The following is a 57,671-nucleotide window of genomic DNA, read 5'->3' on the forward strand; positions in this document are numbered from 1 at the left end:
AAACCTCAGCCGGTGTTTATCTCCTGCAGCAAAGGAAGTGGTCTCAGGGTAATATCTGAATGGGATATCCGGGAACATGTCCGGCATATGCTTGTAATTCCAGTAATAGTGCTTCATCCCGGGATCGCTGTTGGGGTCCATGGAGGACAGACGGAAAGTCACATGCTCCTTTTCTTCGTCAAACACGAAGTATTTGCCGTCTCCGTCGGAGAGCTGTGTATCGTCATATATCAAAAGTCCGACCTTGCCGGCAGCCGAGCCGAAAAAGGTCCATATCAGAGGATACCCCCGGTTGACCAACACGGGATCGGATGAAGGCGCGAGAGCGTTGATGTAGTGGATGTGAGCATCGGGAGAGCCGCTCCCCGGCATGGAGCTCCAGACGGCACGGGGGCAGGAAGCAGCCTCTCTGTCTCTGTCAAAGGCATAGCCCAGCTCCCAATTAAGCATATCCAGCGGCTGGCTCTTGTCATAATAGCACCGGCCTTCATAATCTATACGAGCTCCCCGCGAGTCGCATTGTCCGGAAAACCTTATGCCTGTGATGCTGCCCTGACGAAACGGCTCTGCCCGGGTAACATATAAAGGCTCTCCGTCCAGCATCAGCAGGGCGCCTTTGTCCGGAGCCACACAGGGGGCTCCGTCCAGCTCCATGGGTCCGACCTTATATACGCCATCCTGCCTTGTAAAAGAGATGGATGAATGTCCGCTGCCGATACGCAGCGAGTCCGAAGCAGCAAGGCACAGAGGCAGCATCAGCAACAGAAGAGCAGCGAAAGCCCTCATCTTCCTTCTTCTTTTATCTTCAGAACGGACCGGTCTGTGACGAAGCTGCGTTTGGCCGCCGCGGCGTCTCTGAAGCTGTCGTCAGGCTGTCGGACGTCCCGGGTCCTGGCAGCCCTGTTTTCGGGGGTGTTCATGCTCTCGGCGAGCTTTTTTACAAACAGCTTCATTTCCCGGCGCTGGGTCTCAAATACAATGCCGTCGCATTCGAAGTCCTCCCAGGTTGCTCCGGGAACACCGCCGGCTTCATACAGGGCCTTCCACCAGGGAAATACCGCCGTGAGACAGTGCATCATCACTCCCTTTGCCGGCTCCGGCAGATTGTAGGTCACGTCATAATCATATCCGTATCTGTCATTGACGGCTATGTCCCTCATGTGGTCAAACTGAGGCAGCTGTATGGGTATGATACCCTGACTGACTCCGAGGGTGGTCAGATAGGTGATCTCATCCGGCGTATACGGCATAGTCACGTAGTCGGAGTGAAACTTCACCGTGTCCGACTGCTGCAACGCCTCGGCAATGACGGCAGCCCTGCGCTGACTGTAATACACGTGTCTGATATGAGGATTCGGACTCTCGGGGTCCAGACCGCTGACCAGATAATTGCCGCCCTCTGTGCGGATGCATATGGCTGCGCCGGGTATCTGCTTTCGCACCTCCCGGAGCGTATCGCTGTAGTTCTGCACTCTCACCAGGGATCTGAACAGGTCAAAGTCCTCCATGGCAGGCGTCCAGTCATGAAAGATACGGGACCTGTCATAGTATTCGTATTGGTGTCCGAACCTGTTGGGCGTGGCGTCCTTTTCGGGGTCTATGTCATCAAAGGAGGCGTAGGCGGAGCCCCAGGCGTCGTTCAGCCGGCTGATGGAGACGTATTTGCTTCTGAGCCAGTTCCTGAAGGCTGTAAGCGTGGCAGCGCCGATAGGATATCTGATGTTGATATCCATACGCATCCAGCCTCTGGTGTCCTCCACGTCAAAGGGTACTGCGCCGTCCTCGGTCTGAAAATAGAGATCTCCCCACCTTTTGAACTGATACATCCACAGAGCGCTGTTGGCAGCAGGCAGCAAGGGCTCGTCGTAGGATATCTCCATAAAGCTGGACCTCTCCAGAGTGGCGTGGGAGCCTGTGAGCCAGTTGTACACCTCCTCCACGGAAAAACGGTTGAAGGGATATTGACCCCAGCCGTTGACCATAAAGCCTTCTTCCCTTGCGATATCCAGAAAATACTTCATGGCGTCTCCGTTCTGATTGCATTCTTCGGTAGGCTGGCTGTATATATACGGCCCCTTGATAAAGTCATAGAGCCAGGGCATGGCCGTCAGTCCCAGCACGTTGACGCCGCACTCCTTCATGACCCTCATGTTTTGCCATATGTGTTTTTCGGGATACGGAGTATGGTGGACGTGATTGCGCATGTCAGCCATGTTCTGGGTGTATATCACCGGATATCTGACCTCGTCTTTCACCAGCTGGTATTTGTGGTCGGGCAGGTAGTTCACCGAAAGAGAGGAGTCTGACACCGAGACAGGTATCTGGACGCCGGCTGTCTTCATGGCTTCGTCGGTGAGCTTCACGGTGATATATTTGGCCCAGGGCGCCATCTGCAGATATATAGTGCCCTTTATATTGCCGCGGGCGTCTCTTTCGCAGCGCTCCGTGTCTCCGAATATCACCATGCTGCTCATGAACTCTTCGAAATAATGGAGCCACCGCGGGATCTTGTTGAAGGCTGCCGGGTCTTTGGCCGATTCGTCCCGGTCCGAATAGAGTGTGACGATATCCTTTACGGGAGTGATGACCCGCTCCTCTGACACGGTAAAGGGCTGCTCAAAATATGCCATGCCTTTTCCGGACCATTGGTTCAGCAGAGGCTCGTCTATATCCCTGTACCATCGATAGATAAAGTTCAGCCTGACCTTGTATTCTCCTGGATACAGACCCAGATTCTGAGGCGTCTTTCCGTCCGCCTCTCCCCGGCAGCTGTTGAAGGAAAACCACACGTCCTGGGATTCGCCGGGATACAGATATTTGTCTATCCTGCCGTATTTGTTGTACAGGTCCCCCACCGGCTCCCACTTACCCTCATTTGTCAGTCGGTACAGCTCGGCCATATAACACCAGCCGCCCCACCCTTCCGGGTCCAGTATGGTGTCTCCGTTGTTGGTAAAGGAGTATCTGAACCACACTATATCTCCGGCCTCTATGGTGCCTGACCGCAAAAAGGGCCTGCGTTTGAAATTGGGATATTTGCCGGGGTCGTCGGAGAGGTCCGGCATCATGATGTTGCGGACGCCGGGCAGGAGATCTGCGGTCATAGTACCGAGAAACCGGGGCCTGACGCTCAGCTTGCCGGGAATATTCAGGTCAAAGAAGGTGCCCGGGTGCTTTTTCTCGAAGCAGTTGACAGACAATGCGGTCCTGCCCCTGAGACCTATGGGACTGATGGAATAATCGATGGGGACCACAGAGTAAGCCCGGCATTTTTTCGGCGCGGATATATTGACAGATGCGCCTCCAAAGGAAAAGGATGTATGAGTCACAGGCCCGTCCACCGACAGAGTACCGGCGCGCTTGGCATATCTGGAGAGCGGATCGTATATGAGACCGCCGTAGTCGTGAATGGGATATTTGTCCACGGGAGCGGGCCCGGCAGCCCGGACGCCCGCCCCCAGTATGAGTAAGATCGCTGCGAATAAAAGATACTTCATAGTATATGTGAGTGTCTGCTAATAGTGAAATTGTCTGTCGGCTCCTGCGCCGATACGCTTCATGTATATCATGCGGCTGTCGGTATTAATGGTGACTACGTCGAATACCACTTCGTTTATAGTCCCTCTGGGACGAAGGGGCTGTCTGGGGTCCCAATAGGAAGCCTGCCCCTCGCCTGCGTCGCATGTGGTGGCGATCACAGGATAACCGACCTCGCTGTATATATTGAAATCGGTGTGGTTGTGTCCGCAGAACACGCCTATAAAGTCGGCCCTGGTCTTGCCATAGAGGCTGTCCAGCACTGCTTTTACCCTTTTGCCGTCTTCATGCATTCCCGGAGGCCTGATGCCCTTGGAGGCTTCGCCGCCTCTCAGGAATATATGCTCCACCAACACCACGTGCCAGCCTGCAGGCGCAGATTTGATCTGCTTTTTGAGGTAGTCCAGCTGATCCTTTTCCACGAAGATAGAGTATTCGTCGCCGGTATCCAGGAATATATGTCTGATCTTCGACTTTTTGTTGTCCCAGACAAAATACATGTGGTCGCCGTTGGTAAAGCTCTTCCCGGAATACTTTCTTACCAGGGATATAAAATCGATATCGGGTATCTTTTCATGTCCCTGATAATTGGTGTCGTGATTGCCTCTCAGTATGATGGGATCGGTGAAAGGAAACAGAGACACGTATTTTTCCATGACCTCCAGACCGGAGGCGGCAGTTCCGTGGGCGGTCATGTAGTCGCCGTCCATGATCACCTGATCGATGCCGGTCTGCGCCATGACTTCACGGATGACGAGGGGGGACATAAATGAGTTGTTGGGCACGTGCAGGTCGGTGATAAAAATAAAGGTCTCGCCGTGCCCCGCAGCCTTTTTCATATCTGCCTTTATATCCGCTATCTTCCCGGGAAGATAGTTCTTCCAGTATTCGGGCAATTCCTGGGCAAACGAACAGGCCGAGATCATCACCGAGATGAGCATGGACCACAAAAGGATCTTCATCATATACTTTAGCTCCTTGTTATCTGTCCGGCGGAGCGGACTCTCCTGCCGGACGACATAGTTTTTAACAATTCAATTATAGCACTTTTTTCGGGATAATGGTCAATAGCGGAACTGTCTGTCGACTCCGGCTCCTATCCTCTTCATATATATCATCCGGCTGTCGGTATCTATGGTGACCACGTCAAAGGCCGACTCGTGAATGGTGCCCCGGGGCCTCAGAGGCTGCCGGGGGTCCCAATAGGAGGCCTGTATCTCCCCCGAGTCACAGGTGGTGGCTATGATGGGATAGCCCGCCTCGCTGTACATATGAAAATCCGTGTGGTTGTGTCCGCAGAACACCCCTATGATATCGGCCCGGGTCTTGCCGTACAGGCGGTCAAGCACCGCCTTTACCCTCCTGCCATCTTCATACAGACCGGGCGCGACAATCCCCTTTGCAGCTTCCTGTCCCCTGAGAAATATATGCAGGAATACTGCCGCGTGCCAGCCCTTGGGAGCCGACTTTATCTGCTGCTCCAGATAGCGGAGCTGATCCTCTTCCACGAACTTGTTGTTGTCGTCTCCCGTGTCCAGAAATATATGCCTGATCCGGGAGCGTTTGTCGTCCAGAGCAAAATACATCCTGTCGCCGTTGGTGTAGCTCCGGCGGGAATACTTTCTGACCAGAGACAAAAACTGCTCGTCCGTGACAGCCTGATAGCCCACGTAATTGGTGTCGTGATTGCCTCTCAGGACCACAGGATCGGTAAAAGAAAAGAGTGACAGATATTTTTCCATGGTCTCAAGGCCTGTTTTTGCAGTGGCGTGAGCATTCATATAATCCCCTGCCATTATCACCCAGTCAATGCCTGTCCGGTCCATGACTTCTCTGATGAGAGACGGAGACATCATGGAGTTGTGAGGAACGTGTATATCGGTAATGAATACAAAGGTCTCGCCGTGTCCCGCAGCTTTTTTCATATCGGCTCTGATCTCGGCGACTCTGCCGGGCAGATAGTCCGCCCAATAGCCTGGCAGCTCTGCGGCGGCCGAGAGATATGAGAGGAGTGTGAGGACAGCGGCTGCAGCAATGGATCTGGTGATCATAGTGTTCTCCCTGGATCTTTGTCAGATTTATTATAATGCCCGCGCAGACGAAAAGTCAAACCGGGACGGGGCTCCGCCGTTGACAAATCCCCTTATTAATAATATAATTATAGTGACAAGCTTTATAGTGAGGTGGCATGATGATAAAATATATACCCGATTCCAATGGTCTGGAGCCCTCTTGCGCCGAGAGCAAGACCACAGACCTGGCAGTGTCCGCCCATCAGGACGACATTGAGATCATGGCGGCAAAGGGAGTCATAGACTGCTTTGGAAAGGACGACCGGTATTTCGGAGCCGTGATAGTCACTGACGGAGCCGGCAGCCCCAGAGACGATCTGTATGCTGACTACACCGATGACGATATGAAGACCATCAGGGTCAAGGAGCAGAAAAAAGCCGCCTACGTAGGTGAATATTCCTTCTGCGCCTTCTTGGGCTATACCAGCGCCCAGGTCAAGGACCGGTCCCAAAAGGCCGCCACAGAGGAGCTCAGCCGCCTCATAGCCCAGGCGTCTCCCGAGTGCGTATATACCCACAATATATTTGACAAACATCCCACTCACGTAGCGGTATCTCTGAGAGTCATCGAGGCCATCAACATGCTGCCTGTCTCCGCAAGGCCCAAAAAGCTGCTGGGCTGCGAGGTGTGGAGAAGTCTGGACTGGATATCCGACGACAAAAAGATCATCCTGGACGTTTCCTCTCACGAAAACATATCCAATGCCATACTGGGCGTCTTTGATTCGCAGATATGCGGAGGCAAGCGCTACGATCTGGCCACCTCGGGAAGACGCAGAGCCAACGCCACCTATCTGGCGTCTCACGGCACGGACACGGTCTCGCTGGCAAATATCGGTGTGGATATGACTGAGCTCATATCCGAGAGCCCGGTGACTCCGGAGGAATTTGCTGAGAAATATCTGGACATGTTCCGCCGGGAGCTGCTCTCCAACATACATGGATGACGGCTATATAAGCATCACTGACCGGGTGGCGGAAAAGCTGTCCATGCTGCCGGACCAGCCCGGCTGTTATCTCATGAAGGACGATGACGGCCGCATCCTCTACGTGGGCAAGGCCAAGTCTCTGAAAAACAGAGTCACCTCCTATTTTCACAGATCCACAGCCCTGACCCGACGCAAAAGAAGGATGGTCTTCGAGATCAGGGACCTGGACTTTGTGGTGGTGGACACCGAAAGGGAAGCCTTCATACTGGAAAACAACCTCATCAAAAAGCACATGCCTCCCTACAACGTGCTTTTAAAGGATGACAAGAGCTATCCCTATATCGCAGTTACTCTGTCCGACACTTATCCCCGGGTACTGGTAAGGCACAAGCTGCGCCGCAGCAAAAACGACCGGGACAGGTATTTCGGTCCCTACACCGACGGAGCGGCTGTCAAGGAAACGGTCAGTCTTATACGCCGTATATTCCGCGTCCCCTGCGGCTACAGGGAGCCGGACAAGGCCAAAAAGGGCTGTATGTACTGGCACATAGGACAGTGCGTGGGAGTGTGCGCCGGCAAGGCCACTCACGCCGATTATATGGAGGCCGTGAGTGACGTCATCGCTTTTCTCGAAGGCAAAAGGACCGAGCTCATAAAGGAGCTCAGGGCAAGGATGCTCTCTGCCAGCGACAATATGGATTTTGAGCAGGCAGCCAGATTGAGGGATCAGATCAGATCCATAGAGCGTATCTCGGGCAATCAGAACATCATATCCGGAGATCTGGCCGACAGGGACGTACTGGCCCTGGACATGTCCGGCGGCTTTGCCTGCGTGTACGTCATACAGATGCGCAAGGGCTGCGTCATAGGCCAGAATTCCTTTGAGCTGACCAACGCCGATGAAGAAGCGCCGGAGGCCGCCCTTTCGGGATTTGTGTCCTCGTATTACGGCGAGCAGAACATCCCGCCGTCAGAGATATTGGTGAGCTGCGCCGCCGAGGAAGGACTGGCAGACACCCTCTCCGCCCTCAGGGGCTCCCGGGTCTCTGTCATCATGCCCCGGAAGGGCAGGAAAAAGGAGCTGCTTTTGCTGGCAGTCAACAATGCTGCCAAGCAGCTGGATATGATCAAGAAAAGGTTTACAGCCGCAGACAGCTTCAACACCGAAAGCCTTGCCGAGCTGGCTGAAGCCGCCGGGATGGACCATCTGCCTCTCAGGATGGAATGCTATGACATCAGCCACATACAGGGCGACTGCACCGTGGCTTCGCTGGTCACCTTTATCAACGGTGTCCCCGACAAGGATCTGTACCGCCATTTCAAATTAAGGTCCACCGAGGGCAAGCCCGATGATTTTATGTCCATGAAGGAAGCGCTCACCAGAAGGCTGACAGGGTCTCTGAGAAAGACTCCCGCCTTTGAAGCTCTGCCGGATCTGTTTGTGATAGACGGCGGCAAGGGTCAGCTTTCCTCAGTACTGGAGATCCTGAGGGAAAACGGGGCGGAAGACGCCAGAGTCATCAGTCTGGCAAAGCGGGACGAGATCATCTTCCTGGAGGACATGTCCCCTGTAGTATTGCCCAAAAGGTCCAGAGGTCTCATGCTGCTGCAGCGCATCAGAGACGAAGCCCACAGGTTCGCCATCACTCATCACAGGACCCTGAGATCAAAGACTGTCCGACAGTCCCGGCTCCAGAAGATCGAGGGCATAGGCCCTGCCAGAGGCAAGGCCCTGATAAAAGCCTTCGGCAGTCTGGACAAGCTCAAGTCGGCAGACGTGGAGGAGCTCATGTCGGTACCCGGCATCAGCCGCATCTATGCACAGCGGATATACGACCATTTTCATGCCGCGGAAGAAGGTCGGAAGGATATATGAAAACCAAGAGAATAGTCATCATCACCGGTGTATCCGGTTCGGGAAAATCACTGGCGCTCAACAGCCTGGAGGAAATGGGCTACTACGTGTGCGACAATCTGGCCCCGCAGCTGCTGCCGTCTCTGGTGGACCTGCTCTCGCCCAACGAAGCCATACCGGGTCTTGCCGTGGTCATAGACAAGCGCTCGGGAGAGCTGTTTGACGAAGCCCTGACCTGCGTCAAGGAGCTGAAGTCCCGTCCCACCGCAGGCTTTGTGTCGCCCGTGGTACTGTATCTGGACTGCGCGGAAGAAGAGCTCATCAGAAGGTTCAGAGAGACCAGGAGAAAGCATCCCCTCTCCTCCCCCGACATCAGTATTCTGGACGCCATCAGGAACGAACGGGCCGTATTGCAGGACATGCGCGGCGCAGCCGACAGGATCATAGACACCTCCAAAAGCTCGGCAGATATGCTGCGCAAGAGCCTGAAGCAGCTCTTTGACTCCGACTCCGTCAAGGAAGATCTGAATATCACCATCATGTCCTTCGGATACAAATACGGAGCTCCTCTCGAAGCGGATCTCATGTTTGACGTCCGTTTTCTCAAAAACCCCTACTGGGTCAGCGGTCTCAGAGAGCTCACCGGGCTGGATAAAGCCGTGAAGGAATACGTGCTGTCGGACTCCAAGACCAAGAACTACCTGAAAAAGCTCTACGGTCTCATCGATTTTACCATTCCCGAATATACCCGGGAAGGCAAAGCCTATCTCACCATAGCCATAGGCTGCACCGGAGGCAGGCACAGATCCATCACCATAGCCGACGAGCTGGGAAAATATCTCATATCCAAGAACTATCCCGTGAGGATAGATCACAGAGAAGCATTCAGATTTGGGCGGTAAAAGATGAAAAACAGATTTGTATCCGACCTGAAGCTCCTGTATCCCGGCCTCGGGATCAAGCGCTGGTTCCTGCTGCTGGGAGCAGGCGTTGCTCTCATTGCCTTTGGCCTCATGCTCACTCTGGGGACCGATATACTGAAGATCGAGAGGTATTTTGCTATCCGTCTTTTCAGCTCCACAGGCCTTATGCTGACAGACGGGACCACCAACACAGTCATTTGCTTCCTGTTCCTGCTGGTCGGCATCATCTGCATATTGCTGGCCGTGAGACAGATAGTCATCAATGTGTTCCGTACAGTCCACCCCCATGCGGACTCCCGTATCGCGGACATGGTCTTTGAAAAGCATCTCCTGTCGGAGGGACTGAAGATCACGGTCATAGGAGGCGGCACCGGTCTTTCCACTCTCCTGAGAGGACTGAAGGAGTATTCGGCCAATATCACTGCCATAGTGTCCGTGACGGACAACGGCGGCAGCACGGGCAGACTGAGGGAAGAGCAGGATATTCCGGCTCCCGGAGATATCCGCAACTGTATCATCGCTCTGGCAGACAAGGGAGAAGATATGGAGAAGCTGTTCCAGTACAGATTCAACACTCTGGTACCGGAGTTGGAAAAACACTCCTTCGGCAACCTGTTTATAGCCACTCTCACTCAGCTCACAGGTTCCTTTGAGACCGCTGTGGAACGGTTTGCGGACATCCTCGCTATCAGAGGCAAGGTGTATCCCTGTTCAGGGGACTCCATAGACCTGATCGCCACCTTTGAGGACGGTACCGAAGTCAGGGGCGAGACCGATATCGTGGATTACAACAAGCCCATCAAGAGCATCCGTCTCTCGGACCGCAATGCCAAAGCGCCCAAGGGAGCCGTGGACGCCATCATGAATGCGGACATCGTCATTCTCGGCCCCGGTTCGCTCTATACCAGCATAGTACCCAACCTGCTGGTAAAGGAAATAAGGGCGGCCCTTATCAAGACTCACGCCCCCAAAATACTGGTGTGCAACGTCATGACTCAGAAGGGCGAATCCGACGGGCTGTCTGCCTCAGGGCACTGCAGCGCCATACAGAACGTCATAGGCAGAAAGAAGATACTGGACTACGTGCTGGTCAACACCTATCAGCCCATGAACAGCCAGGCAGAAAAATACATGAAGGCCGGCCAATTCTACGTGAAGGCCGATCTGGACAATATAAACAAGATGGGGATCAAGGCCATCAGCGGGAACTTCATCAATACCAGCAGTACCGTGAAGCATGATCCCGCAAAGGTAGCCGAGGCTATTATAAAGGTATTCTGACATGAACATCAAACGCTTACCCAAAAAGACCGTCGTGATCGCAGCCATAGCCTGCGGCGTCTTCCTGCTGTGGATGGTGTCCTACCTCTGCATCAAAGCCGGCATAGAAAAAAAGCTCTCCGGCGAGATAGAAAACAAGACCCACAGCCCTGCCCGAGTGCGCATATATTCGGATATGTTTTCCATCTTCGGCGGCCGCATCAGAAAGGCAAACGTGGACATAACTACGGACAACAACACGGGCTACGTAAAGCTGACCCTATCCGGTATACGCATCAACGCCCGTGATCCTCAGCAAAGCAATATCGGAAAGATGGTTTTTGACATCAAGGTGTCCGAGAACACCTTGCTCGGCATCATAAAAAGCGGCGCGCAGAATCTGAACATACAGATGTCCGGCGGTTACGTGACTGTCAGCACCAACCAATACAACGCCGTGGGCGTGCTGCAGGCCTCGGGACCTTCCGTATATCTGCGCATCGTCAGGGCCTCTGCCGGGGGATACGCTGTGGATCCGTCCTCTGTAGACAAGCAGATCAATCCTATCATTAGCAAAGACAACCTGAACTTCAAAAGGTTTGAATATCTGGCCGGCGGCAGCAATGCGGGCTTTTATGTGATGACGGGCGAAGTCACCCGTCTTGACGGCCTGCGCGGCTTTTGACGACAACGAGGAGGCAGCAATTGTTCAACAAAAAAACCCGGGCAGCGCTGATGCTGTTCATATTTCTGGTCGGTCTCCTTATGGGCTGCTCCCTGGTGAACAAACAGATACGCAAGGCCAGCGATCCTCTGGATCACCTGAGCGCATCCACCGATGGAGCCCTGAGCACCCTCTTCAATCCCACCAGTACCTTTTATGCAGTCATGCGGGCCATGAATACGGAATACGTGGAAAAGATCACCCCCGAGTTCGAGACCCGGATGTCCGTCAATCTCGTCAAGGGCATGCTGCGTGAAATGGGTGATCAGAATACCAGATACGTGGAGCCCGAGGAGGCCGCTCTGCTGATCAATGCGGAAAAAGGCGATTTTGAAGGCATAGGCATCCGGTCCCGCATAATACCCACCGAGATAGACGGCATCCGGGAAGAACAGCTGCACGTAGGCTCTGTGATCCCGGGCTCCAATGCATACAAAGCAGGTCTCAAGGACGGAGATATCATCCTGTCCGTGAACGGCAAGGACGTATTGCCCTACAATCCTCTGGCCAGAGCCGAAAAGGCCCTCAACGAATACAGGATGAAGCCGGACATCACCAAGCAAAAACAGCTGCAGAAATATCTGGATGACGAAAATGCCCGAGTAGATAAGGGCGTCATGATACTTGAAGCGGAAAAACAGCTGGAAAGAGGCTCCGAGGGCCATTTTGTTCTCGCTGTAAAACGGGGCTCCGAACAAAAGACTGTCGAAGTCGATGCAGGCAAATATCATCTGGATATCATTGAGACCAAAGACATAGCCGGATACAAATATATTAGGATCAACTATATATCCGGGGATCTGAAAAAGGCTCTCTCAGGTGAGACGTCTGATGCCGGCAAGGGGCTGATACTTGACCTCAGAGACGTTTTCGGGGGCAGCAGCGAAGGGACCTCCGACGCGTTGTCGCTGTTCCTGCCTTCCAGGACACTCTATCGGGTATCCGCTCAAAAGAGCAGACTGCTGAGGACTCCCGCCTGTTCCGAGCCCTGCCGAGCCCCTGTGATGGTGTTGGTGAACAGCGGTACCAGCAGAATGAGCGAGATCATGGCTGCTTCTCTCAAAGCCTTTTATCCCGACACAGTCATCTGCGGCGAAGCCACCGAAGGCGACTTTACCGAGCTCACCTATTTCGGGCTGGACAACGGAGGCGGCTATACCATGACTTCGGGAAAATACATGACACTCGCCAACAAGGAACCCGAGCCCGTCAGCCCGGACGTGGCTTTTTCCGGCGACACCGGCGTTTTGCCCGACTCAGCCTTTATCGCCAAGGCCTTCGGGAGGTAAAATATGAAGAGTATCATCAAATATATCATCTGCTGCATCATCGTCTTTATGCTCGGCGTGGCTACCCCCATATTGGTGTTTGCTCACGTCACCTCCGGCCGCACGGTGATAGACAGCGGCAGGCAAATGATGGCAGCTCTGAGGAACTTTCCTCAAAAGGGTCAGGTCGCGGGAGTCATCAGGAAACCCGACCTGAAGGCTACCGACACCTACACGGCAGTGATGAGGGATCTGGAAAACACCTATTACAAAAAGATAGATCCCGTAAAGGTCACCTATTCCGGTATCAGCGGGATGCTCACCACCTGCGAAGACCCCTTTACCTATTTCATCGAGCCCGAAGCCTACAAGTCCATGCGCGAGGAGACCGAAGGCAATTTTTCGGGCATAGGCGCAGTGCTCAAGAAAAACGAGCTGGGGGAGACCAAGATCCATGAGATCATTGAAGGCGCTCCTGCCGAGGGCGCCGGTCTGCTGGCCGGTGATATCATACTGAAGGTAGATGATTTTGACTGCCATGACAAGGATCTGGACACCATAGTCAAGCGCATCCGCGGCGAGATAGGGACACAGGTGACTCTGACTATTTCCCGCAAGGGAGAAAAAACTCCCCGGACCATCACCGTCACCCGGGCAGTCATACAGGAAACCACGGTGACAAGCCGTATGCTCACCGAAGCGGACGGCTTCAGAAAGGCCGACGGCATCGGCTACATCAGACTGCATCAATTCAATCAGAAGGCAGACGCGGAGGTGGACAAGGCCTGGACCAAGCTGGAATCGGAAGGGATGAAGGCCCTGATCTTCGACCTCAGGGGCAATCCCGGCGGTCTTTTGACCATGGCTATCAGCGTAGGCAGCCGCTTTATAGACAAGGGTGACGTAGTGATCATCCGTGAAAAGGGCGGCAAGAGGATAGACGTTCCCATCGAACGCGCGGCGCAGGACCATCCGTTTCTTCCCGTAGCCGTGCTGGTCAACGGCATGTCTGCCAGCGCCTCGGAGATCGTCTCCGGCGCCATCAAGGACAATCACGCAGGCACTATCATCGGCACAGTCACCTTTGGCAAGGGGCTGGTACAGTCCATAGTGCCCATTATGACCGACGGAAGCGCCTGCAGCATCACCACCGCAAAGTATTATACTCCCGCTGATATAGATATCAACAAAAAGGGTATCGAGCCGGACATCATGATCGAAGAAAGCGAGAATTACGATCCCGACAATATCAGGACGGACAACCAGCTGAGCTGCGCCGTCAACGTGCTGCGGGTCAAGCTGGGCTTGAGGGACGAACGCACCCTGCAGAGCTATTACACTCAGTCGGAAAAGCTCCTCAGGGAGTACAGAAGCAAAAAAGCAAAGGAACGAAAGGAGTAAACATGGATACCTTGTGGGCCGGTTGGCGCTCTAAATACGTGGGGTCTTCCCAAAAAAGCAGCGGCTGTATATTCTGTGATTTTGCCCGGACCGATGAGCTCGAGGCCAATCACATCCTCTATCGCGGGGAGCTGTCCTATATAGTCATGAACAAGTTCCCCTACTCCAACGGACACCTGATGGTGATACCCAAAAGGCATCTGTCGGACTTTACCTTGCTTACCGCCGAAGAATCCGCCGAGGTGATGCATCTGGCCAGATATGCCGTAGCGGCTCTCAGGGACACCTATTCCCCCCACGGCTTCAATATTGGCTGGAATATAGGCTCCGCGGGAGGCGCCGGCATAGCCGCCCATATGCACATGCACATAGTGCCCAGATGGGAGGGCGACACCAATTTCATGCCCGTTATCGGCGAGACCAAGGTGATACCGGAGGATCTGGACGTGTCCTTTGCCAGGATCAAATCCAGCCTTGACAGGATACTTGCGGCGGCCGGTCATGAATAAGGCAGATATGCTGGCCAGGCTCAGGGAAGAGACCCTCGCCTGCCATAAATGCAGGCTCTCATCCACCAGGACCAAGGTGGTGTTCGGCGAAGGCGATCCCGAGTCGCCTCTCGTTATCGTGGGAGAGGGCCCCGGAGCCACAGAGGACGAGACCGGCATTCCCTTTGTGGGCAAGGCCGGCCGGCTCCTTACGGAATGTCTGATGGAATGCGGTATAGAGCGCAAGCGCGTATTTATCTGCAACGTGGTAAAATGCCGGGCCTGTATCGTGGGCGAAAAAACCATAAAAAACAGGCCTCCCGAGCCCGACGAGATCGACAGCTGCAAGGACTGGCTCCTGGGGCAGCTGGCCATATTGCAGCCCATGGTCATTCTGGCTCTTGGCGCACCGGCTACCAGATTTCTTCTGGGAAGACAAAACGTGGCCATGACCAAAGAGAGAGGCGTCTTTTATGAAAGTGCTTTCGGGATACCGGTCATTCCTTCATTGCATCCGTCCTATATACTGCGCAATCAGTACAAGGACGGTGACGGAGGCAAGAGTCTGCTGGTGGCAGATATAGAAGCTGCCAGAAAAAAGGTGATAGAGCTCAAGCGCGCCAAAAAGCGCAGCGAGGAGACCGGCGACAAGGCGCCCAAAGTTCCTGCGGAAAGGCCCGCAGAACAGGATGCCGCCCCGGAAAGCGCGGAGCCTTTTGACAAGTATTCCTTCAGGGAAAAGGAGCTGGGGATATGAGATATTGTTTGATTATTATGCTGCTGTTTCTGTATGCGCCCCTGCTTGCCTCTCAGGTCACCCTGCGTGGCACTGTGGGTGATCAGGACCTTGCCTACACGGGCGAAGAGATCGATGGTGAAAAGGCTTTCTCAGTGAAAAGCAACAGCATCTACGTGATGATCACCGAGCTCTATCCCTATTCTCCCACAAAGGACTGCCCTGCATACTCTTATACAGTGGACATCACCGGAGAAGCGCCCTTTGTCCGGCATTTCACGGGACCAGGCTTTGGTCCTGTGTCTTATTTTATCAGGCTGTCCTCGACGGCCAAAAACAAAAAAGTGACAATCAGGGCCTCGGGAGAAGTCAAGCCGGTGATATCTCAGGTCAAAGGCGTATCTGCCGACGACCTGGCCCGGGAGAAAAAGCGCGATTCCTTCATCATCTCGGGCCTCATCCCGCCGGTGTCTCCCAACCTGGAGGGCCTGGAGCCTCCCGTCAGAGAGCTGGCCGAATCTCTTCCGGACCTGCCGGAGGAATATCACATTTCAAAGGGAGTGAGCACCGAGATCAGGTATGCCAACACTCCCGACAACGTGCTCAGGGATATAGCCGACGCTTTTTATTTGCTCCACGACAAATACTCCCTGAAGATCATCATAGGAATGGTATCCTGGTGGAGCGGCACTCCCCGTTTTGTTAACGACCCGGAGGGGCTGCCCTTCGGAGACGAAAAGTATCAGCAGATATGCTACAGCCCGGACCTGAAATTCCCTTTCAGCCAAAAGCTCAGTGATCTGCTGGGACCGAGATACAACACCCATTATACGTCCACCCAGCCCAACCAATGGGCAAATACGCCCTGGCTCACCATGAATTCCGACGCCCTGTTTGAATTCAGGCGCGACACTCTCCGCAAGGCCTTTGAGATACTGGGAGGAGCAGCGGATACCACCGACTGGATCGACAACGTATATATGGAAAATGAGCCCAAATATTTTGACATGGTCCTGGACAGGGACGGCGCCTACGGAGAGCGGCTGTGGGCCGACTTCAACCCTTTTGCTGTGGCAGCGGCCAAGAAAGACGGCGTGGAGCTGGACCCCGGGGACGGTCTTTCCGAAGAAGAGCTGCTGTGGCTCCACAGGAACGTGTCGGAATACAATACCCGCAGCGCCGGGATGTACAGGGAGATCATGCAGGAGCTTGGCTTTGGTCAGGATATCTACACCCATTCCCTGTATCAGGGAAGGGACGTGTTTCCCTGCAATATGCTGAAGGGCAAGCCAGCGTCCGAGTGGGCAGTGTCGGCCAAGGCATTTACCGGTCTGGAAAGCTGCACCATCCCCATGCTGCCCTCGGACATATACAGAGTGAGGGAACACGGGCGCTGGACCAATCTCAATCGCGAAGAAAACGACGGCATGCCTCTGACGCTGCACCTCTATGACCTGAGGCTGGCGTATATGATGGGCGCGGACTACTACAATTCATACAACTGGCACTCCATAGGTCAGGGCGCCTATGCCGGCTATGCCTCTGACTTTGCAAAGGGCTTCCCCTGCCCCGCGGAAAAGCCTCAGGACGTCAAAAAGCAGGCAGCCGACGTTCTCGGCATCTGTCTGCCTTACGGACTCCTCAGCTTCACGGAGCTCACAGTCAGGACTCGACCTCTGGAGAGGGAGCTGACGACCACTGCTGCCCTCAGTGATCCCGACGGCAACCTGATAGCGCAGGTGCCCATAAAAGCAGAGGCAAACACGGATACCATCAGGATAGTGTTCCCCTCCATGCTGGAGTGTCCCATGAACAAGGATCTGTCCCTTGTCATACCCGGATGCGATCTGCTGACAGAAGGCGTCACCGTGGGTATAGATCTCCACGAGCAGCGTATGCTGTCCCGCTTGATAATAAACAACAAGGTGAAATGATATGCAACTGAATCTCAAGGACAACGCAGCCTTTGACATGGTGGCTCTGGGTGAAATAATGCTCAGGCTCGACCCGGGAGAAGGCAGGATCAAAACTGCCAGACGCTTCAACGTCTGGGAAGGCGGCGGCGAATACAACGTCGCGAGAGGTCTCAGGCGATGCTTTGGTCTGAAGACTGCCGTCATCACCGCTTTTGCCGACAATGAGGTGGGCCGTCTGGTGGAAGACTTTATCCTTCAGGGCGGAGTGGACACATCCCTTATCAAATGGGTGCCTTACGACGGCATAGGCAGGACAGTCCGCAACGGACTGAACTTCACCGAGAGAGGCTTTGGAGCCCGCGGCGCTCTGGGTGTGTCGGACAGGGGCAATACTGCCATATCCCAGATGAAGCCCGAAGACTTTGACTTTGACTATATATTCGGAGAGCTGTGCTGCAAATGGCTCCATACGGGAGGCATATTCGCAGGCCTGTCCGAAAACAGCGCCCTGACCGCCATAGCAGCCGTGAAGGCTGCCAAAAAATATGGCACCATAGTATCCTATGACCTGAATTACCGTCCGTCCATGTGGAAAAATATAGGAGGCCTCCACAAGGCACGGGCAGTCAACAGAGAGATCGCCCGATACGTGGATATCATGATAGGCAACGAGGAAGATTTTACTGCCTGTCTGGGCTTTAAGGTGGAGGGCAATGACGCCGATCTCAAGAGCCTCAATATAGAGGGCTACAAGAAAATGATCGGAGAGGTCACCCGGGAGTATCCCAACTTCAAGGCCATAGCCACCACTCTGAGGACCGTCAAGTCCGCCAGCCGCAACGATTTTTCTGCCATATTGTGCGTGGACGGCACTGTGTACAGCGCCCCATATTATGCGGATCTGGAGATCATGGACAGAGTAGGAGGAGGCGACAGCTTTGCATCGGGTCTGATATACGGGCTGATGACCACCGGGGACCCTCAATGGTCGGTAAATTGCGGGACTGCCCACGGCGTGCTCGCCATGACTACGCCGGGAGACACCAGCATGGCCAGCAAAAAAGAAGTGGAAGCTCTCATGCAGGGCAAGGGAGCCAGAGTGTCGAGATAATGCTGTATGGCGTCCCGCCGCAAGGGGGACGCCATTATATTATTTGCCTTGCAGCTGTCTGACCTCCGAGGGGGTCAGGGAGCGATATGTCCCCTCTTTGACTCCTGTGAGACCGATCCCTCCGACCTCCACCCGCGAAAGGTGCTTGACGTCATGACCTATGGATGCGAACATGCGTCTCACCTGTCTGTTGCGGCCTTCGTGAATGACTATCTCCACTCTGGAGAGGTTTTTTCTGCTGTTGTAGGACACAAAGGAGGCGTGACAGGGCATGGTCCTGCGTCCGTCCAGCACCACTCCTTCTCTGATGGTATCCATCTCTTCTCTGGTGATCTGTCCCATGCAGTAAGCCACGTATTTTTTGTCGATGCCCGAAGAGGGATGCATCAGCGCGTTGGCAAAATCACCGTCGTTGGTCAAAAACAGGAGACCGGTGGTGTTTTTGTCCAGCCTGCCCACGGGATACAGGGATTTGTCCGGCACCAGCGCCATCACCGAGGTCTCTCCTGCAAAGGAGGCTCTGGTGCACACGTACCCTGCCGGCTTGTTCAACAGCAGATACTTTTTGCGAGTGTTGATCCTGATAGGCTTGTCATAGACGCGGATGTCATTTGCGTCTGGGTCTGCTTTCTGGCCTAAAACAGCTCTTTGTCCGTCTACTGTGACCGCGCCTGCCAGAATGATCTCTTCGCATTTTCTTCTTGATCCGAGACCCGCCTTTGCCATGATTTTTTGCAATCTTTCTTCCACTTGCTATTACACCTGCCAAAATTAGTATGCAGCCTGCGGCGATCAAGATCACCTTGATCACCTTCCAGAGAAATACTCCTATACCGGCAATGACCACTCCTGCCGTGAGGGTGCTGCCTGGCTTGACGTCCTCCGACGCCACTATATCCACGCAGGAAACTTCCTTAAGTCCCCTGAAAGCCTTGGCCTTGCCAATGATATCGCCCTTTTTGATGGGCGCTGTCAGCTCATTGGACACTACGAATTTGTATTCCAAATCACCGGCTTTTTCGTTCCTGGGAGTCAGACAGGACAGGTCCGATACCATGACTCCTCTGACCTTGTCGGGAGAATTGGAGACGTTGTACTCTATATTGAACTTGTCTTTGGAGAACACGATCTCTTTTCTGAAATGACCGAAGCCAAAATCCATGAGGGCAATGGTCTCGTCGGTGACCTGAGGTGAATTGAGTATGCAGCTCACCAGCCTGATCCCGTCTTTTTCGGCAGAGGCCACCAGGCAGTTGCCCGCCTGCTTCACGTATCCCGCCTTGAGTCCGGTGGCGTATTTGTATTGTTTGGTGAACTTGGTCTTGTTGAAGATCAGCACGTTTTGCCTGTTTTCGGTACGGGAATCCAGTACGTATCTTCTGGTCATGGCCAGCTCGGGTATGATGGGATATTTGAGAGCTTCCTTGCCCAGCAAACACATGTCATACGCAGACGAATAATGGTTCTTGTCGTAGAGGCCGTGAGGATTCACAAAATGGGTGTCCATCATCCCCAGCTCCATAGCCTTCTTGTTCATGAGGGAGGCAAAGCGTTTGGTGTTGCCGCTTATGGCTTCCGCAAACAACACGCAGGTGTCGTTGGCAGATTTGACCACGGCCCCGGCCAGAGCGTCCTGCACGCTGATCTTTTCGCCTTTGGTCATGTAGAGAGAAGTAAAGGGAGTGGCCGCCACGTTTTCCGACGCAGTCAGCATGTCGTCCAGGGGAAGTCTTTCCAGCGCCAGGATACAGGTCATCAGCTTGGTGGTGCTGGCGTTGGGCAGATGGGCGTATTGGTTCTTCTTATAGAGCACCTGCCCCGTATCGGCATCCATCAGGCAGGCAGCCTTGCAGGTGAGGATGGGAGCGCCGCTTTTGTCATAGGTGATGGCGGGCTCTTTTTCGGCCTCCTGGCAATAAGCGGCGAGACTGACGAGAAGCAGAATAAGGACTGAGAAATATCTTTTATACATAATAAGACCAAGGGTTTATACGGCAGGACCGGCCGACATCTCCCGACGCTCCGGAGCTGCAAGAAGCCCGGGCTATGGGAGCTACATAAATATTATACCATATATGCAGTTTATATGATATACTCGGCCGCCCCTGCAAAAGCCCCGGACCTGTTGAAAAAAACTGCCGTATAGGGTAATATATAAATGTGATCAGTCTTGAGATACCCACTTATATAAGGAGCGTTCAGTGATCCATCCGGATGACATACAGAAAATCATCGGCCCCGAGGGCATTTTTGCAAAAAAGACCCCGGGCTATGAGACCAGACGCCAGCAGATAGATATGAGTCTGTCTGTGGCCGATGCCTTCAACCACGGCCGGCTGCTGCTGGCGGAAGCAGGCACCGGCGTAGGCAAGACCCTGGCATATCTTTCGCCGGCTTACTATCTGGCCAGGGATGGCCGGGTCATTATCATATCCACCAACACCATCAATCTGCAGAACCAGCTGATCCGCAAGGACATCCCCGCCTTGTTTGATCCGGAAGAGATCAGCTACGCGCTGGTAAAGGGCCGCAACAATTACGTGTGCAGATCCGAGGTGGATTATGCCGCCGGGAGCATCCTCCACGACGGCGAGAAGCTTTTCAAGCGTTTTCTCAAATGGGTGGGCAAGACCGAGACCGGCGATTATGAAGACATCGACTTTGAGTTTCCCTACTGGGCCGAAGTCAGAAGCGACATGCATACCTGCCGCAAAAACGAGTGTCCCTACTTTCAGTCCGGCAGATGCTTCTATTACAACATGCGCAAAAAGGCCGAAGGGGCCAGGCTCATAGTCACCAATCACGCCCTGTTTTTCTCCGACTTGGCCCTGAAAGCCCAGGACAGGGGGCCGGGAGGAGACAAGGCCGGCGACATTCTGCCCGAATACAGCTGCGTGGTCTTTGACGAAGCCCATCATCTGGAAGAAGTGGCCAGCAACGTGTTCAGCGCAGAGCTGTCCAACCTGTCTCTGCCCTATATCCTGAAGAGGCTCAGGAATCGCAAAGAATTTGACCTGTCCGATGCCCTGCTGGATTCGGTGGGCAAGCTCTCTGATATGATGTTTGGGCAGATCCGTACGGACAAGCCGGACTTTTTCATAGAGGACGTATCCTCTCCGGAGCTCTTGTCCGCAGCCCGGGATCTGTCAGAGCAGCTGGGAGTCGTCATCGACGAGCTGGAGGACATAGAGGACAAGGATATTCGCGCTCAGGCCGAATCCTTTTGCGATATGCTCTCAGAGGTGCGTATGTCCATCGGAGACATACTCTTCGGTCAGAGCGAAGAAATGTTCAGATGGGGTGAAGTGAGAGGTGAGACCAGGAACATAGTCAGCCTTCACTCCACTCCCGTGTCGGTGTCCGACGGTCTGAGAGACAATCTGTTTGCCCGAGGCGACACTTCCATAGTGCTGACCTCCGCCACGCTGGCAAGCGGCGAGGGCTTTGATTATATCAAATCCCGTCTGGGGATAGATCTCATAGAGGACGAGGACAGAGTGCGGGAGTACGTGTACGACAGTCCCTTTGACTACAGGGAGCAGATGCTGCTCTACGTCCCCAGGGATACTCCCCCTCCCTCAGACAGCATGGAATACGCCGCTCTTCTGGCAGATAAGACCGAGCAGCTGCTGTCCGTCACCCGCGGAGGAGCATTTTTGCTGTTCACCTCTTACAGCATGATGAACAAGGTGTACGATATCCTCGCCCGCAAAGGCAGCTATGACTACATCAGGCAGGGCGATATGCCCGGGGCGCAGCTCATAAAAGAATTCACCGAGGACCCCAACACGGTGCTCATGGGCACCTCCGGCTTTTGGGAGGGCGTGGACATACCCGGTGACAGGCTGAGACTGGTGGTCCTGGACAAGATCCCCTTCCCGGTGCCTTCCAGTCCTTCGGTAAAGGCCAGGTGCGACTATATCAAGGATCTGGGAAAGGATCCCTTTGACGACTATTCTCTGCCGGAGGCTGCCATCAGGCTGAAGCAGGGCATGGGCCGGCTGATCCGCACCCGCTCCGACAAGGGAGTAGTGGCTATACTGGATTCGCGTCTGCACACCAAGCGCTACAGATATAATCTTTACAAGGCCTTTCCCGGGTGCAAGGGCGTTACCACCATAGACAAGGTAAAGGACTGGGTGGACGCCAGAATGGATATAGACAGGATCCTGAAAGAGACGGCTCCGCAGGACGCCCCCGGGGACTCTGATGACAAATAATACGGACCAAGGTCCGAAACATACAGGAGACAACATGGAAATCTTCAAGCTGATATTGTGCGCGCTGCTGCTGGTCCTCCTCGGAGGGACTGCCGCCTGCGCAAAGGAAGTACAGAACTGGCATGACGATGCCTGCTTTGGCATCCATTTCGACCTTCACGCCAGCATGAGCGACACGATGCTGGGAGAAGGCCTCACAGAGGAAGCCCTGGAAGACTTTCTCAGGAGAGTAAAGCCCGATTGGATACAGTGCGACTGCAAGGGCCATTCGGGCATCACCAGCTGGCCTACCAAGGTGGGCACTCCCTCCCCCGGCATCAAAAAGGATGCTCTCAGGATACACAGAGACGTGACCAAAAGAATGGGCGTCAAGCTGGGAGTCCATTATTCCGGCGTGTACGACATCAGAGCCTGTGAGCTGCATCCCGACTGGGAAGCCATAGGTCCCGACGGCTCCCGCTCCGGAGGTATGGTGTGTCTCACCTCCGACTACGCAAAGGAGCTGGAGATACCCCAGATGGAGGAGATAGTCCGCGAATATGACGTGGACGGCTTTTGGGTGGACGGCGACTGCTGGGCAGTCCGCTGCTGCTGGTGCGACCGCTGCAAGGCCGAATTCAAAAAGAGGACCGGGCTCGATGCTCCCGAAGGCAGAGGCGGCGACAACTGGCTGGCTTACAACAAGTTTTTCAGAGACCTGTTTGACGAAAACGTCACCTCTTACACCAACGCCATACACGCTCTGAAGCCCGAGTGCACCGTCATCAGCAACTGGTACTACACCTTCGGACACCCCTCTCCCGAAAAGGTGCCCACCGACTACATCTCCGGCGACCTCTCCCCCAACAAGGCTCTGAAGTCTGCCATGCTGGAAGGCGCCTTTTTGCCCAACAGGACCAAGGACTGGGATCTGATGGTATGGGGCTTCACTCCCAAGCCCAATGGTCCCTACACCGGCAAGTCCGCCCTGAGGCTTGTGCAGGAGTGCGGATATATCGCAGCCTGCGGCGGCTCTTCCATGATATATGAGCAGCCTCAGAGAAACGGCGTCTTTACCGACTGGTACACGGAAGAATTTGCGCAGGTCTCCAAGTTCATCAAAGAGAGAGGCATGGAGCTGAGGCACACGGAGCACTACAAGCAGGCTCTTATCCTCATGGATGAAGATTGGTTCTACAGACGCTATGGCACCTTCCTCATCAGTCTGGACTCGTATCCCAACGTCACCGGAGCCGCCCAGATACTCAACGAGCTGCATATACCCGTGAGTATTGCAGAGACATATATGGTCCGCAACAGCCTCTCCGACTACAGTCTCATCGTGGTCCCCGAGATAGAGCTGCCCGAAGGCTTTATGAAGCAGCTTGCCGCATACGTGGAAAACGGCGGCAACGTGATATTTGCCGGCACCGACAACAAATACGCCGCAGAGCTGCTGGGCGTCAAAAACGGCGCTTCCCAGCCCTCCGGCCCCTTCTGGATAGAAGCAGGCAAAAGAGTCGCCTCCTTCAGCAACGAATGGGAAAAGGTCGAAGCCGATACCGCAGAGGTATTCAGATACAAGCTCTGGCAGCAGCAGCCTGATATCAACAAGGGCTCCGAGCCCATTGTGACCATAAACAAGGTGGGCAAAGGCACCGCAGCCGGTATATATACCGGCATCTTCTCGTCCTATGACGTCACCGCCGAGCCCAGTATGAGGACCATCGTAGGTCAATTGATCGAAGCCATGGACGTGGACCTGGATATATTTGACGTACATGCTCCCTATTATACCCATTTGATCGCCAGAGAAAAGGATGGCAGGACATACGTGTCCTTTGCCAACACCGGCAGCGTAAAATCCCTTCTGATGAACGACGTGGACACAGAGGAGATCCCCGTCGTGAAGGAAGTATCCTTTAAGATAAAGCTGGACAAAAAGCCCGGCAAAGTATCCCTTCTGGCTGCTCCTTCCAAACGGCTCTCCCAGAGCTACAAGGACGGAGTCCTGTCCGTGAAGATAAAGGACATGGATATAGTGGATACGGTGATCATCGACTGACAGGACAAAAAAAGAGGCGGGCCCTATGGGTCCGCTTTTTTTGAGACTTACCCACAGCTCAGTCAAGTGAGCCGTACACACCCATCGACAGGTTGTCCACAGCCTGTCCACAGACAAAAATGCCGCCGGCAAGCAGTCCGGCGGCTCTGTTGTTGATTTTCAGCCTGTGATGGGTTCCGAAGCTTTTGCATCCAGATCCAGCCCCGAATCCTCTCCGGCCATATACCTGAACCAGGCGGCAGCGCCCACCATGGCGGCATTGTCCGTGCACAGTATGGGCGGAGGAACGGACACCCTGAAGTTCAGGCGGGCAGCCCTTTCCTTCATGGTCTTTTGGAGATAGCTGTTGGCTGCCACTCCTCCGGCCACCATTATCCGATCCACCCTTTTCATCTTTGCGATATCAAATATACGGTCTGCCAGCGTGTTGACCACGTTGGCCTGCAGGGAGGCTGCCAGGTCATTCACGTTGTAGTCCGGGTTCTTGTCTATGTATCTGATCACAGCGGTCTTCAGACCCGAAAAGGAAAAGTCCAGCGAATCGTCTATCCTGCCCTTGGGAAGTCTCACAGCCTTTGGGTCTCCCTTTGCTGCTGCTTTGTCTATGGCAGGCCCTCCGGGATAGCCCAGTCCCATGGCTCTGGCGGTCTTGTCAAAACACTCTCCTGCCGCATCGTCTCTGGTCCTGGCCATGATCTCGTATTGTCCGTGATCCTTCATGTATATCACGTCGCTGTGTCCGCCGGATACTACCGCGCACACCAGGGGAAAAGTGATATCCTCTCCCGAGAGCCAGTTGGCGTATATGTGCCCTTCCAGATGATGGACCCCTATAAGGGGTATCCCTTTTCCCAGCGCAATGGCTTTTGCCGCCGCGACTCCCACTACCAGAGCGCCTATAAGACCGGGGCGATTGACGCAGGCCACTGCGTCAATATCGTCCAGAGTGAGAGAGGCCTTGTCCAGAGCTTCGGTGACAGTAGGTATCACCAGCTCCAGATGCCGTCTGCTGGCCACCTCCGGCACTACGCCTCCGAAGGCTTTGTGTATGTCTATCTGTGAGGATATTACGTTTGACAGCAGTCTGCAGCCGTCTTCGACTACGGCGGCGCTGGTCTCGTCACAGCTTGTTTCAATGGCTAATATCTTCATGTTTGATCCCGTCGTTTATTCTCAGGAGCATCACCAGCCCGTCCTCTCTGGGATGGGTGTAATAATCCTTTCTTCTGCTGATTATCTCAAAGCCGCAGGACTGATACAGCTTCCTGGCGGCCAGATTTGACTCTCTGACCTCCAAAAACAGCTCCGGCGACTCGTCCTTTCGGGCCTCTTCGATGCAATGCATCAGGAGTATCCGTCCGTAGCCTCTGCCTCTGTATTCGGGCGCAACAGCCAGGTTGGCCAGATCCGAGCTCAGAGGATAATAAAAATAATATCCCGCCGTATGTCCGTCCACCGTGAGGACAAAGGTCCTGATCCCCAGCTCCCTGTCCAGTATGTCGTCCGTGATCATACTGACGGACCAGGGATCGGCAAACGACGCTGTTTCTATATTGCGCACCGCCTCTATATCATCTATCCGGGCTCTGCGTATGGCGTATGACATATCAGCTCCTGGGATGGGTCTCCCTGAACACCTCTTTGATATGTCCCCCCGACAGATGGGTATATACCTCGGTGGTGTTGATGGAAGCGTGCCCCAGCATCTCCTGCAGGGCTCTGATATCCGCCCCTCTTTCGAGCATATGGGTGGCAAAGGAATGACGCAGCATATGGGGAGTGATGTTCTTCCTGATGCCGGCCTCGGCAGCATACTTTTTGACCAGCTTCCAGAACATTTCGCGGGTCATGGGCCTTCCGTATCTGTTGAGAAACACATAATCGCTGGCTGTTTTGCAGAGGACAGGTCTCGAACGGGCCATGTATCCGTCTATACACACCAGAGCCATCTCCCCCACCGGCACTATCCGTTCCTTGGAGCCCTTGCCAAAGATGCGTATGAGGCCGTCCTCTCTGTATATATCGTTGATCTCCACCCTTATCAGCTCGCTGACCCTCATGCCGCAGGCGTACATGAGCTCCAGCATAGCCTTGTCTCTCATTCCCAGCACGTCCGTGACGTCGGGGGCCGACAGCAGGGCCTCTGTCTCGGCCGGAGTAAGGGTCTTGGGCAGCTTGGGGGCTGTGGGCGAGTAGCTCACCTTTTTGGTGAAGTTGCGCTCTGTCTTTTGCTCCAGGGTCAAAAAAGCGGCAAAGCTTTTGATGGCAGCCAGTCTGCGTTTGACAGACATGGGAGACTGAGTCCCGTGCAGGGTCCCCAGATAGGCGATAACGTGATCGTCGGTGATGTCCGAAGGCTCTGTGATATGCTGCTCCTCGAGATATTCGGCAAACCTGCTCAGGTCTGCGCCGTAGGCCTGTATGGTGTTCTCGGACAGTCCTCTCTCGATGGCAAGATACACGAGAAACTCGTCTATAAGCAAATAATTAGTGTTCACTGTTTTTCCTGAATACGTATATCTGAGGATTCACGTAGCACATATCATGAGGACAGCTCATCAGTGTGATATCCTTGCCGCAGGAAAAGGTCTTCTCCAGTTTGTAACGGCTTGAAATGATATCCAGGAGCTCCATGACCCGGTCGTCGCCCTTGTAATCCAGGCGCATGCCGGAGAGGAGCTTTTTGTAGTTCTCGGCCACCCGGGACGGCTCCCACAGCCTGAGAGTATCGTAGAATTCGTAGTCGCTGATCACCACTGTCTCCGGCATATCTTCGGACGACAGCATAGTCAGCATGTCCGCCTTGTCAAACTCTTCTTTTCTCAATGGCAGGGTGCCGTAACCGCACATTTTAGTATATGCGGGAGAATAGAACCAGGGGTAGTCTATGACGCCGATGGTCCCTCTGACGTCTGTCCGGACATATTTGCCGGCGGCATCCTGAGGTGTGACCCGGTCAAACACCCCATAAGCCTGACGGGCAGGCATGATGATGCATATACCGAAGAGCATCACCACGGCATACACAAACAGCTTGTAGGTCCTTTCTTTGGAGCCTTGCCCGAAGAGGCTGCCTAGGGCGTAGCCGACGTAAAGAGCCAGGCAGGGATACAGAGGCAGCATGTAGCGGCTGAAGTTCACCTTGCTCAGACTCATCAGGATATAATAGGGCACCACAAATGCGGCTGTCATCAATATGTATTTATTCTTGCGTACAAGGCCAAGCACAAGCCCTGCGACAGCGATAAAACAGGTGACGGAACCAAAGCCCGTAAATAAATTGAAGCCTATGTTGAATACGAAGGGGCTTCCCAGTCCCTCAAACACGTTGCTGTGTCCGGAGGCAGTGTGAGCCATCTCATACCTTATGGCCTTGCTGACGCCTTCAAAGTTGACGAGGACGCCGGGGGTCGTCAGAAGAAAAGCCGCGGCAGCCGCCAGAGCTGCAAACAGCAGCAGCTTCAGCTTGCGGGCAAGAGAGTCCTCCGAAAGCCAGAGGGCTGCTGCGCAGCACAGAAACACCAGAGCGCAGTTGTATTTGCATCCCGCTGCCAGTCCCGAAGCCGCGCCTGCAAGAACAGCGGCGCCGGCAGAGGGCTTTTTGATAATATATGCGGAAGCAAGGACGGTCAGGGCCACGAACAGGGTCGACGGAGCATCGACCGCCGCAAAATGAGAATGCATCAGGTGCAGAGGGGCAAGAGCCAGAGCCAGGGCGGCTATGACTCCTTCTCTGACGCCAAACTGCTTGGCGCCGGCAAGACACACCACAGGCACTGCAAGAGAGCCCAGAAGAGCAGCAGCATATCTGGCATACAAATACAGATCGGCCAGCTCGTTGCCGCCGAAGGTGATGCCGAACATCATAAAGATGCCGGAGAGATATATGAGGAGCGAAGGGTAATTGTAAAACCCCACGTCCAGGCTGAAGGAACGGGCCGCGTCAAAGGCGGTCTCCACTATGAGAAACTCATCCGGATGGATCGAATACTGCCTCTCGGCGGTGGGCAAGCCGTATCTTATGCCGCCAAACCTGAAAACAAAGGCCAGTATCGTGACCAAAAGAAGAAATACAAGGAGCAATATCCTTGAACGTTTGTCTCTCATACAGTCTATCCTATCAGGGTCTGCCTTTTTCTGTCCATGATGATCTTTCTCAGGAGCTTGTACACCTGCTGGCAGATCTCTTTTTCACTCTTGTGCATCAGCTCGGCGTCGCCGCTTTCGGTACTGAAGATGACCTTCTTTTTGACGGTGACCGAGCTGGGGTTCAGCTTGATATCAAACAGGTCCAGCTCATCGGCCATAATGGTCTGAAAATCATTTACTATCCGGTCGCATCTGGCCTTGTCCTGCTCGGGGTCCCCGGTGGATACTATGAGTATCTCCTCTCCGGTGAGCTTCAAGGAATACACCTGTCTGCCATCGGCTTCCTGAGCCTCGTATTTGACGTCCACCCTACCCAGGACCTTGCTGCGCACTATAGGTATTTCCAGCCTTCTCAGCTTGGCCTTGATATCTATGACTCTTTCGCTGGAGAGAGGATGAGATCTGTATATACCCATATTCACCAGCTCCGGGGTCTGCATGAGCCTTTCCATAGGCGTCAGCATGCCTACCGGATTATAGCCGGCCCTGATCATGAGATCTATGGCAGCCGAGTCAGAGTCGGTCTCTGCCTGCTGAGAATAGCCGTTGATAATGGCTATCTGATAGAGAGAGGATGCCATAGCCAGATTGGCTATGGTCTCTGTGTCGCCCTTGGAGGCCAGAGCTCCCACGGCGATGGCTATGAGAGCCTGCAGCTGGGTCTTGGACTGCTCTTCTATAAGATGCACCAGGTGATGATGAGCGGCATGAATGATCTCGTGAGCTATGATACCTGCCAGCTCGTCATCGGACTGGCAAAAATCGACGATACCCTTGTTGACGTAGATGAAGCCTCCCATCACCGAAAAGGCGTTGATATCTGCCGAATCCACCACCTTGAACTGATAATTGAAGGGAGTCAGATAGTCTGAGCCGTACTGGGCGGGAAAGGCCTGAGTGTTGGCTACCTGGGCCAGCCTGGTGCCAATAGCGGACACTCTGGCTGTCATCTGTTCGTCTTCCACGAACTTGTAGGTCTTGGCTATCTCTTCGGCGTTCTGCTGGCCGAGCTCCACCTCAGGCTGCCCGTATTTGGCAAGCAGCTTGTCTGTTTTGGCCGATGTTTCGCTCTCATCGGTCTGTCCGTATATACCTGCGCCAAGTATAAGGAGCAGGATCAACGAAATGATAGTAGCAGCCTTGATCGTCTTCATTTTACATGGTTTTGAGCAATCTGCAGCAATGGGGCGCCAGAGTGAGACCGTCTGTCACCACATCCTGTTGAGCCCACAGATCTCTGTAACGGCCTGACACGTCAAAATACGCGTCCTTCTCGCCCAGATTAAAAAAGGCCTCAAGGACCCGTCCGTCCGAAAGGGTCTTCCTGTATCGCTTTGTGAATGTATCTCCTTGTATCTCTACAGCCACCGGCTTGGCGGCGCAGGCAATATCCTGATCCACGGCAATGACCTCATTGTTGCACAGGAGCGCTATGAGGAAATCATCGGCTCTGTCCAGCCTGCAGGATATCTGAATGGGAGAGTTGAACACGACTCTCATGGAGTATGCGGTCACCTGTTCATCCTCGGTGAGCTCGCAGGGCGAATCGTCATAATAGCCCACCTCCAGCATATCCAGATCATAAAAATGATATTTGCCTATATAGTCCAGCCATCTGTCGCTGTCCTTGATCACGTTGAGAAATATGGGCCAGCGGCAATCGGCATCTGCCTGACAACGCCAGGAATTGACGTATGTGCGCCAATAGTCCCTGTAGGGAAAATCAGCCCACACGGTCACGCAATAGCCTATGTCCCTGTCGGCCTTGTCCAGAGCCTTTCTCATAATATCGGCGTTGACGGTGTCGGTGGGGCCCCAGTCATATTTCAGATAGTCTATCCCCCACTCCGTCCATTGGCGGACGTTGTTCTCTTCCAGGCGTTCGCAGCCTATGCCGCCCATGGTGTCGGCAAAGCGCAGGTCTCTGGGACCTCTGGTGCAGCCGGGATAATCGGCCCTGGGCGTATCGGCAAAGTTGCCCCAGCTGTGCATCATGGGCGATGAGTATATGCCGCAATGAAAGCCCATGCCGTGGAGCCGGCTGACCATCCCCTGCATGTCGGGAAACCTGTCATTGGGCTGTATGGCGTCAAAGGGCCCGCCGTATGCTCCCTGCCAGGAAGAGTCGATGTTGACGTAGTTATAGCCGCATTCGGATATGCCCAGCTCATCCATGAGAGCAGCGGTCTGCAGGATATCCTGCTCTGTGACCTGATTGCGAAAAGCGTTCCAGCTGGTAAAGCCCATGAGCGGAGTCGCCAGCACGTTGCCCTGCCCTATCTCCAGAGTCATGACCTTTTGGTCTGCGCCCTCAGGGTTATCGGCCCTGATGAGCACGGTGTATGAGCCGGGCTGCTCCGCGCTGCCGCTGATGATCCGCTTGTCGTCAAGACAGAGGCCCGATGGAAGACCCTCGCAGGTCACCGACATCGGCCCGGAGCCGGTGACCGGTATCCTGAAGAGAAAAGGCCTTCCCGGGGAAGCCCCGTATATGGCAGGAGTGTTGATACAGGGCTTGCCCTCAAAGGGCTTGCAGGGCGCGATCAGCGTATTCATGCTTTTTCAATTATAATACTGTCCCGGAGAGAGAAATGTTTCGGCAAGCCGGGTCTCAGCTACGAATGACTCCGATGAGCTCTTCGCTCTTTTCCTTCATAAGGGCGGGAGTCCTGGCTTCCAGATTCAGCCTGATGAGAGGCTCCGTATTGGAAGCCCTTACGTTGAACCACCAGTCGTCAAACTCGGCCGAAAAGCCGTCCAGATGATAGGTAGCCTTAGCCTGAGGGGTATATATCTCCTCCAGCCTTTTCAGCACAGCTCCCGTATCCGCCACCTTGGAATTGATCTCCTTGGTCTTGTGATACCTTCTCAGAGGCGCAGCCAGCTCGCTGAGAGGCTTGCCTGTGGAGAGCATGAGCTTCAGGATATAGAGCAGGGCCAGATCGCCGTTGTCCGTGACGAAAAAGTTGCTGAAATAATAATGGCTGGACAGCTCTCCTGCGAAATAGCCGCCTTCCGCTCTCATCTGGGTCTTGATGGGACCATGGCCGACTCTGCACATCTTTGCTACGCCGCCGGATTCGGTAATGGCGTCCCGCACGGACCAGGAGGACCTCAAGTCATACATGATGGTCTTGCCGGGAGCGTCCTGCAGCATGGAACAGCCGATCAGAGCTGTGATGAAGTCGCCGGGGACCACGTTGCCCTTTTCGTCAACAAAGCCCACTCTGTCCGCATCGCCGTCATAGGCCACGCCCAGATCGCACTTTTTATCCACCACAGTTTCCTTGAGCATGAGGAGAGTGTCCTCGTTCAGGGGATTTGCGGCATGGTTGGGGAAGGAGCCGTCGGGCCGCCAGTAGAGTCTTTCGGGCTCGTTTGCCAGCTTGGACAGCAGCGGGTCCAGAGTGATGCCGCCCATACCGTTGCCGCAGTCAACAGCCAGCCTGAGGCCCTTGATATCATAGAGATCGGCAGTCTTCAATACCAGATCGGCATATCCGTCGGGGAGGTCAACGTCCACGGGCAGCCGGTTTCCATTTTTAGCCGGCTCTCCGTAAGCGGACTCTTCCGCGCAGCGCCACAGCACGTCATTGTCTATGACGCCCACAGCAGGCACGGCGCCTTTGAGGACTATCTTCATGCCGTTGTATTCCTTGGGATTGTGGCTGGCAGTCACCATGATCCCGCCTTCCGCCTCCAGCCTGTTGACAGCATAGTAATACAGGGGAGTCGAGGAAAGACCGATGTCATACACGTCGCAGCCCTGATCAATACAGCCGCTTACCAGAGCCCCGGCCAGCTCTTCACCGGTGAGACGCATATCATGGGCTATCACACAGGTCTTGCACCCGGCAATACTGACAAATGCTCTGGCGATATGATAAGCTGCATTGGCATCAAAATCCTCGGGCACCAGTCCGCGGATATCATAGGCTTTGAAAATAGATCTCTTGATATTGTTCATACCGTTTCTCCGTATTATATTCAGCGTTTATAATGTGATACATAGTCCGTCATGGACTTGCAGTAAAACCTGTATTCCCATTCCCTGCCGCAGGAAATGCCTATCCTGGAGCCAGAAACTATTTCCGGCGGGTCATCTCCCCTGTCATAGACGGATATCAGACCGTCAAAGAGCCTGCGCCCCGAGGCTTCCCGGCCAATCCCAAAGGCCTTTGTCAGATTGGCAGGTCCCCGGGCAAGCAGCTTCTCGTCCCGGACTCCCCTTCTCTGACGCATGAGCTCGACGCCCCCTGTGGGCATAGCGGATCTGATGAGTACAGCCTCTCCCGTTCCGGCGGGAGCAGTGACTATATTCACGCACAGATGCAAGCCGTAAATCTGATACACGTATATGTGACCGGGAGCCAAAAACATATCCCGGTTTCTCTCCGTGAGGCCTCTGAAGGCATGGCAGGCCGGATCTCCGGAGAGATAGGCCTCTGTCTCTGTGATCACTCCGCTGACGCGGCCCTCCGGCGAATGGACCACCAGCAGCTTGCCCAGCAAATAACGGGCAGCGTTCAGAGTGTCGGACAGCTCTCCTATCCTGATACGTTTCATATAGCGTTTCTAGGCCGCCAGTCGGAGGCTACATATAATGTATCCGGTCCTTGTTGCGCTCCAGCAGAGCCTTGTTGTATGCGTCGCCCTCATCCGTGTTGGCGGATATGAACACGGGAGCTTCCACTCCCTCGGCCGCCAGAATATCGCACACGGACACCGTGAGCTGATTGGCAATGGCTATGCCGGTGATACTGCTGACAGGACCTGCCATACCGTCTATCTTCACGCCGGCAGATACCACCGATATTTCCGAGCAGGAATCCCCGTAGGGAGCGCAGTTGTCAATGACTATGTCGCACAGCTCACAGAGCTTTTTGCCGGAAGAGTGCCTGCTCGTCACCCGGCGGGTATAGTCCATGGCTGTGATGCCGATCACCACCAGTCCCATATCCCGGGCCGCCAAAGCCATGTCCAGAGCCACTGCGTTCCTGCCGCTGGTGCTCACTATGATGATCACGTCTCCCTTTTTGGCGGGAGAGCTCTCCATCAACACCCGGCCATAGCCTTCTATGCGTTCAATGCGGCTGGTCATGGTCATGGGTCTTACGTCCAGATTCATACCGTGAGGCACTATGGGGTTGACCAGCATCAGACCGCCGGTGCGGTACACCATTTCCATGGTCACGATAAAGGAATGGCTGGCACCGAAGGAAAATATCTGCCTGCCGTCCCTGATGGCGTCGGCCATAGCCTGCGCCGCAGACTGTATGTTGTCGGACTGTGTCCGGTCCAGCTTGTCCAGATAACGGGAGACCTCTTGGATATAACGCATTCTAATACCCCGTCTCGTTGAAGCGCTTGATACAGGCGTCGTAAAAGTCCTTGCCGTCCTTGCCGTTGATGGATTTGAACATGGTGGGCTTTACTCCCTCCTGATTCAGCTTTTCCACCGCGCTCCCTATGATAAGCCAGCTGCCGATTAGAGCGGACATGCCCGATATAGGGATGATATTGTAGTCATACCAGGGGGTCTTGACGCAGGCATCTCCGTAAGGGGTACCCAGATCTATGACTGCGTGGCATACGTCGCACAGCCTTTTGCCGGAGGGGTGCAGGCTCTGTACCTCCGCGGTGTAAGTGAGGGACGTAAAGCCTATGACCACTATCCCCTTTTCAGCCGCGGCAAGAGCTACTTCCACCGGGACGGAGTTCCGTCCGGACACGGAGCCCAGCATCAGGATATCTCCGGCTCTCATGTTGGACAGCTCTACGGCAGCCCTGACCTTCTTCAGCTCATTGTCGGGAGAAGCGGCCTTGCGGACTTCGGGCTCGGAAGAGTCTATGCTGACGCCGAATTCGAAGTTGCGTATAAAGGCGGGACCGCCGGCTCTGTTGATCAGGTCCTTTTCGTTGTAGTGGCCTATCTTGTACAGATACACCAGACCGCCGTTCTTCACAGACTTTGCGATAAGAGCCGCGGCGTTGTCTATGACGTCCTTTTGTTTTTGTTCATAAAAATTGGTGATAGCCCGGACGTTGTCCAGTATGTCGTAAAATATCATGTATTGTCCTCTGTATTTATCTCGGCCCTCTTGCCGAATTTGTTTTCAGTTCCGTTTTTGAGCCGCCGGAAATTGGGTATATGCTTCAGCACTATAGCCACAAACAATAGGCCCACCACCAGCTTGTATGCAAGAGGCATGGGCGGCGACTGCCACAGAAGAGTCATGACAAACACGCCGAAGGTGGCGATACAGGACCCCACCGACACGTATCTGCATATGATCAGCACCAGCACAAAGATGGCAAGCCCCAGCAGCGCTATGATGTAATTGTAGCCGAATATGACGCCCAGACTGGTAGCCACTCCCTTGCCGCCTCTGAATTTCAGGAAAAAGGAAAACGAATGGCTGAGCACAGCCACTGCGCCGGCCAGTATCACCAGCCAGGGAGACAGCCCGGCCCTTGACGCCAGAAACACAGGGACAAAGCCCTTGGAGACGTCCAGCAAAAAAGATACGGAGCCCCACACGGGTCCCAATATGCGCAGGACGTTGGTGGCGCCGATGTTGCCGGAGCCGTAGTTCCTGATATCTATGTTTTTGACCAGCTTGCCTATAATGAACCCAAAGGGGATCGCGCCGAATACAAAAGCAAAGAGCATCACTCCCGCAATGGTCATGTCATCTGCCTCCTCTTTCCTTTTTGGCCTGCCTGAACACCAGTACAAGAGGCGTGCCTTCGTATGAATACACCTTGCGGATGCAGTTCTCCAGGTATCTCTTGTAGGAAAAGTGCACCAGCTTGGTATCGTTGACATTGACGACTATCCTGGGAGGCTTTACCTCTACCATGGAAGCGTATTTGATCTTCAGCTCCCTGCCCTTTCTGGAAAAGGGATGAGCGTCCACGGCGTTCTGGAGGATCCTGTTGAGCTCGCCGGTGGAGATGCGCATGGAATGATATGCGCATATGTCTATGGCTGTATCCACGGCGGCGGGCACGCCCTTGCCAGTGAGGGCAGAGGTGAACACTATGGGCGCATAGCTCATAAAGGGCAGCTGAGCTCTGACACTGTCGGCATACTCCTTGATGGCTTCGTCCGTGACCAGATCCCATTTGTTGACCACTATCATGCAGGCCCTGCCGGAATCATGAGCAAAGCCGGCCACCCTCTTGTCGCCGTCCCTGAGTCCCTCGTTGCCGTCTATGACTATCATGGTCACGTCCGACCGCTCCATGGCTCTGATGGCCCTGAGCACCGTGTAGTACTCGATGCTTCCCTGTATCTTGCCCGCTTTTCTGATGCCGGCGGTATCCACCAGGGACACCTTTTTGCCCTTGTGTTCAAAAAGGCTGTCGATAGCGTCTCTGGTAGTGCCGGCCACGTCCGAGACGATCACTCTGTCCCGGCCCAGGATAGCGTTGACCATGGAGGACTTGCCTACGTTGGGCCTGCCTACCACGGCTATCTTGACTATATCCTCTTCTTCTCCGTCGGTCTCCCTGTCGGGCATGGCTGCCACGATCTGATCCAGCAGATCTGCCACGCACCTTCCGTTCAGGGCGGATATGGGCACCAGAGTCTCGAAGCCCAGCTCATAAAACTCTGCGCTGTCCCAGGATCTGTTGTCATTGTCGGCCTTGTTGGCCGCCACGATGACCGGCTTGCCGCAGCCTCTGAGCTTCTTGGCTACCTCGTAATCCAGAGGCGAAGAGCCGCAGGAGGAGTCCACCACGAATACCAGCACGTCGGCTTCTTCCAGAGCGGCGGCAGCCTGCTGGGTCACGGACTTGTGGATGGGATCTTCGTCATTGAAGACTATCCCGCCCGTATCCACTATGACAAACTCTCTGCCGTTCCAGTCTGCCTCGGCATAGATGCGGTCCCGGGTAACGCCTATCTGATCTTCGATGATGGACAGACGGTAGCCTATGATCCTGTTGAACAGAGTCGACTTGCCTACGTTGGGCCTGCCGACTATGGCCACTAAAGGTTTGTCCATTTATTCTGCGACCAGATCCTTGGGGTCCACCAGTATGGTGTAGTCTATCTTGTACTGCTTCTGTTCGCCGGTCATGTTTCTCTTGGCTTCCTCGGACAGAGAGTTGAGCCATCTCTCCCTTTCCAGCTTTTCCAGCTCCTGGTGACGCTTCTGGAAATCGGGTCTGAGGCTGTCAAGATCCACGTTGACGCACACGCTGCCGTCCCGGTTGATCTTCATCACAGTGCCCCTGAGACCGCCGAAATACTCAAAATACAGCTGATTATCTATATCTTCATCAGTCACAGGTCTTTTTACGATACTGACTCTGTCGCCTGATCTCACGCTCATCATACACCTCTTACTTGGTAAAATACTCATATATATTATATCACATCAGAGGCCCAAAAACCAAACTCCCCCACGCATGCAGCAGAGTCTCGGACGTCATAGCCCCGGGGCAAAAAAAAGCAGAGAGCGCCACGTCTCTCTGCCTGAAGGCGACAGCCTATTTGTGAGTGAAGTAATATATGACTCCGATGATGATAAGGCCGATGACGATGGCCAGAGCCACCTTCCAGGGCGATACGGGAGCCTTGCCGCTCACTTTGCCTGTCTGTCCGTTGACCGTGAACTGGTATATCTTGCCTTCATACTTGAAGCTGGACATCCAGACCGGCAGGAGCAGATACTTGTAAGTGATATGCGAATACTCCGTTTCGATATTCAGGTTCCTGACCTGATTGGTGGAGTATTTCCTGCGGATCTTTTCGGTAATGCCGTTGCGGATCTTTTCCTTGATGGTGGTCTTGGCTTTTTGCCATGCATCCTTAATGCCCACGGAATAGCGTTCGCAGGCAAAGCCGGATATATATTTTGGCTCATAGGCCACGTTGTTTTCGGTATTGAAGGGCTCTATACCGGAGAGTATGCCCGCGTCATACTTGTTGGTGCCTATGACCAGCTCGTCGTCTATGTCCATCTGGAAAGTGCCTCTGGTCTTATGCCAGGTGGTCTCCTTGTTGCCGTCCTTGTCCTGTTCTTCCTCTCCGTATTCGGCCGTGTAGTCCGAATCGGTCTGGGTATCAAAGGTCCAGTAAGGCAGGTATATTCCTTTGAACTGGCGGGCGTGGGCGCCGGACTTGCAGGCGTTGGGACAGAAAAGCAGAGAACCGATCCACTTTCTGAAGTTTTCATCGGCAGTCTTCTGGTCCAGTTTGAAGGGCACTATACCCCCGGGAGCAATGGAAGTCTGATCAGACGCTTCCATGATCTGATTGGAGCCGCAGTAAGGGCACTCTCCGGCTATCTGCATAGCGTCATATATCATTTCGCCGCCGCAGGACTTGCACACCACGGTTTTTGTGGCTACACCCCAGTCGCAATTGGCAGTATGCTCCGCATCATCAAAGTCTTGCTCCTCCGCTCTTTTGGGCTTGTGGTCTCCGTCATTATCAGGCGCAGCTATATCCTCTTTGTAGTCGCAATACGGACATTTCATGCCGCCACTGGAAGGATCATAATCCATTACCCCTCCGCACTGCGGGCATTTTTTATCGGTGCTTTCGTTGGTGGATACTACATTTGAATCAAATTCGTCAGCCATAGCTCGCTCCTACTTGATATCGTTATCGTCAAATACATCCCCGCACTCGGGGCAGAACTTGGGAGGATTTGAAGTATCTTTGGGTTCCCAGCCGCATTTGTCACACTTGTAAACGGGAGCGCCCTTTGGCTTGGGAGCGCCGCAATCTGCGCAGAATTTTCCCTTGTTGACAGCTCCGCAAGCGCAGGTCCAGCCCACCTGCTCCTCGGGCTTGGGTTTGCCGCAGTTGGCGCAGAACTTACCCGTATTCTCGGTGCCGCAGCTGCACTTCCAGCTGCCGGCGGGAGCAGGCTTGGGCTTTCCGCAGGAAGCGCAGAACTTGCCCGTATTGGAGGTACCGCATTCGCAGGTCCAGGCAGGGGCCTGCATGCCGCCGGCGTTCTGCTGCATCTGATTTTGCTGCTGTTGCTGCTGAAGCTGCATCTGCATCTGCTGCATCTGCATTTGCATTTCGTTTACCTGAGCGTTGGCAGAAGCCTGATTAGTCATATTCATGCCGGCAAAAGCCATAAACGCTCCGCCCTGACCTTCGTTTCTGGCTGCATCCTGCATAGCGGAAGCAGTGGCTACGCCGTGAAGACCCGCTCTCAGACTGGGGTCCGCATTGGCTCTGGCTCTCTGGAGCTGCTTGAGCTCTGCTTCATCCTCTTCGGTGGCTCTCAGGGAATTGATACCCATGGATACGATAGTGATGCCTCTGAGCTTGGACCACTTTTCAGACAGCAGATTGTTGAGTATATCCGCCAGCTCCATGGCGTGGAGAGGGATGTCCGTATAGTCCATGCCCTTCGAAGCAAACTGGCCAAAGGCGGGCATCAGCCCCGCGATGAGCTCGGATCTGAGCTGACTGTCTATATTGCTTCTGCGATACTCGTCTTCCACGTTGCCGCAGACGTTGGTGTAGAACAGAATGGGATCCACGATCCTGTAGGAGTATTCCCCGTTGCATTTGAGACTCATAGCCAGCTTTATGCCCACGTATTCGTCCACGAACTTGTAGGTGATGGGGTTCACGGTGCCGTATTTGTTGCCCATGATCTCCTTGGTGTTGAAATAATAGACCCTCTGATCGTTGCCGGGGCTGCCGCCGAAGGTAAAACGCTTGCCGATGTTCTTGAAGGTCTCCTTGATGCTGGTCCCCAGATCTCCCGTGAAAATACTGGGCTCAGAAGACGTGTCATATACGAAGGTGCCGGGTTCGGCGCAGACCTCGACTATCTTGCCCTGCTCGACTATGATCATACACTGTCCGTCGGCTACGGCGATGGCAGAGCCGTTGGAGATGATGTTGTTTTCGCCGTGCCTGTTGGTAGAGCGGCCGCTGATACGCTTCTGGCCCTTTTGGACCAGAACGTCGGCCTCCATGGCTTCACAGTAAAAGTATTCTTTCCACTGATCGGAAAGAACGCCGCCTGCCGCGCCTACGATAGCTTTGATTAATCCCATTTTGTTCTCCTCAAATTTGGTATGTGATAGATTGTATATGTACTGTTTTTCGTTTAGCCTGCTGCTTCAAACTTTCTGTATTTGATCTCCTTGGGCAGGTCGATGGTGCCGTCCTTGCCGTTGAATACAGGCCTGAATTTGAAGGTCTTCTTGTCCGCTGTGATCACCTTTATCTCCATGTCGGCCACAGTCTCTCCTTTGCCGGCAAAGAGGATGATGGGCTTGCCGGAAAAGCTCTTGATGAGCGCTCCCGTCTGTCCCTTGTCGTTCACCTGATATATCTCCACTTTGGTATCCCTGTATCTGGGGATCAGGGTGAAGGTCCAGTCTCCCTTCAGCAAAGTCTCAAAGGGGCCGGTGAATTCCTCTCTGGCTATCTGCTCAAAATAAGAAGGCAGCTTGTCCTTGTCCGGCCAGTAATAATCGCCGGCAGGGCCGTAGTCGGTGAGCACCGCAGCGGTAGCCGGATCATACTCCACGTAGGACGACACATTGATATAGTCGGGACAGGTGTTGCGATATCTCTCGGGGACATCGCCGGGCTCACCCAGCATGAGCAGCTTGCCGTCCTTGCTGTCGGCCTCAATATAAAAGTCCAGCATGCTCGCGTAGGTGTTTCTGTTGGCGCCGGTCTCCCTGAAGGGGCATTCCACAGTCATCCAGTCCTCGCCCAAAAAGTTGATGCGGGCGTTCTTGATGTCCCAGACCACCTTTGCGTCCCTTGAGGGCTTGTCAAAGGCCCGGTTCTTCTCGGGGATGAACTCTTCCAGGAATTTCACCAGATCCTTGGGGCGTCTGGCAGGGTCCATGCTGCCCACGGTGGGACTGGAGGCGAGCTTCCAGGCGCCGTCCTCCCATTCTATGTCCATAAAGCTGTCGCTGTAGGGGTCCATGGGCACGTCTTCGTTGTCGGCATTGACGTTGGGATTGAAGGTCCTCATCTTCAGGACTGCCTTGCCCTTGGACTGCTCCGCTATCTCCAGAGTATCCACGTCCCAGCTCATAAACTTTATGTCCTGATTCTCGTAGGTGTTGATACGGGAATACAGGCCGCCCTCATAATCCTTGTACTGGGGATAAACGTTGAGGGCGTAGTCCGCGAACACGCTGCTGGCAGCCCTTTTGGTCATGATCTTTTCCACAGCCTTTTTCAGGTCTGCCACGGACTTGTATTTGTCGCTCTTAACAGGCAAAAAGGGGAAAGGCGATGCGGCGGCATAGTTTTCCCCGTCAACGCATTCCAGACCAAAGTAGAAAATGTCTATTATTTCCCTGGATGCCTTTATGAGCGAAGCGGCTTCCTTTTTTGCCTGCTCCACAGTGAGTGACTCAGGCGCTTCCGCAGCCATAGCCAGCATGCTGCATAAACAAAGAAATACAACGAGTGCCGTGTTCTTCATAACGATGCTCCTTTTGATTATTTATCCCTTTTAGGATGGTTTCCGGTAATGCCCCGGGCAAATTTCTTGGTACAGGACCATATGGTCGTCAGGACCCCCAGGTCCTTGGCTCTCACTATCCTGGCTTCGCGGATCTTGGCCAGAAAATCTCCGGGCCCCGTAAAATCATCTATCTCCATTATAGCAGATCCGATGGCTTTTACATAATGGGCGTCCGAGCCTATCACGCCTGTCTTGCTGATGCTTTTGGCATACCACAAGGCCTTTTTGTTGCTGCGCCGGAGCAGCATCTTGGAGTTGAATATCTCTACCATGTCCACTCTGCGGCTGATCTTGGCCAGAGTTGCAGGCCTCAGATGAAAAGGTCTGATGATGTCAAAGGGGTGCGGCAAGAGCACCAGACCGTCCTGCTCCTTGATCCTGTCTATGGTCTCCTCTATGGAGAGCATGGGCTCTATGCGCCGGGACAAAAACAGTCCGATGATCTCCCCCTGTCTCGTCTTGATCTCTTCGCCTATGATCACAATGAGATCCCTCGCCAGCTCCCTGAGACGCAGGGCGCCGGCGATCTCGTTGTGGTCGCATATAGCGATAGCGCCGATATCGTGCTCCTTGCAGTAGTCGTATATGTCCTGCAAGGGGCTCTCGGAGCAGGGCGAATAATCGCTGTGAACGTGGAGAGCCAGTCTCATAGAGAGCAGTCCTTTCGAAAACAGTCTCCCGGCAGACATACGCAAGGAGAGCCCGGCGCCGCAGAGGCTGTCATATCCTTAAACAGATCCTTCATATAAATATTGCTCCCGAAGGGTATATGTCGAGCCCTTCGAAGATTGAATCTACACTTTGATTATAGCACATCTGGATGTCAATAGATACAGACAATGGGCTTGTCATTCAAAACGCAGCTCCAGGGTCATCCCGTCGGAGCCGGCCACAGTGGACGAAAAGACACCTCGGGCATTGTCCAGGTATTCTGCCGGCTCCCTGATCATCTGGGAAAAATGAGTCAGACACAGCTTCCCGACCCCGGCGGCAAGAGCTGTCTCGGCAGCGTCGGCAAAGGTCATGTGGCCCCGTTCCCCCGCGATGTCCTTTTGGTCGTTGCTGCCATAGGTGGCGTCGCATATGAGCAGATCGGCTCCGGCCGAGTGGGTCTCCAGGGCCCTGCAGCGAGCCGTATCGCCGGAATACACCACCCTGATGCCCCTGCGGGGTCCGCCCAGCACGTCATCGGGAGTGACGGTCCTGCCGTTTATGCGCACCGAAGAGCCCTGCTGCAGCAGCTTTCTTGCGGTGACCGGGACCCCCAGCCTGTCTGCTGCCTCCGGCGAGAGCCTTCTCTGCCGTCTGAGCTCAAACACATAGCCGCAGGAGCAGCATCCGTGTCTGGTGCCAAAGGAGGAGAGAAAAGCCTGACGGGGCCAGCGCTCGTCAAGCGCCGACAGAGAGACGGGCTCCGAGACGTCGCACTGCAGTATGTCAAAATCGGTGATACCTGCAGCCTTGATGAGCGGAGCGGCGTATTTTCTGAAGCCGGCAGGTCCGGTCACCCGGAGAGGCTCGGTCCTGCCCATGGCGCTCATGGTCTGGAGCAATCCGGGCAATCCAAATATATGGTCTCCGTGATAATGGGTCAGGGCGATGACGTCTATCTTCAGGGGGCTGACTCCCGACCTCATGGCGGCAGTCTGCGTCCCCTCTCCGCAGTCAAATAGGATGTGCACCCCTTCCGATGCGAGGACGGCAGAGCTGAGGGCTCTTTTGGGCGCAGGCATCTGAGCGCCTGTCCCTAAAAGCGTGACCCGGACCATGACCTGCTACCTGCGCTTCGAAGCGGGCTTCTCCAGAAGCTGCAGCATTTCTCTGTGGAGCCTGATATAGGTATCGTCGTCCGTCAGATAGCCCTTTCTGTCGACCACACTCTTTTTGAGCTTAAGCACCTCGAAGGGGTCGGCCTTGTATTTGTCTTCCAGCATAGTGAGCAGGTCAAATTCCTCCACTCCGTCGCGATAGTTGTCCAGACGCAGCGAAGGATATGGCAAGCTACTCCTGTCCTTTGAGGGATAAAACAGAGAGCCGTCTCCGTTGCCATAGGGAAAGGTCTCTGTGGTTTCCCAGGGGTCCACCACCCAGAAATCGGTCCCCCAATAGAGATATCCCTGAGCCTTGTATTTTTTCAGCCACCATCCCAGAGCCCTGTGGCTGGTGCCGTAATTGTCGATCTTCCAGTTGTCGGGATATTCGAACACTCTGTTGGATATACAGGTATAGGCCCAGTATTCTCCCTTGTTCTCTCTCACCTTGTCTCCTATCTCCGGCACGAACACGCCTATGTCGGCCACTATCACGTCGGCATGACCTATAAAGGGCTCCTGTTCATGATAATTGTAGGTGTGTATGATGCGGAGACCCGGTCCCTCTCTGTGTACCCATTCGCACAGCTTGATGATCTGGTCCTGCTTGTCGGGGCTGGGCTCGTCGTATATATACAGATAAAATCTGTCCAGCCAGCCCCTCTCTTTCAGATGAGAAGCGAGCAGCCCCAGACGGGTCCTGAGATAATCCTTGTCTCCGATAGCGTCGATAGAATCGGCCCACCCCGTAAAGTAGCCGCAAAACTGAGTCATCCCCAGCCTGAACCAATAGTCCACGTCCGCGTCAAACCGTCTCCAGTCCGCCACGGTCCGCCCCTTGCTGTCTGTGGAAAACACACTGCCAAAATCCAGCATGCCTTCGGAATTGTGCTGCTGGCAGCATATCCTGTACTTCAGATGCAGCTTGGTAAAGGCCTTGAAATGCTCGTCGGTCCATTGGTCGTAATAGGCGCTGTTGTTGGCCATGTTTCTGGTGACGAAGATCTGCCGGAGATAGCTCTGAGGCAGCAGTGTGACGTCATATACCCTCAGGGACACCTGGAGTCTGGTGGGCTTTTCATCCTGCGGAGATACGGTAATGGAGCCCTTGTAATCTCCGGGCTCCGCATCTCTGGGGACCGAGACCGTAAACAGACAGGTGACGTTCTTGTCTTTGGCCACGTCAAAGGGCTCGTTGGGCAGGATGGGGTCCGGATAAAAGCCGGGGGTCTCAAAGCCTCCCGAGCCGGGAGTGGGATTCTTTACCTCTACGTATCCCAGAGGATGTATCTCCGGATAGATGTAGCGGCCCTGTTTGTCCCTCAGGGGCTCAAAATCCAGCCTGACTCCCGAAAGGTCCCGGGTATTGGCGGTCACCAGCAGAGAGACGCTTTCGCTCTCGCCTCTGGCCGCGTCCATTCTGATGATCGCGCTCTTTTTTGTCTTTGGCGCCTGATCGTTCCGCAGCTTCAGGGTAGAGGGCATGGTGTACACGCTGTAAGCTTCTTTATGGGAGGCAGAAAAATAGCTGATGCCGTCTTCGATGGCCCGGGGAACGTACTGCATGTTCCTGACAGCATTTTCTTTTTCGGGAGAAGCAGGCCCCGTAAGTACAGTATAGAGCTCTTCCAGCCGGGCCTGCCCTGCGGCGCACCATTCACCCTTTTTGCCTCTGATCTTTTTCAGAGCCTCCTCACACTCCCGGGTCATGGTCCGGGATGCCAGCGTAAGGGTCAGGTCGTCTATGGCGTCGGCGAGACAGATGTGACTAATCCACAGCTCGCGGGCATCCTCAGGCTCCTTGTAATATACGTCCAGCAGACACACCTGTGTGATGTCTATGGAGGTGATAAGGCTTGTCTCTATGACGCACAGGGTATAATCGTGAGGCTTCAGCGGCACCTGATAATTGGCTCTTTTTCCGCTGGTGTCATCGATACGCAGCAGCGCAAAGGTCACGTCGGAGGGGTTGTACACCAGAGCGTAAAGATACTTGAAGGCGGAAAAGTCCGTCTGGTCAAAATATCCGTCTCCCAGCGTGGTGATCAGACTGGGGTATCTATCTTCACCTTCCCTGAACATGGGATAGGTCACCTTGACAAAGCTCATGCCGTCCCGTTCTTCCATAGAACCCGTTGCGCCGTAGCCGGAGGGATTGGTGGCCAGGACGGACAGATTGTGGACGTCAAAGCAGTACGCGACAGGACATATGATCAATAATAAGGCGATAAACAGAATGGGTCTCATAAGTATTTCCGTACCTAGACCTGCTCGGACGAGCAGATCACATCTCCTTTGCTATCCTTATGGCCGCTTCCGCTGGCGAAGCAGCCCTGGTGATAGGTCTGCCGATCACCAGATAGTCGGCTCCCGCCTTTATGGCGTCAGCGGGGGTCATGACTCTCTTCTGGTCGCCCGTTTCGCTGCCGGCAGGCCTCACTCCGGGAGTGACGATGAGAAAGTCATTTCCGCAGGCCTTGCGGATGTGGGTGATCTCCATGGGCGACGCGACAACGCCGTCCAGTCCCGCTTCCCGGGCCAGCAGCGCCAGCCGGACCACAGCCTCCGCCGGCTCCCCTTCCATACCCAGCTCGCTGTTGAGAATGGCCTTGTCTATGCTGGTCAGGATAGTGACTGCTATGACCAGAGGACGAGGAATGCCCAGCCGGTCCGCCTCTTCATAAGCGGCCTTTTTGGCCGCTTCCATCATGATCCTGCCGCCGAGAGCGTGCACGTTGAACATCCACACGTTCCGGGCTGCGGCGCCGCGGGAAGCGCCGGCGACCGTGTTGGGGATATCCAGGAACTTGCAATCATAAAATATCTTGTCCGCGCCTGCCTCTTTGACCGCGTCAAAGATACCGAAGCCGCAATTGTTGAGGACCTCCAGTCCTATCTTAAAGGCTCCCACGTGGTCTTTGAGCTCGGTGACAAGCCTTACGGCCTGCTCGGTGGTATTGACGTCAAGGGGTATGATGATCTTGTTTTTCATAAGAGCTCCGTTTTGCTGTATTCATAACACAAATGACTGATGGGACACACCTCGCACTTCGGCTTTCTGGCAGAGCATACCGCTCTGCCGTGAAACACCAGCACGTGGTTGAAGGCGGTGTAGTATTTCTCCGGCAGTATGTCCCTCAGGTCAAATTCTATCTTATCAGGCTGGGTGTTTTTGGTGAGACCCAGCTTGCCGGTGATCCTCTTTACGTGAGTGTCCACTACCACCGAGGGTATGCCAAAGCAGTCTCCCAGCACCAGATTGGCCGTTTTTCTCCCTATGCCCGACAGCGAAAGCAGATCCTCCATATTGTCCGGGACGGACCCTCCGTGATCGGCCAATATTCCCTGAGCGCACTCAATGATATGCCTGGCCTTGTTCCTGTAAAAGCCGGTGGACCGGACCAGCTCGCAGAGCTCCTCAAAATCCGCCTCCGCAAAAGCTCGCACGTCCGGATACCTGTCAAACAGGGCCGGAGTGACCATGTTCACTCTCTCATCGGTGCACTGGGCAGCAAGAATGGTGGCTACCACCAGCTGAAAAGGGTCCCTGAAGTCCAGAGAACAGCATGCATCGGGATAGACGTCCAGCAGGATGCGTACTATCTCCCCCGCCCTTTCGGACTTTTGCTCCTTGGTTTCGTGCGCAAAGTCGTACATACCTTTACTCCTTGCCTATAGGCTCTTTTTGCATATAGAGTCTGACAGCCTTTACCACGTCGGATGCTATCTTGTTTCTGTAATCCTCACTGAAGAGAAAGGTCCTGTCATAATCGTTGTTGATAAAGGCCGCTTCCAGCAATATGCCCGGAACGCCGCCGGCATTGGCCGCCCGCAGCACGCCAAAGCCCGACTGATACATACGGGTGTCGGACCGGACCTTTCTGTCCGTGAGCTCATTGTTTTGGGCCAGAAAGCCGTGAAACAGGGTGCCGAAATACTTGGACAGGGTAAAGTCCTTGTGATAATAGGTCTCTACGCCGGTCCCCGTATTCGGAGTGCCGCAGGAATTGATGTGAAAGCTGATAAAGAGATCCGAGGAGCGATCCACAGCATATTTGCCTCTGTCGGCAAGAGACATATCTGTGTCATCGGTCCTGGTCATATACACGGTCACACCCAGCTTTCTGAGCTCTTCGGCAGCCTTCAGGGCGTTCAGGAGATTGAGATCCTTTTCCAGAGTCCCGCCGTAAGTGGCGCCGGTTTCGGGACCGCCGTGGCCCGGGTCAATGGTAATGACAGCCTCCTCCAGAGGCTTTATGACGGGTGGAGCAAACACCAGCTTCAGGTCATTTCCCTTTTCCACAAAATAGGGCTCGCGTATATACCGGGACTCTACGGTGATGACCTCGGGCCCGGTCACCCCTGCCGACAGCGTACCGGCAGAACGGATCGGCTTTTCGGGCAGGAGACCCGACTCCAGAGTCAGAGTGTATATCCCCGTATAGACGTCGCAGGTCACAGAAGGACCGGTGAGGGCGCCGCCTTTGAGAGTCAGCTCGGAGGAGCCGTCTTTATTATCAGTCAGCTTCACTGACCTTACCTTGCGCACCACCTTTTGATCAAAATCTGTCAGGCTGACCCTTATCGTCCTGTCGTTGCCACGGGAAGTGAAAGGAGCTGCCGGACCAAACGAGAGATCGCAGTCTATAGTGAGCCGGGAGCCCTTTTGAGACTTGCTCATGCGGCTGATGATATTCTTTTCTGTGTCATATACGCACTCTGCGTCGTCCGGGAGCGCATTATCTATGACTACAGTCAATTTGCTGCCGGTGGCCCGCAGGGAATATGGGGACAGAAATGCGAGATCTATCTCCAGCAAGTCGTCTGTCACCATTATCCCTGTGACAGTGTTCACAAATTCCAGTCTGCCCCGGCTATGCACAGCCTTTGCTCCGAGAGCCTTTTCGGCAAAAGCAGCCGTCACCACCAAAGAGCCGTCTATCTCGGTGGTCTCCGCCACACTTTCTCCCATGGTCAGAGTGCTGCCTTCGAGACTCGTCTCCAGCCGGAGATAGTCAAAAAGGGTGACCGGCACGAAGTATTCACCGGCTTCTTTTTTTGCCTTCAGACCGGTATATTTGCCTGCCACGTACAGGTCGGCGCTTTCCGCCGCATACAAGCAGCCGGCCAGCAGTATGAGAACTGTGATGATGGTGATCTTCATGACGTAATTACTCCCTTGCATGGTTTACGGGTCTCGCTTCAAAATATCTGGTGACTGCCGTCAGGACGTCCTCGGCGATCTTTTGTCTGTAATCAGGTGAGGTCAGGAGAGCTCTGTCTCTGGAATTATTGATAAATCCCATCTCCACCAGTATGCCGGGGACGCCTCCCGCGTTGGCGGCCCTCAGCACCCCGAGACCCGAAGAATAGAGAGCAGTATCCGAATGGAGCTTGCGATTCAAGAGAGAGTTGTTCTTCACGAATTCGCTGTGAAACAGCTCGCCGAAATATTTGGACAGGGTATAATCCTTGTGATAATAAGTCTCGATCCCTGTCCCGGTATCGGTGCCTTTGCAGGAATTGCAGTGAAAGCTGATCATCAGATCCGAATCCTTTTTGATGGCAAATGCGCCTCTGTCCTTCAGGGAGAGAGTGGAGTCGTCGGTACGGGTCATATGCACGTTCACGCCCTTCTCCGCCAGGGCTCTGGCTACCTCTCCGGCGGCCAGCAGATTCAGATCCTTTTCGAAAAAGCTGCCGTAAATGGCGCCCTTGTCGGTCCCCCCGTGCCCGGCGTCAATGGTGACCGTCACATCCGAAAGCTTTTTGACCAGTGGGGCATAAAACACTATGACCGTATCCTTTGACTCGGGCCGGACCTCCACGTCCCTGATGTATTCGGAAGCCACCAGGAGAGTCTGGTTGTTGAGTACGCTGACCCTGAGGCCGTTGTCCGACGCCACTCCCTTGTAGGTGATCTTGCAGTTTTTGACGGAGACGGTGTACTGGCCCTTGTGTATGTCGCAGGACACTACCGGGTGAGTAAAGGCGCCGTTTTTCAGCACCAGCTCGCAGCTGCCGTCGTATTTGGGATGCAGCTCCACCTTTGAGATTTCGGGCAGAGTGGTGGTGCCGAAGACCTTCAGGTCATAGCGGATGATATTTTCTTTGCGGTGATATTTGGCGCTGTTGGGCACCTTGCCCAGCAGGTCGAACACCACTCTGGTCGTATTGGCCTCGGGAGTCCCGAACCGAACGCCGGATATGCGGGGATTGTCCACTGTGTAATCCGTATTCTCCGGAGACTTTTTGAGTGAGTCAAAATCGAATATCAATCGGTTGTCATATACAAATACGGTGTAAGGGCAGGGAAAAGCCAGGTCCAATTCCAGCAAGTCGTCTGTGATCTCTATGTTGCGGATCTTGTTTACAAAATTGATGCTGGAGGAGATGCTGGTCTCCACGACATCGCAGCCGGTGGCGTCGGCTATCTCATTGACGTTGATGAGATACACGTCCATCATCTTCACGCAGCTGATGACGGACTCGGTGCCCATTATCCTGATGTTGCCCTGGCCCATCTGTTCGTAATCAAGCCCCAGATGGTTGAATATATCGGGGGATACCAGCACGTCCCTGCCCTGCTTGACAGCCATGGCGCAGGTCACTGCTTTTCCGTCCACCTTGACGTTGTATTTCGTATCCTTTGCAGACACTGCTGCGGAGGACAGCAGAGCCATGCAGATGATCGGAAGTATATAATATACGATATTGCGCAATGTCATTCGTTTCCTTTCTTGTATTCAAAATAGCTTTCCAGGACTGCCTTTGCCACGGGAGCGGCAGACCCGGACCCGCTGGCGCCTCTCTCCACTATGCAGGCTATGGCTATTTTCGGATCTTCGCACGGGGCATAACACACGAACCATCCGTGAGCAGGCCCGCCTGCGGCCTGAGCCGAGCCGGTCTTGCCTGCAATGCGGACCCCGGGTATGGCTGCAGCCTTGCCGGTGCCGCTGGCCACAGTCCTTTCCATTGCCTTTGCTATTTGCCCCAGGACTTCCCGGGAAGCGGACACCGAACCTTTTATCTCCTGCTTTGCCTCAAAAATGACAGAGCCCGTGGAGTCGGTGATGCGATCCAGGAGATAAGGTCTGCAGAGAGAGCCGCCGTTGGCTATGCAGCCTATGGCGCAGGCCATTTGCAGCGGCGAAGCCAGCACGTCGCCCTGTCCGATGGACACGTTGAGGGTATCGCCCTTCATCCACTTTCTGTGGGCATGCTCCTCCAGCCATTCGGGATCGGGCACAAGGCCTGTCCTGCCGCCTTTGGAGGGCTCTTCGGGCAGGTCTATCCCGGTGGATATGCCCAAGCCGAACTCACGGGAGGTCTCGCATATCTTGTCTATGCCCAGCCTGACGGACTCGGCGTAAAACCATACGTCGCAGGATTCGCTGACTGCCTTGTAAAAATCCACCCGGCCATGGCTGGTCCAGCACCCCTTTCTGTAGCTGCCCAGTCTGTAATAGCCGGGGCAGGACACAGTGGTGTGTACCGATGCGGCCTTGTTTTGCAATATGCCGGCAGATATCACCGGCTTGAAGGTGGAGCCCGGAGGATACACACTGGCAGCCGCTCTGTTTATGAGCGGATGCTGCTTGTCATCCACCAGCTGTTTCCAGTCCGAGCGCTTCAGGCCTCTCACGAAAATATTGGGATCAAAATCAGGTCTGGACACCATGGCCAGCACCCTGCCTGTTGATGGTTCTATGGCAGCCAGGGCCCCGGTCTTGCCTTCGAGAGCCTCCCAGGCAGCCTTTTGAAGACGGGAATCCACCGTCAGATGAAGGGTATTGCCGGGGACAGATCGCTGCTGTCCCAGATCCTTTACCACTCTGCCCGCCGCATTGACCTCGATCCTCTGACCTCCGTCAAGGCCCTTCAGCTGATCCTCATAGTATTTTTCCAGGCCGAATACGCCTACGTAATCGCCCATCCGGTATTGCTTGCCCTGCTCCCGCGCCAGCTTCAGGCTCTCGCCGCTGATCTCTCTGAGATAGCCGGTGAGATGCGAAAAGTACCGGCCCCGGGGGTAATACCGGACAAAATCGTTTTCTATGACCACTCCGTCAAAGAGCATACGGTGCTCGCCCAGTGTGACTATGGTGGAAAAAGGCACGTCCACCGCTATCCTGACAGGCGCTCCCACCGGCAGTGACGAGTTGTTGACTATCTCGTGATAATCATCGATGCTGATCCCCAGTATATGACAAAACTCCGAGAGCTCCCGGGGCTTATCTTTGAATTTTTCGGGAATGGCGGAGATGATAAACAGCTTTTTGCTCTGAGCGATGGGAATACCTCTCGAGTCCACTATATTGCCTCTGGGGGCTTTGGTCCGTATGATCCTGATACGGTTGTTGTTGGCAGCCTCCAGCAGCATGCGCCCTTCCTTGATCTGCAGATACCACAGCCTGAAGCCCAGGGCTGCAACTGCTACCGCGAAGATAAAAGCCAGCCAGTAAATACGGGACCTTATCTCAAAAGGCTGAGCGTCATAGGTGTTTCTCATAGATGGATCTTCCGGACTGCAAAGAGCGCTGCGGCGAGACACAGGAATACGATGGCCATATAGCCCCACTCCCTGCGGGACAGGCTGAACTCCCTGAAGTTGGCCAGAAGTACCGCCAGACATACAGGCACCAGAGCGGGCAGATACGGCAGAAGGCCGGTGAGTATGAGCAGCATCCCCGCATAGAGAAATGCAAATATCATCCAAAAGTTCTTCCGTCCGGCAAAGCCAAAGCGGAACACGCAGGCAAACACCATGGCCGGAAATATAAAATCACCGGCTCCTATGGTGCTGATGACACTGAATTTGCCCATACCTGCGGCAGGCAGAGAGCTGCTGACTGCGCCGATAGCGGCGGGTGCCTTGTTTATCACGCTGTGCACAAAGCCGGAAGACACTGTCCACACGTCTATGATGGCGCAGCACAGCATAATGGGCACCAGCAGGTTCTTTTCCCTGACCACAAAGGACAGGAAATAGCCGAAAGCCATGGACAGAGTTACTATGAACACGCTGTACACGCCCATATGGGGAGCGCGTATGTTGTTGATGTTCTCCGCCAGAAGCCTCAGCTGCTTGATATAGGTGGTATCGGGAGGCCAGGTCTTTACGTGGCTGTGTATCATCATCAGTATGGCCAGCATACCCAAAAGCCCTGCAAAAAAGAAGACGATATACACCCACAGAGCAAAGCGCTGCTCGATAAGCTTGTACACAAAGGCAAACTGCAGCAGCATGGTCACAAAGGCAGAAGAGAGCGTGACGAACAGGAACACCGCAGCTGCTGCCTTTTTTCCTGCAGCATCACTCACGAGAGCGCACAATCGGTCCACTCTCATGAGCGGCAGCAGATACCAGCACGCCAAAAAGGCCGCAACGCACACAAGGCTCACCACCCAGGGCGTTCCGGCTGCTTTTGCCAGCGCGCTCTTAACGGCTTTCATCACAGAGAGCGTCAAATCTGTCGAAGACTTCCGACGGCACCTCGGCATCCGGCTCGACGCGGCCGATGTTCTCGGAGCGCCTGATGATCTCTCTGGCTTCCCAGACGTCCTTTACGGCTCCCGAGGAAATGGCCTGGACCATGATGTTGCCTATGACCGTGCCTTCGGCAGGCCCGGTCACCACTGTCCTCTGACAGGCATTGGCAGTGAGGCCCGACAGGATCACGTTTTTGATACCGCCGCCCACCATATGGATGCGCTTTATCTTCTGTCCGGTGATCTCCTCCAGATTCAGGATCACCTGCCTGTAAGCAAGAGCCAGGGAATCGTTGACGCAGCGAATGATCTCTCCCACAGTCTGAGGCACGTATTGACCGGTCCTGCGGCAGAAGTCCTGTATCTTGGCGGGCATATTGCCTGCGGACACGAATTCCTGCTGGTTGGGGTCGATCAGGCTTCTGAAGCCGGGACACTCCGCCGCCTGCTGAGTCATATCCCCATAGGATATGTCCTTGCCTTCGGCCAGCCAGAATCTCCGGCATTCCTGCACTATCCACAAGCCTGTGATGTTTTTGAGGAACCTGATGGTATTGTAGGCTCCGCCTTCGTTGGTGTAATTGCAGCGGGCCGAATCGGCATTGACCACCGGGCCCGGGAGCTCCATACCCACCAGAGACCAGGTCCCGCAGCTGATAAAAGCCGCATCGGAGGATTCAAAGGGCACCGCCACTACGGCTGAAGCAGTGTCATGCTCCGGCACCGAAAAGACGGGGATGTCATAGGAGACTCCCATTTCGGCCTTGATATCCTCGGTGACACAGCCCAGGAGGGAGCCGGTATCATTGATCTCGGGCAGTATGCGAGTGGGGACTCCGGCCAGTTCGGCTATATCCGTCGCCCAGGTCTTGTCGTATACGTTGAGCATCTGAGAGGTAGAGGCTATGGAATACTCGGTCTTTTTGACGCCGGTGATCCAGTAGTTCAGGATGTCGGGCACCATGAGCAGAGTCTCTGCGTTTTCCAAAGCCGCCGGATTGTCTCTGCCGGCCACATACAGCTGAAACAGAGTGTTGATATCCATGCTCTGGATGCCGACTCTCTGAAACACTGCGTCTCTGTCCATCTTTTCGGCATAAAAACGGTCGGATGCTCCTACAAAGGATTCGTCCCTGTACTGACAGGGCAAAAAGCACAGCTCACCGTCAGAGTCCAGCAGGCCGTAATCCACTCCCCAGGTATCGATGCCGATGCCCGCAATGGGAGTACGGGCGGCCTCGGCAGCCTTTCGGAGACCGATCTTGATCTCCTTGAAAAGGCTGTAGAGCATCCATTTCTTTTTGCCGTTGATGACTATATAGTCGTTGAGGAACCTGTGGGCCTCTTTTACGGACAGCCTGCCCTCGGAGAGCTCTCCCAGAAACACTCTGCCGCTCTCGGCCCCCAGATCCACTGCAGCAAATGTCATAGTGTCCATCAGTGTCTTTCTCCCGCCACCTTGTTCTGATACCGGACGGCGTCATCGATCCATGCGTCACCCGTGGGGACGTTGTTTGACAGACAGAAGTAATCCCATACTGCGCTCCAGGGGCGGCATCTGGATTCGGTAAGACGGGCCAGTCTCTCGAAATAGGCTCCCTTGTTTTCCAGCTCCTTCAGGACGGAGACGGGCTGCAAAAGCCCCAGAAGCAGAGCCTTCTGAGCGTCACGCAGGCCCATGATCATGGCGCCGGTGCGATTGATGGAGCCGTCAAAATAGTCCAGACCGATGTTGAAATGATCCGTGCCGAGACGCACCACCTGCTCCATGATATTCCGCAGGGTATCGTCCAGAATGGTCACGTGGTCCGAATCCCAGCGGACAGGTCTGGAGATATGCAGCATGATCTCGTCCATAAAGCACAGGACGGAGCTGAATTTGTCGCTGATGTCTTCCGTGGGATGAAAATGTCCGGAATCGTAGCATATCATGGTCCCGGGATGGGTCATGCAATAAGGAGTATAGAACTCGTTGGAGCCCACGGTATAGCTTTCGACTCCCACGCCGAAGAGCTTGATCTCCAGAGAGTCAGCCAGCTCCGAACCGCTGTATTTGACCGACAGTATGTCATCCAGAGAATTCTTGAGGATCTCTCTGTGGGCCTTTCTGTCAATGGGTATGTCCTTGTAGCCGTCGGGGATCCAGATGTTGTTTACCACCCTCTTGCCGGTCTTTTTGCCCAGCCAGGCTCCTATCTTTCTGGAGCGCTTGGCGTGATCGATCCAGAAGCTCCTTATCTTGTCGTCCTTGCTGGACAGGGTAAAGTTGTCCGCAGCCAGAGGATGAGAGAAAAATGTGCCGTTGAAATCCAGACCGAAATCCTTGCTGTTGGCCCAATCGGCCCAGTAGGCAAAATGCTCGGGCTCTACCTGATCTCTGTCCACCTTTTTTCCCTTGAAGTCTCCGTAGATGGCGTGGAGGTCCAGCCTGTGCTTGCCGGCCACCTTGCTAAAGCTGAAGTCCAGGTCTTCCGTGACCTCTTCGATATTTCGGGCCTTGCCGGGGTTTGAGCCGGTGACGGCTATGCCGCCGGTGATCTCGCCGCCTCCCTCAAAGCCGGCCACGTCGTCAGACTGCCAGATGTGCAGGGAAATGGGTATGCTGCCCAGAATATCTATAGCCTTGTCGGTGTCGACGCCGGCCTCGGCATAAACTTCCTTTGCCAATTCGTAGGAAGCGATTATCTGCTTGTCGTTCATAATGAGTACCTCGTTAATAAATACACTTATATTATATCACAAAACAAAATGAGAACAAAATCACGTCCATAGACGGCACACCTGTCAGCCGAGAGTCAGCTTTTTGAGACAGCCGCCTTCCATGACCTTGATAAGGGGCACCTTTGAATTGGAGATCAGGTTTTTGATCACCAGATTGTCTATATTGGAATAGACCTTGATGTATTCGCTCTTGCCTTCAAAATCCTCTTCGTTGATATAGAGGCCGTCAATGTAGATATTGCCTATATCCGACGGGTGGCGCACTATGTCGCTGCCGTCGTCAAGACCTATGTCCATCAGTGAATAATGTTTGGTGTGGGCGTGCCAGAACACGTTCTTGATGACCAGATTCTCCACCTTGCCCCCTACCCTGAACAGCATATTGTTTACGTAGTCGTAGGTGGGCTTCTCGTGATCCACGAACACGTTCTCTATATACACCGAGCCTATATTGCCCTGAGCTTCCCTGTACCAGGGATTGATGTAAAAGCCGTAGCTGTTGTAGGTGCCTGTGACGTTTCTGATGGTGACTCTGTCCAGCCTGCCGGTGCCGCGGCTCAGCAGCCTGATGCCCTGATCCGAATTGTTCATCATGAGGCCGTCTATGATGACGTCGGTGATATCGCTCTTGCAGTCGTATTCGTCCGGAGTGATGGCTATGATATCATCCCCCGCCGTACCCTGTATGTTGCGCAGATTGAGAAAACGGCCCGGGCCTATGAAGTGGAGACCGTCCTGATTCTGATACGGCATATGATCCGGCAGGTCTATCTTGATGTTGTCCATGTTCACCCTTTCAAAGTTCACGCAGTGAAAGGCGTAGGTCCTCTGATTTCTGAAGACCACGTCCTTGAGGGTGAGATCCCTGATGCCTACGAATTCCATGGCCATCACGCCTCTCCTATAAGCCGGCAAAAACTCACTGGGCACAAAGGTCTCGCATATTGCCTCATGGGGCTCCTGAGTGTGATGGACCTGATTGCGGCAATTGTGATTGAAGGTGCCGCCAAGTATGGTCACGTTGGAGGTCTTGATCTTGACGGCGCTCTTGCCGGAATTGGTGATCAGAAAATTGTCGGCATGGTCTGCCAGATACAGACCGCAGGAGGCGTCGGGGCATTCTATGGTGGTATTGGAATGCACCGTGAGGCCGGTCGTCAGAGCGGCTCCGTCCAGAACCAGGTGGACTCTGCCATCCACCAGGGCCTTGTCCAGCAGGGCCTGCAGGGCGCGGGTGTCGTCAGTGCCCCCTCCCAGTATCACGTTGCTGTCCAGCCGGCAATAATCGCTGGCGTAATATTTGTTGTTTTCCATTGTGGGCTCCTCGAAAGCAGTGTTGCTATTCTTATTATAGTTAATCGGCGGCGATAAGTAAAGAGAAAAGGGCGGCACCGGGACCGCCCTCATATATCACAAGGGTCTGAATTCTATGATCAGACTGGAGCGCTTTTCGGGCAATTCGACCCGGATGCCGCTCATGAGCTCTTTGCCCGTGCGGATCGCAGTCTTCCTTTTGTAGGTCTCGTCGATAAAGGTCACCCTGTATGTGGTCCGTGGCTCCAGATCCACAAGCCTGATGGTTTTCACCGCTTCTTCATCCTCTGCTCTGCGAAATACAGCCACGCAGCCCCTGTTATTTTTGATAAGCTGATAAGCGAAGCCGACGGTTTCGGAGGGGCAAATGTCCGTCAGGGCTTTATACCGTCCATCCCAGAACGGAGCAAGACGCCTGACCTCCTTCATGGCATTTTCGGCAAGCATGGGCTCGTACTGGGGATTGGCCATATCGTAATCGACTATTATACCGCTTGTCATGGCCGAACGGACCTCATAGGCCTTTTCCCACCAGCAGGATGCCGTATGGAAAGGCAGATAAGTATGGAGACCGGCGTTTTCGTTCTGGTGTATCATAGCGGTCTGAGGACCGCCTGAGCAGCTGGTATCGCTCTGCCACATGGGCATAGCGCGGCTCATGGTCTCCAGATCGTTGCGCCTGCCGCCGGAAGCGCAATTGTCGATATAGAGCTCCGGAAAACGCTCCAAAAGCTCATCCCAGTATTTATACAAGCCGGTAATATACTTGTTTTCGGTGATCCCCTTCTGCCCCGCAGGGTCGGCCGCGCGCCAGAATTCAAGAGGATCCGCGTTGAAGTCCTGCCTGTAGCAGTCTATACCGTTTTCTTCTATAAAATCACCTATAGTCCGGGCAAGCCATTTGCGGGCTTCGTCGTTTCCCATGTTGAAGATCCTGTTGCGGTGATCGGGAGGGTTTTGCAGGATCCAGCCGGGTTTGTCCTTGGCGAAGGTGTAAGTGTCAGATTCTATATCTATCCGCTCGGGCTCAAACCATACGATGAACTTCATGCCGTGTTCATGGAGAACACGCGAGATATTCTTGAGGCCCTCAGGAAACCCCTCGCAGAAAGCGTAATTGCCAACACCCGTGGGAAAGCCGTCCCGGAACCAGCAGGCGTCGATCCAATAGGTGTTGTAGAGCCCGGTCTTTATGGTGCGGTCTATCAT

General features: G+C 54.3%; 48 protein-coding genes (2 of these 48 cut by a window edge). 13 read left to right on the plus strand and 35 right to left on the minus strand.

Annotated elements, in window-relative coordinates:
• From IK083_01250 to IK083_01265, 4 genes are all read right to left on the minus strand, one after another.
• Nucleotides 1-762: the beginning of a hypothetical protein gene (locus IK083_01250; GenBank protein MBR4748184.1), read on the minus strand. Its footprint begins 1,554 nt before the window's first position; only the first 762 of its 2,316 coding nucleotides appear in the window; the start codon lies at nt 760-762; the stop codon falls past the left edge of the window.
• Nucleotides 763-782: 20 nt separating this feature from the next.
• Nucleotides 783-2,150, minus strand: coding sequence for a beta-galactosidase (locus tag IK083_01255; GenBank protein ID MBR4748185.1), 1,368 nt, complete (start codon nt 2,148-2,150; stop codon nt 783-785).
• A gap of 1,365 nt (nt 2,151-3,515) precedes the next feature.
• Nucleotides 3,516-4,502 (minus strand): metallophosphoesterase, encoded by a 987-nt coding sequence (locus tag IK083_01260; protein ID MBR4748186.1) that lies wholly within the window; start codon nt 4,500-4,502, stop codon nt 3,516-3,518.
• A 99-nt stretch (nt 4,503-4,601) separates the two neighbouring features.
• Entirely contained in the window at nt 4,602-5,588 is a 987-nt protein-coding gene (locus IK083_01265; GenBank protein MBR4748187.1) for a metallophosphoesterase, read from the minus strand.
• Between the two features lie 137 nt (nt 5,589-5,725).
• Between IK083_01265 and IK083_01270 the strand changes: the two genes are divergently transcribed.
• From IK083_01270 to IK083_01320, 11 genes are read left to right on the plus strand one after another with little or no spacing between them, the layout of a single operon-like run.
• Nucleotides 5,726-6,556, plus strand: coding sequence for a PIG-L family deacetylase (locus IK083_01270; GenBank protein ID MBR4748188.1), 831 nt, complete (start codon nt 5,726-5,728; stop codon nt 6,554-6,556).
• Nucleotides 6,549-8,414, plus strand: a complete 1,866-nt coding sequence (gene uvrC, locus IK083_01275; GenBank protein ID MBR4748189.1) for an excinuclease ABC subunit UvrC — start codon at nt 6,549-6,551, stop codon at nt 8,412-8,414. Before IK083_01270 ends, uvrC begins: the two co-directional genes overlap by 8 nt.
• Complete coding sequence (gene rapZ, locus IK083_01280) at nt 8,411-9,295, plus strand: RNase adapter RapZ (GenBank protein MBR4748190.1); 885 nt, start codon at nt 8,411-8,413, stop codon at nt 9,293-9,295. The genes uvrC and rapZ overlap by 4 nt, the downstream gene beginning before the upstream one ends.
• A 3-nt stretch (nt 9,296-9,298) precedes the next feature.
• A complete protein-coding gene (gene yvcK, locus IK083_01285; protein MBR4748191.1) occupies nt 9,299-10,597 on the plus strand; it encodes a uridine diphosphate-N-acetylglucosamine-binding protein YvcK in 1,299 nt (432 codons plus the stop codon).
• A 1-nt stretch (nt 10,598) separates the two neighbouring features.
• On the plus strand, nt 10,599-11,261 hold the full coding sequence (locus IK083_01290; GenBank protein MBR4748192.1) for a hypothetical protein: 663 nt from the start codon (nt 10,599-10,601) through the stop codon (nt 11,259-11,261).
• Between the two features lie 20 nt (nt 11,262-11,281).
• Nucleotides 11,282-12,589 (plus strand): PDZ domain-containing protein, encoded by a 1,308-nt coding sequence (locus IK083_01295; protein ID MBR4748193.1) that lies wholly within the window; start codon nt 11,282-11,284, stop codon nt 12,587-12,589.
• Nucleotides 12,590-12,592: 3 nt separating this feature from the next.
• Nucleotides 12,593-13,969, plus strand: a complete 1,377-nt coding sequence (locus IK083_01300; protein MBR4748194.1) for a S41 family peptidase — start codon at nt 12,593-12,595, stop codon at nt 13,967-13,969.
• Nucleotides 13,970-13,971: 2 nt separating this feature from the next.
• A complete protein-coding gene (locus IK083_01305; GenBank protein ID MBR4748195.1) occupies nt 13,972-14,478 on the plus strand; it encodes an HIT domain-containing protein in 507 nt (168 codons plus the stop codon).
• Complete coding sequence (locus IK083_01310; GenBank protein MBR4748196.1) at nt 14,471-15,214, plus strand: uracil-DNA glycosylase; 744 nt, start codon at nt 14,471-14,473, stop codon at nt 15,212-15,214. Before IK083_01305 ends, IK083_01310 begins: the two co-directional genes overlap by 8 nt.
• Nucleotides 15,211-17,127 (plus strand): hypothetical protein, encoded by a 1,917-nt coding sequence (locus tag IK083_01315; protein ID MBR4748197.1) that lies wholly within the window; start codon nt 15,211-15,213, stop codon nt 17,125-17,127. The genes IK083_01310 and IK083_01315 overlap by 4 nt, the downstream gene beginning before the upstream one ends.
• A 1-nt stretch (nt 17,128) precedes the next feature.
• On the plus strand, nt 17,129-18,220 hold the full coding sequence (locus tag IK083_01320; GenBank protein ID MBR4748198.1) for a sugar kinase: 1,092 nt from the start codon (nt 17,129-17,131) through the stop codon (nt 18,218-18,220).
• A 39-nt stretch (nt 18,221-18,259) separates the two neighbouring features.
• Here the strand turns inward: IK083_01320 and IK083_01325 are convergent, their stop codons facing one another.
• Nucleotides 18,260-18,946 (minus strand): rRNA pseudouridine synthase, encoded by a 687-nt coding sequence (locus IK083_01325; GenBank protein ID MBR4748199.1) that lies wholly within the window; start codon nt 18,944-18,946, stop codon nt 18,260-18,262.
• Nucleotides 18,828-20,192, minus strand: a complete 1,365-nt coding sequence (locus IK083_01330) for a D-alanyl-D-alanine carboxypeptidase (GenBank protein MBR4748200.1) — start codon at nt 20,190-20,192, stop codon at nt 18,828-18,830. Before IK083_01330 ends, IK083_01325 begins: the two co-directional genes overlap by 119 nt.
• Before the next feature lie 229 nt (nt 20,193-20,421).
• Here IK083_01330 and IK083_01335 point away from each other — a divergent pair, with 229 nt between their 5' ends.
• The gene (locus IK083_01335; protein MBR4748201.1) at nt 20,422-22,440 is read left to right on the plus strand and encodes an ATP-dependent DNA helicase; all 2,019 of its coding nucleotides are present in this window, start codon (nt 20,422-20,424) and stop codon (nt 22,438-22,440) included.
• 34 nt (nt 22,441-22,474) lie between these two features.
• Nucleotides 22,475-24,484, plus strand: coding sequence for a hypothetical protein (locus tag IK083_01340; protein MBR4748202.1), 2,010 nt, complete (start codon nt 22,475-22,477; stop codon nt 24,482-24,484).
• A gap of 159 nt (nt 24,485-24,643) precedes the next feature.
• On the opposite strand, the gene tsaD is transcribed toward IK083_01340, so the two are convergent.
• The 29 genes from tsaD to IK083_01485 form a co-directional block, all read right to left on the minus strand.
• Nucleotides 24,644-25,636 carry a tRNA (adenosine(37)-N6)-threonylcarbamoyltransferase complex transferase subunit TsaD gene (gene tsaD, locus IK083_01345; protein ID MBR4748203.1) on the minus strand — a complete coding sequence of 331 codons (993 nt, stop codon included), beginning with the start codon at nt 25,634-25,636 and terminating at the stop codon, nt 24,644-24,646.
• Nucleotides 25,617-26,090, minus strand: a complete 474-nt coding sequence (gene rimI / locus IK083_01350) for a ribosomal protein S18-alanine N-acetyltransferase (GenBank protein ID MBR4748204.1) — start codon at nt 26,088-26,090, stop codon at nt 25,617-25,619. Before rimI ends, tsaD begins: the two co-directional genes overlap by 20 nt.
• A gap of 1 nt (nt 26,091) precedes the next feature.
• Nucleotides 26,092-26,982: a site-specific tyrosine recombinase XerD gene (xerD, locus tag IK083_01355; protein ID MBR4748205.1), complete on the minus strand. Its 891-nt coding sequence runs from the start codon at nt 26,980-26,982 to the stop codon at nt 26,092-26,094.
• The gene (locus IK083_01360; GenBank protein ID MBR4748206.1) at nt 26,972-28,591 is read right to left on the minus strand and encodes a glycosyltransferase family 39 protein; all 1,620 of its coding nucleotides are present in this window, start codon (nt 28,589-28,591) and stop codon (nt 26,972-26,974) included. Before IK083_01360 ends, xerD begins: the two co-directional genes overlap by 11 nt.
• A gap of 5 nt (nt 28,592-28,596) precedes the next feature.
• Entirely contained in the window at nt 28,597-29,787 is a 1,191-nt protein-coding gene (locus IK083_01365) for a M48 family metalloprotease (GenBank protein ID MBR4748207.1), read from the minus strand.
• 1 nt (nt 29,788) lies between these two features.
• Complete coding sequence (locus tag IK083_01370) at nt 29,789-31,189, minus strand: hypothetical protein (protein MBR4748208.1); 1,401 nt, start codon at nt 31,187-31,189, stop codon at nt 29,789-29,791.
• A gap of 55 nt (nt 31,190-31,244) precedes the next feature.
• Nucleotides 31,245-32,600 carry a phosphomannomutase/phosphoglucomutase gene (locus IK083_01375; GenBank protein MBR4748209.1) on the minus strand — a complete coding sequence of 452 codons (1,356 nt, stop codon included), beginning with the start codon at nt 32,598-32,600 and terminating at the stop codon, nt 31,245-31,247.
• Nucleotides 32,601-32,620: 20 nt separating this feature from the next.
• Nucleotides 32,621-33,199, minus strand: a complete 579-nt coding sequence (locus IK083_01380) for a DNA-3-methyladenine glycosylase (GenBank protein MBR4748210.1) — start codon at nt 33,197-33,199, stop codon at nt 32,621-32,623.
• A 28-nt stretch (nt 33,200-33,227) separates the two neighbouring features.
• Nucleotides 33,228-33,974 (minus strand): SIS domain-containing protein, encoded by a 747-nt coding sequence (locus IK083_01385; GenBank protein MBR4748211.1) that lies wholly within the window; start codon nt 33,972-33,974, stop codon nt 33,228-33,230.
• A 1-nt stretch (nt 33,975) separates the two neighbouring features.
• On the minus strand, nt 33,976-34,704 hold the full coding sequence (locus IK083_01390; protein ID MBR4748212.1) for a sugar isomerase domain-containing protein: 729 nt from the start codon (nt 34,702-34,704) through the stop codon (nt 33,976-33,978).
• On the minus strand, nt 34,701-35,324 hold the full coding sequence (gene plsY / locus IK083_01395; GenBank protein MBR4748213.1) for a glycerol-3-phosphate 1-O-acyltransferase PlsY: 624 nt from the start codon (nt 35,322-35,324) through the stop codon (nt 34,701-34,703). Before plsY ends, IK083_01390 begins: the two co-directional genes overlap by 4 nt.
• Before the next feature lies 1 nt (nt 35,325).
• Entirely contained in the window at nt 35,326-36,648 is a 1,323-nt protein-coding gene (gene der / locus IK083_01400; GenBank protein MBR4748214.1) for a ribosome biogenesis GTPase Der, read from the minus strand.
• The gene (locus tag IK083_01405; protein ID MBR4748215.1) at nt 36,649-36,978 is read right to left on the minus strand and encodes a hypothetical protein; all 330 of its coding nucleotides are present in this window, start codon (nt 36,976-36,978) and stop codon (nt 36,649-36,651) included.
• A 157-nt stretch (nt 36,979-37,135) separates the two neighbouring features.
• Nucleotides 37,136-38,233, minus strand: coding sequence for a hypothetical protein (locus IK083_01410; GenBank protein ID MBR4748216.1), 1,098 nt, complete (start codon nt 38,231-38,233; stop codon nt 37,136-37,138).
• A 9-nt stretch (nt 38,234-38,242) separates the two neighbouring features.
• On the minus strand, nt 38,243-39,679 hold the full coding sequence (locus IK083_01415) for an SPFH domain-containing protein (protein ID MBR4748217.1): 1,437 nt from the start codon (nt 39,677-39,679) through the stop codon (nt 38,243-38,245).
• A gap of 53 nt (nt 39,680-39,732) precedes the next feature.
• A complete protein-coding gene (locus IK083_01420; GenBank protein ID MBR4748218.1) occupies nt 39,733-41,079 on the minus strand; it encodes a hypothetical protein in 1,347 nt (448 codons plus the stop codon).
• 17 nt (nt 41,080-41,096) lie between these two features.
• The gene (locus tag IK083_01425) at nt 41,097-41,771 is read right to left on the minus strand and encodes a PHP domain-containing protein (protein MBR4748219.1); all 675 of its coding nucleotides are present in this window, start codon (nt 41,769-41,771) and stop codon (nt 41,097-41,099) included.
• A gap of 198 nt (nt 41,772-41,969) precedes the next feature.
• Nucleotides 41,970-42,854 (minus strand): ribonuclease Z, encoded by an 885-nt coding sequence (locus IK083_01430; protein MBR4748220.1) that lies wholly within the window; start codon nt 42,852-42,854, stop codon nt 41,970-41,972.
• A 42-nt stretch (nt 42,855-42,896) separates the two neighbouring features.
• Complete coding sequence (locus IK083_01435) at nt 42,897-45,179, minus strand: DUF4091 domain-containing protein (protein MBR4748221.1); 2,283 nt, start codon at nt 45,177-45,179, stop codon at nt 42,897-42,899.
• A 37-nt stretch (nt 45,180-45,216) separates the two neighbouring features.
• Entirely contained in the window at nt 45,217-45,924 is a 708-nt protein-coding gene (gene pyrF / locus IK083_01440; protein ID MBR4748222.1) for an orotidine-5'-phosphate decarboxylase, read from the minus strand.
• Complete coding sequence (nth, locus tag IK083_01445; protein MBR4748223.1) at nt 45,921-46,589, minus strand: endonuclease III; 669 nt, start codon at nt 46,587-46,589, stop codon at nt 45,921-45,923. Before nth ends, pyrF begins: the two co-directional genes overlap by 4 nt.
• Nucleotides 46,590-46,593: 4 nt before the next feature.
• Nucleotides 46,594-48,096: an N-acetylmuramoyl-L-alanine amidase gene (locus tag IK083_01450; protein MBR4748224.1), complete on the minus strand. Its 1,503-nt coding sequence runs from the start codon at nt 48,094-48,096 to the stop codon at nt 46,594-46,596.
• A 7-nt stretch (nt 48,097-48,103) separates the two neighbouring features.
• Complete coding sequence (locus IK083_01455; protein ID MBR4748225.1) at nt 48,104-49,660, minus strand: N-acetylmuramoyl-L-alanine amidase; 1,557 nt, start codon at nt 49,658-49,660, stop codon at nt 48,104-48,106.
• A complete protein-coding gene (gene mrdA / locus IK083_01460) occupies nt 49,657-51,447 on the minus strand; it encodes a penicillin-binding protein 2 (GenBank protein MBR4748226.1) in 1,791 nt (596 codons plus the stop codon). Before mrdA ends, IK083_01455 begins: the two co-directional genes overlap by 4 nt.
• On the minus strand, nt 51,444-52,391 hold the full coding sequence (locus IK083_01465) for a hypothetical protein (protein MBR4748227.1): 948 nt from the start codon (nt 52,389-52,391) through the stop codon (nt 51,444-51,446). Before IK083_01465 ends, mrdA begins: the two co-directional genes overlap by 4 nt.
• Nucleotides 52,378-53,865 (minus strand): rhamnulokinase, encoded by a 1,488-nt coding sequence (locus IK083_01470; GenBank protein ID MBR4748228.1) that lies wholly within the window; start codon nt 53,863-53,865, stop codon nt 52,378-52,380. Before IK083_01470 ends, IK083_01465 begins: the two co-directional genes overlap by 14 nt.
• Nucleotides 53,865-55,127: an L-rhamnose isomerase gene (locus IK083_01475; protein ID MBR4748229.1), complete on the minus strand. Its 1,263-nt coding sequence runs from the start codon at nt 55,125-55,127 to the stop codon at nt 53,865-53,867. The genes IK083_01470 and IK083_01475 overlap by 1 nt, the downstream gene beginning before the upstream one ends.
• 84 nt (nt 55,128-55,211) lie before the next feature.
• The gene (locus IK083_01480; protein ID MBR4748230.1) at nt 55,212-56,462 is read right to left on the minus strand and encodes a hypothetical protein; all 1,251 of its coding nucleotides are present in this window, start codon (nt 56,460-56,462) and stop codon (nt 55,212-55,214) included.
• Nucleotides 56,463-56,558: 96 nt separating this feature from the next.
• On the minus strand, nt 56,559-57,671 hold the 3' portion of the coding sequence (locus IK083_01485) for an alpha-galactosidase (GenBank protein ID MBR4748231.1). Its footprint extends 747 nt past the window's final position; 1,113 of the gene's 1,860 nt are visible here — the last part of the coding sequence; the start codon falls outside the window, past its right edge — the gene reads right to left on this strand; the stop codon is at nt 56,559-56,561.

It is taken from the genome of Abditibacteriota bacterium, from assembly GCA_017552965.1.
Classification (GTDB): domain Bacteria; phylum Armatimonadota; class UBA5829; order UBA5829; family UBA5829; genus RGIG7931.

Coding starts and splice junctions, on each gene's coding strand:
- IK083_01270 (MBR4748188.1), top strand. CDS start 5,726: ATGATGATAAAATATATACCCGATTCCAATGGTCTGGAGCCCTCTTGC.
- IK083_01305 (MBR4748195.1), top strand. CDS start 13,972: ATGGATACCTTGTGGGCCGGTTGGCGCTCTAAATACGTGGGGTCTTCC.
- yvcK (MBR4748191.1), top strand. CDS start 9,299: ATGAAAAACAGATTTGTATCCGACCTGAAGCTCCTGTATCCCGGCCTC.
- IK083_01300 (MBR4748194.1), top strand. CDS start 12,593: ATGAAGAGTATCATCAAATATATCATCTGCTGCATCATCGTCTTTATG.
- tsaD (MBR4748203.1), bottom strand. CDS start 25,636: ATGAAGATATTAGCCATTGAAACAAGCTGTGACGAGACCAGCGCCGCC.
- IK083_01380 (MBR4748210.1), bottom strand. CDS start 33,199: ATGAAACGTATCAGGATAGGAGAGCTGTCCGACACTCTGAACGCTGCC.
- IK083_01450 (MBR4748224.1), bottom strand. CDS start 48,096: ATGAAGATCACCATCATCACAGTTCTCATACTGCTGGCCGGCTGCTTG.
- nth (MBR4748223.1), bottom strand. CDS start 46,589: ATGTACGACTTTGCGCACGAAACCAAGGAGCAAAAGTCCGAAAGGGCG.
- IK083_01430 (MBR4748220.1), bottom strand. CDS start 42,854: ATGCCTGCGCCCAAAAGAGCCCTCAGCTCTGCCGTCCTCGCATCGGAA.
- IK083_01320 (MBR4748198.1), top strand. CDS start 17,129: ATGCAACTGAATCTCAAGGACAACGCAGCCTTTGACATGGTGGCTCTG.
- IK083_01420 (MBR4748218.1), bottom strand. CDS start 41,079: ATGAAGAACACGGCACTCGTTGTATTTCTTTGTTTATGCAGCATGCTG.
- IK083_01330 (MBR4748200.1), bottom strand. CDS start 20,192: ATGTATAAAAGATATTTCTCAGTCCTTATTCTGCTTCTCGTCAGTCTC.
- IK083_01470 (MBR4748228.1), bottom strand. CDS start 53,865: ATGGACACTATGACATTTGCTGCAGTGGATCTGGGGGCCGAGAGCGGC.
- IK083_01290 (MBR4748192.1), top strand. CDS start 10,599: ATGAACATCAAACGCTTACCCAAAAAGACCGTCGTGATCGCAGCCATA.
- IK083_01405 (MBR4748215.1), bottom strand. CDS start 36,978: ATGAGCGTGAGATCAGGCGACAGAGTCAGTATCGTAAAAAGACCTGTG.
- plsY (MBR4748213.1), bottom strand. CDS start 35,324: ATGACCATTGCGGGAGTGATGCTCTTTGCTTTTGTATTCGGCGCGATC.
- IK083_01455 (MBR4748225.1), bottom strand. CDS start 49,660: ATGACATTGCGCAATATCGTATATTATATACTTCCGATCATCTGCATG.
- IK083_01325 (MBR4748199.1), bottom strand. CDS start 18,946: ATGGCAAAGGCGGGTCTCGGATCAAGAAGAAAATGCGAAGAGATCATT.
- IK083_01435 (MBR4748221.1), bottom strand. CDS start 45,179: ATGAGACCCATTCTGTTTATCGCCTTATTATTGATCATATGTCCTGTC.
- IK083_01415 (MBR4748217.1), bottom strand. CDS start 39,679: ATGGGATTAATCAAAGCTATCGTAGGCGCGGCAGGCGGCGTTCTTTCC.
- IK083_01310 (MBR4748196.1), top strand. CDS start 14,471: ATGAATAAGGCAGATATGCTGGCCAGGCTCAGGGAAGAGACCCTCGCC.
- IK083_01425 (MBR4748219.1), bottom strand. CDS start 41,771: ATGAGACTGGCTCTCCACGTTCACAGCGATTATTCGCCCTGCTCCGAG.
- IK083_01390 (MBR4748212.1), bottom strand. CDS start 34,704: ATGATATTTTACGACATACTGGACAACGTCCGGGCTATCACCAATTTT.
- IK083_01480 (MBR4748230.1), bottom strand. CDS start 56,462: ATGGAAAACAACAAATATTACGCCAGCGATTATTGCCGGCTGGACAGC.
- IK083_01260 (MBR4748186.1), bottom strand. CDS start 4,502: ATGATGAAGATCCTTTTGTGGTCCATGCTCATCTCGGTGATGATCTCG.
- IK083_01385 (MBR4748211.1), bottom strand. CDS start 33,974: ATGCGTTATATCCAAGAGGTCTCCCGTTATCTGGACAAGCTGGACCGG.
- IK083_01370 (MBR4748208.1), bottom strand. CDS start 31,189: ATGAATACGCTGATCGCGCCCTGCAAGCCCTTTGAGGGCAAGCCCTGT.
- IK083_01475 (MBR4748229.1), bottom strand. CDS start 55,127: ATGAACGACAAGCAGATAATCGCTTCCTACGAATTGGCAAAGGAAGTT.
- IK083_01375 (MBR4748209.1), bottom strand. CDS start 32,600: ATGAACAATATCAAGAGATCTATTTTCAAAGCCTATGATATCCGCGGA.
- IK083_01255 (MBR4748185.1), bottom strand. CDS start 2,150: ATGAGGGTCATGAAGGAGTGCGGCGTCAACGTGCTGGGACTGACGGCC.
- IK083_01365 (MBR4748207.1), bottom strand. CDS start 29,787: ATGAAGACGATCAAGGCTGCTACTATCATTTCGTTGATCCTGCTCCTT.
- IK083_01360 (MBR4748206.1), bottom strand. CDS start 28,591: ATGAGAGACAAACGTTCAAGGATATTGCTCCTTGTATTTCTTCTTTTG.
- rimI (MBR4748204.1), bottom strand. CDS start 26,090: ATGTCATACGCCATACGCAGAGCCCGGATAGATGATATAGAGGCGGTG.
- rapZ (MBR4748190.1), top strand. CDS start 8,411: ATGAAAACCAAGAGAATAGTCATCATCACCGGTGTATCCGGTTCGGGA.
- der (MBR4748214.1), bottom strand. CDS start 36,648: ATGGACAAACCTTTAGTGGCCATAGTCGGCAGGCCCAACGTAGGCAAG.
- IK083_01410 (MBR4748216.1), bottom strand. CDS start 38,233: ATGGCTGACGAATTTGATTCAAATGTAGTATCCACCAACGAAAGCACC.
- IK083_01465 (MBR4748227.1), bottom strand. CDS start 52,391: ATGAAAGCCGTTAAGAGCGCGCTGGCAAAAGCAGCCGGAACGCCCTGG.
- IK083_01265 (MBR4748187.1), bottom strand. CDS start 5,588: ATGATCACCAGATCCATTGCTGCAGCCGCTGTCCTCACACTCCTCTCA.
- uvrC (MBR4748189.1), top strand. CDS start 6,549: ATGGATGACGGCTATATAAGCATCACTGACCGGGTGGCGGAAAAGCTG.
- mrdA (MBR4748226.1), bottom strand. CDS start 51,447: ATGAGAAACACCTATGACGCTCAGCCTTTTGAGATAAGGTCCCGTATT.
- IK083_01315 (MBR4748197.1), top strand. CDS start 15,211: ATGAGATATTGTTTGATTATTATGCTGCTGTTTCTGTATGCGCCCCTG.
- pyrF (MBR4748222.1), bottom strand. CDS start 45,924: ATGAAAAACAAGATCATCATACCCCTTGACGTCAATACCACCGAGCAG.
- IK083_01340 (MBR4748202.1), top strand. CDS start 22,475: ATGGAAATCTTCAAGCTGATATTGTGCGCGCTGCTGCTGGTCCTCCTC.